This window comes from Streptomyces sp. NPDC001933 (assembly GCF_042890955.1).
GTDB lineage: Bacteria > Actinomycetota > Actinomycetes > Streptomycetales > Streptomycetaceae > Streptomyces.
In genome coordinates this window covers 584,957-642,286 of sequence record NZ_JBIASS010000002.1, presented here as the reverse complement: position 1 = coordinate 642,286, position 57,330 = coordinate 584,957, and the positions used below count along the sequence as shown (strand labels likewise).

Below are 57,330 nucleotides of genomic sequence, written 5' to 3'. Positions count from 1 at the left end.
CAAGGCACTGGTCGCGACTTCGGCCCTGGGCATGGGCTTCGACAAGCCCGACCTGGGCTTCGTGGTGCATCTCGGCTCGCCGTCCTCGCCGATCGCCTACTACCAGCAGGTGGGGCGGGCGGGGCGCGGCGTGGCGCACGCCGATGTGCTGTTGTTGCCGGGCAAGGAGGACGAGGCCATCTGGCGCTACTTCGCCGATACCGCCTTCCCGCCCGAGGAGCAGGTTCGACAGACTCTCTCGGCCCTCGCCGCTGCGGGGCGGCCGCTGTCCGTGCCGGCCCTGGAGGCCGTGGTGGACCTTCGGCGCACCCGCTTGGAGGCGATGCTGAAGGTGCTGGACGTCGACGGCGCGGTCAAGCGCGTGAAGGGCGGCTGGACGGCCACGGGAGCCGAGTGGGTGTACGACGCCGAACGCTACGCGTGGGTGGCTCGGCAGCGGGCAGCCGAGCAGCAGGCCATGCGCGACTACGCGAGCACGTCCCGGTGCCGGATGGAGTTCCTGCGCCGGCAGCTGGACGACGAGGGGGCGGCGCCGTGCGGCCGCTGCGACAACTGCGCCGGTGCCTGGGCCGATTCAGCCGTTTCGGCGGACACTTTGATGGGCGCGACGAAGGAACTGGACCGCCCGGGGGTGGAGGTCGAACCGCGCCGGATGTGGCCGACGGGGATGCCCGCACTGGGCATCGAGCTCAAGGGCCGTATCCCGGCCAAGGAGCAGTGCTCCACCGGGCGTGCCCTGGGGCGGCTCTCGGACATCGGCTGGGGCAACCGGCTGCGCCCGCTGCTGGCCGAGAACACGCCCGACGGGCCGGTCCCCGACGACGTCCTGAAGGCCGCGGTGGCGGTCCTCGCCGACTGGGCGCGTTCCTCGGGCGGCTGGGCGCCGAATGTCCCGGACGCCACTGCCCGGCCGGTGGGAGTCGTCGCCGTACCGTCCCTGACCCGTCCGCAACTCGTCGGCTCCCTGGCCCAGGGAATCGCGACGATCGGCCGCCTCCCCTTCCTCGGCACCCTGACGTACACCGGGGCGAGCGGCGCGCATACGGCACGCCGCAGCAACTCCGCCCAACGACTCAGGGCGCTCTCCGGCGCCTTCGCCGTCCCCGGGGAACTGGCCGACGCCCTCGCCCGTACACCCGGTCCCGTCCTGCTCGTGGACGACTGCACCGAATCCGGCTGGACCCTCGCTGTCGCCGCCCGGCTCCTGCGCCAGGCGGGGAGCGACCAGGTCCTTCCGCTGGTCCTTGCCGCGGCAGGCTGATCCCGGCCACAGCCGTTGCACCGGCGATCGACCAGCCGTTCCCGCCGGCGAGTCGGACACGTACGGAGTCGGCCGCGGCCCTGGGTTCTGCGCGGATCATGTGGCTCATGTCCCCATGCAACCCGATGGGTAGGACAGACGGCCAACGCCCCGCGACCCCTGTGGACAAGTTATCCACAGGGGGTCGCGGAATCCGGCCGCTCGCGGGACGGTCGTGCCATGAACCAGCGCCACGAATCCAACGGTCCGGCCGACGAGCAGCAGATCACCCTCCGAGGACCTGCCGAACTCGCCGATGCTCTCCCGTATCTCATGGGGTTTCACCCGAACGACAGCGTGATCATGGTCGCCCTGCACGGCGGCAGGGGTCGCTTCGGCGGGCGGCTCAGGCTCGGCATCCCGCAGTCGCCGCAGGAATGGGCGCCCGTCGCCGAGCAACTTGCCGAGTGCCTGATCAAGGGGAGCGAGCGGCGTGGTGAACGCCCTGACGCGATCGTCATCTTCCTCTGCAAGGATCCTGCCGAGGGCGAGTCCGGCAACCAGGTCATGGAGCGGCTGCGACCACTCGCCCAGCGTCTGCGTACGGCCTGTGGCGGGCTGGACGTACCGGTGCTCGAAGCGCTCTGCATTTCCGACGGCCGGTACTGGTCCTACTGCTGCCCGGACGGGCGGTGCTGTCCCGCGGAGGGGAACCAGCTGGCCATGCCCGGCACTTCGGTGATGGCGGCCGCTGCCGCTTACGCGGGCATTCAAGTGCGCGGAACGCTACGGGAGATGGAGGCGCGGCTCGCGCCTCTGACCGCCTCGGCGGCAGCGGGCCAGCAACACGCACTCGACTCGGCGGGTGCCGAGCTGATGCCCAAACTCCTCGACGAAGCGGGACGCGAGGATGTGGCCCGAGAGACCCTGGACCTGGCCCGGAGGCTCATGAAACGCCTCAGGGAGGCACCGGTGGCGGCTCCGTCCGCCGCGGACATCAGCGATGACCGGCTGATCAGTCACGACGAGGCAGCCGCGGTGATCCTCGGCCTGCAGGACCGGGAGACCCGCGACAGGGCAGCGGAGTGGATGGAAGGCCCGGAAGCCGATTCGGCGCTGCGGCTCTGGCGCGCACTGTCCCGTCGTTGCGTGGCACCGTACGAGGAGCATGCCGCGGCGCCACTGACCCTGGCCGGATGGGTCTCGTGGTCGACGGGCGACGAACCGGGTGCGCGGGTTGCTCTGGGCCTCGCCCTGCGGATGGACCCCAATTACACCTTCGCCCAACTGCTTCACGAGGCGTGCAACCAGGGCCTCGACCCGGAGACCCTGCGCCGATGCCTGCGCGGGGAGCGCAGTGCGCGGACGGGGCGGCGCGGGCACCGGACGGACCGGGGTACGCGCCCCCGCACGGCGCGGCCGGCCACCGCGCGCCGGAAGAAGCCCTCGTCCGGCGCCACCCGTCCTGAACCGGCGGCCACCCGGCGCGGGTCCAGGCAAGCCACCCCCGGTCGTCGCACATCCCGTGACGATGAATGACCCGCACACTCCGTAGCCGTAGCCGTAGCCGTAGCCGTAGCCGGTGGCGAGTGCCGGTGCGAGTGCAGGCTTCGATTCTCGGCCGGCTCGGCTCCTGCCGCCTCGGACGTGCTCTTCCAGGAGCTCTTGGAAGAGCACCGCGAAGGGAGTGTTTATCGTCAGGCAGACGACTATGATCACGGCATGCCGCCCTACGACCCGTCGACCTTCCCGCCCTTCGCTGTCACCGTCGACCTGGTCGTGCTCACGGTGCGCCGCCACGCGCTCTGCGCGCTGGTGGTACGCCGTGGTGAGCCACCGTTCCAGGGGCGATGGGCGCTGCCCGGCGGATTCGTCAGAGCCGATGAGGATCTCGGTGCCGCAGCAGCGCGCGAGCTCGTCGAGGAGACCGGTCTGTGCGCCCAGGATCCGGCGGCCCCGGCGGTCGGGAACGGCGCCCACCTCGAACAGCTCGCCACCTACGGCGACCCGGGTCGTGACCCGCGGATGCGAGTCGTCAGCGTCGCCCATCTCGCCCTGGCGCCCGATCTGCCGGCCCCACGGGCGGGCGGCGACGCGAACAGTGCGCGATGGGCGTCCGTCGAGGACCTGCTCGGGGCGGACGGGAGCCTCGGCCACGAGGACGAGAACCAGGCCCCGCTGGCCTTCGATCACGCGCAGATCCTTGCCGACGGGGTCGAACGCGCCCGCTCCAAGATCGAATACTCCTCCCTGGCCACCGCTTTCTGTCCGCCGGAGTTCACGGTCGGCGAGCTCCGGAGGGTGTACGAGGCGGTGTGGGGAGTGGTTCTCGACCCACGGAACTTCCATCGCAAGGTCACCGGCACCCCCGGCTTCCTGATGCCCACCGGAGGGACGACCACTCGCCAGGGCGGCCGTCCGGCCCAGCTCTTCCGGGCCGGTGCGGCCACCGTGCTCAACCCTCCGATGCTGAGGCCGGAAGTCTGACCTCGCGGAACGCCCACGGGGCTGGTGCTGCGCGAAAAGTCGGATATGTCGGGTTATCTTTCTGCGGTACCCGCACTGCCGTCGAGCGGTCTCACCTTCCGCGAGGGAAGCGATGCTCCAGGCCATCGGACTCACCAGCACCCCCCGCCGCGGCCTCCGGGCCGCCGTGGACGACCTCACCTTCGAGGCCCGGCCCGGCCACGTCACCGCACTTCTGGGCGTCCCGGGCTCGGGCAAGACCGCGGCCCTCCGCCTCATGCTCGAGCTCGACGCGGGGCGGGGGGTCACCTACTTCCGGGGCAGGCCGATGCACCGGATCCCGCACCCCGCGCGTGAGGTGGGAGCGCTGCTCGGAGACGTGCCGGGGCACCCTGTCCGTACTGTTCGCGGCCAGCTCCGGATGCTCTGCGCGGCCGGAGGCGTACCCGCGGCACGGGCCGATGAACTGCTTGAGCTCGTAGGTCTCGCCGGCCTCCGTGACCAGCGCATCGGCACGCTCTCGCTCGGCATGGACCGACGCCTCGCCCTCGCTTCGGCGCTGCTGGGCGATCCGCACACGCTCGTCCTCGACGATCCGACGGAAGGCCTCGCGCCGCGCGAGGGCTGCTGGGTGCACGGGCTGTTGCAGGCCCATGCGGCCCGGGGAGGGACCGTTCTGTACTCCACGGCGGACCCCAAGGAGGCCGCGCGGGCCGCCGACCGCGTCGTCACCATCGACGGCGGCCGCCTGGTCGCCGACCAGGATGCCGATGACTTCTCCCGGACCCGCCTCCGCCCCCGGGTCGCGGTCCGGACCCCGCACGCGGCTCGGCTCGCGGCAGTGGTCAGCCGCGAGGCCCGGGCGGCCCGGCGCTCGGTGGAGGTGGTCACCGAAGCAGGCGGCCGTCTCGCCGTGTACGGCTCCTCCTGCGCGGAGATCGGTGACACGGCGTTCCGGCACGGACTTCCGGTCCATCAGCTGGCCGATGAGATCGGTGACACCGGCCCCACCGCACCCAGGGCCGACGTGGACCCCATGGATCCCGACGGCTCAACCGATCCAGGAGCCTCCTCGGCCCCCCTGGACCCCGAAGGCCCCGCAGGGCGAGGCAGCGGCAAAGGGGGAGGTGATCCGCGACCGGTCGCGCGGGCGTCGGCACCGCAGTCGGTGCTTCCCATCCGGAGGCGTCCGGCCCGCGGTCCGCTCCACCCGTTGCGATACGAGTTGCGCCGTCTGCTCGGTGTCAGAACAACCACCTTGATCATGGCCGCTGTTCTGGTCGTCTCCGTCGGGCTCTCCGTGCTCCTCGCCCGCAACGGCCATGCGCCGTTGCCGAAGGTGCTGGCGGCCTGGCCGTCGCTGCTGCCCCTGCCGCCTGCGGCGGTCGGGGCAGGACTGCTCGGCGCCCTCTCGTTCGGTGACGAATTCCGCTACCCCGCGCTCGCCGCGGGCCGCGGCACCGTCCCCCGCCGCCTGGGGCTGCTGCTGGCCAAGCTGGTGGTGTCCGCGGGCGTCGCCGTGGTGCTCGCTCTGGCCGTCGTGCTGGTCTCCGCCGAAACCCTTCGCCTCGTGTACGGCCATGACTGGATCCATGTCCCGCCGAATTCGGTTTCCCTGGGCGTGAGTTGGGCGGCGCTGACCGTGGGCTGCGCCTGGGCGGGCCTTCTGGCCGCCGGGGTCTTCAGGGTGACGACGGCCGGTGTCGCCGCGGTGCTTGCTGTACCTGTACTTGTTGTACCGCTTGTCCAGATGGTGCTGACGGGACCGGGGTCCCGTCCGATCGCCGGGTTTCCGGCCAGGCTCCGTGAACTGATGTGGCCGCGCTGGCCGCACGAGACGGACCGATGGATCGCCCTCGCCGTGGGCGTCGTGGCGCATCCGGTGGGGACCGCGCTGGCGCTATCGCTGTCGGTCCTGGTCTGCGCGTATCTGTTCACGGGCCTTCATGGCAGGGTTCGTTGGCGGCCTCAGAGGGCTGCCGGATCGGGGCAGGCTTCGTAATCCTCTTGAAAATGCCCGGTTTATACCAGTAAAGCGTCAATTGGGGGGCTGGCGCCGATCACCCTTTCGTGTGCTTTTCACCAAAGACCTCAAGAGCCGAGTGAGCTACGCCGACAAATGATGCGTGAGTACCCTTGCGCACACCATGATGACCGCCGCCCGCTCCGCCGATTCCGGCCTCGCCGGCCCGGGTGAAATCGATCGCTACTCGTACGCGGAGGCGCCGGCCGGCGAGCGTGCCGCTCTTCGTGCCTGGGACAGCCCCGAGGCCGACCTCGGCCGGGTGAACCGGCGGGGCTCGGCCAGCCGGGGCCGCGGCCTCCACGGCCAGCTCGTCCAGCAGCTCGGCCAGATGATCGTCTCCGGCGACCTGGGCGCCGACCGTCCTCTCGTGCCGGAAGAGATCGGCCAGCGTTTCGAGGTCTCCCGCACCGTCGTACGCGAGTCGCTGCGTGTCCTCGAAGCCAAGGGCCTGGTCAGCGCCCGGCCCAACGTGGGCACCCGGGTCCGCCCCGTCAGCGACTGGAACCTGCTGGACCCCGACATCATCGAATGGCGCGCCTTCGGCCCTCAGCGAGAGGACCAGCGTCGCGAGCTCGGGGAGCTCCGGTGGACGATCGAACCCCTCGCCGCGCGTCTCGCCGCGGGCCACGGCCGTGAGGACATTCAGCAGCGCCTCGGCGACATGGTCGAGATCATGGGGCACGCGGTCGGGCAGGGCGACGCGATCACCTGCTCCCGGGCCGACGCGGAGTTCCACTCCCTGCTCATCCAGGCGGCGGGCAACCGCATGCTGGAGCACCTCTCCGGCATCGTCTCCGCCGCACTGCAGGTGTCCGGCGGTCCGGTCACGGGCTGTGACCGCCCCGGCGAGGCGTCCCTCGGCCACCACGCCCGGATCGTCGATGCCCTCGCGTCCGGTGACGCGGCGGGCGCCGAAGCGGCCATGCGTCAACTGCTCGTGGTCCACCCCGAGGTGGAGCGAGTGGTGCCGGCGCCCCGCGAGCACTGAGCGCAGCGCGGCCAGGGTGTGCGAACCGCGTGTCGCCGGACCGCCACGGTCCGGCGACACAGTTGTGGGGAATTTGCACTCTTGGTCACGTTCATCGTAAATGAGGTGTGACTCGGGCCACGCGGATTGGGCGTAACACTCCTCGAAGCAGTGCGATGACTTAAGAGGTGACCGTCGCGGAAGGAATACAGCAGCCATTCAGTGCGCTGTGCAGTTCTGAGGCCAAACCCGCGCCGCCGGTACATTCCCAGCCCGGCGGTCGTCGGCTCCAGCCCTCTCCAGGGCCGGGCCGGAAGCCGTTTCCATCGTTCCGAGAGGTTGTTCGTGTCGGCCAGCACATCCCGTACGCTCCCGCCGGAGATCGCCGAGTCCGAGTCTGTGATGGCGCTCATCGAGCGGGGAAAGGCTGATGGGCAGATCGCCGGCGATGACGTGCGTCGGGCCTTCGAGGCTGACCAGATTCCGCCAACCCAGTGGAAGAATGTTCTGCGCAGCCTCAACCAGATCCTCGAGGAAGAGGGTGTGACGCTGATGGTCAGTGCCGCGGAGCCGTCCAAACGTGCCCGCAAGAGCGTCGCAGCGAAGAGCCCGGTCAAGCGCACCGCCACCAAGACTGTCGCGGCCAAGACAACCGTGACCAGGACGGTCGCGGCCACTGCCGCTCCGTCGGCAGAGACAGTGGACGTGGTGGCCGACGACGCTGCCACGGCCGGCCCTGCGAAGAAGGCAGCAGCCAAGAAGACGGCTGCCAAGAAGACCGCCGTGAAGAAGACGGCGGCCAAGAAGACGGCATCGAAGAAGTCCGGAAAGCAGGACGACGAGCTCCTCGACGGCGACGAGGCGATCGAGGAAGTAAAGGCCGGCAAGGGCGAGGAAGAGGAGGGCGAGGGCGAGAACAAGGGCTTCGTCCTCTCCGACGACGACGAGGACGACGCACCTGCGCAGCAGGTCGCCGTCGCCGGCGCCACCGCCGACCCGGTCAAGGACTATCTGAAGCAGATCGGCAAGGTTCCCCTCCTCAACGCCGAGCAGGAGGTCGAGCTCGCCAAGCGCATCGAGGCCGGTCTGTTCGCCGAGGACAAGCTGGCGAACTCCGACAAGCTCGCTCCGAAGCTCAAGCGCGAGCTGGAGATCATCGCCGAGGACGGTCGCCGCGCCAAGAACCACCTGCTGGAGGCCAACCTCCGTCTCGTGGTGTCGCTGGCCAAGCGCTACACCGGTCGCGGCATGCTCTTCCTGGACCTCATCCAGGAAGGCAACCTCGGTCTGATCCGCGCGGTCGAGAAGTTCGACTACACCAAGGGCTACAAGTTCTCCACGTACGCCACCTGGTGGATCCGTCAGGCGATCACCCGCGCCATGGCCGACCAGGCCCGCACCATCCGTATCCCGGTGCACATGGTCGAGGTAATCAACAAGCTCGCCCGTGTGCAGCGTCAGATGCTCCAGGACCTGGGCCGTGAGCCCACGCCGGAGGAGCTGGCCAAGGAACTCGACATGACCCCCGAGAAGGTCATCGAGGTCCAGAAGTACGGTCGTGAGCCGATCTCCCTCCACACCCCGCTGGGTGAGGACGGGGACAGCGAGTTCGGTGACCTGATCGAGGACTCCGAGGCGGTCGTCCCGGCCGACGCGGTCAGCTTCACGCTCCTCCAGGAGCAGCTGCACTCGGTGCTCGACACGCTCTCCGAGCGTGAGGCCGGTGTCGTCTCGATGCGCTTCGGTCTCACCGACGGCCAGCCGAAGACCCTGGACGAGATCGGCAAGGTCTACGGCGTGACGCGTGAGCGCATCCGTCAGATCGAGTCGAAGACCATGTCGAAGCTGCGCCACCCGTCGCGTTCGCAGGTGCTGCGCGACTACCTCGACTAGGTCACAGGAGTTACACGGACCGAGGGCCCGGATCCCATTGGGGAGCCGGGCCCTCGGCCTATCAACGCGTGCGGTCGGCGACCAGCGGGATGACTCTGGGTGGGAATGGTTCACCACAGAGTCAGGAGTGCGCATGTCCCGTACCGTCTTCCGTGCCCTGACCGGGGCGTTCGCCCTGGTCGCCGCCACGGCTCTGATACCGCTCGGATCTTCCGCCCGGGCCGCCGAGGACGGCGTCGTCATAGGCGGTCAGCCCGCGCACGTCAAGGACAGCCCCTGGGTCGTGGCACTTTCCAGCCGCGACCGGTTCGGGGAAGAGCGCGCCGGCCAGTTCTGCGGCGGTGTCGTGGTGGCACCGAAGAAGGTGCTGACCGCTGCGCACTGCATGAGCCGGGCAGCGCTCGGCGTAGATGTTGCCGACGTGCGCGATCTGCGCGTCATCACGGGCCGCGATGCCCTGCTCGGGACCGGAGGGAAGGAGATCGCCGTCCGGGAGACGTGGACCAATCCGGCGTTCGACCCCATCACGAACGCGGGGGACCTGGCCGTGCTCACCCTCGCCGAGGCGCTCCCCGAGAAGAGCACGATCCCGATGGCCGAAGCCGGCGACGAGGCGTACGTACCGGGCACCGAGGCGGCCGTCTACGGATGGGGTGACACAACGGGCAACAGCGACTACGCGTCGTCGCTGCGGTCCGCGAAAGTGAGCGTTCTGCCCGACGCCCTGTGCGCGCAGGCCTACCCGGGCGGCAGGAACGGCACGTACGACGCCTCAGCGATGCTCTGCGCGGGCGAACTGCTGGGCGGGCACGACGCATGCCAGGGTGACAGCGGCGGGCCGCTGGTGGCCCGTGGGCGGCTCATCGGCCTGGTGTCCTGGGGGAACGGCTGCGCCCGCGCGGGGAGCCCGGGTGTGTACACGCGGATCTCCGCCGCGATCGGCTGGATGCCGAAGGGCAGCTGAACCGCACCACCGCGCAGGTACGAGAACGGGCGGCTCCCCTCTGGGGAGCCGCCCGTCGGCAGGTCCGCGACCTGGCCCTTGCTCGTCGTGGATGCGAGGTGTCAGTGTTGTTCCTCTTCGGCGGCTTGGGCCTGCACAGCCGTGAGCCGGTCCGTCTCATCCTGTATTTCCGCGGCGATCTTCTTGAGTTCCGGCTCGAACTTGCGACCGTGGTGGGCGCAGAAGAGCAGTTCACCGCCGCTGATCAGGACGACGCGCAGATATGCCTGGGCGCCGCAACGGTCACAGCGGTCTGCTGCGGTCAGCGGGCTCGCGGGGGTCAGAACAGTAGTCACGTCGCCTCTTCTCTAGCTCGACGAGCTGTCGTACCAGGGTCAACATCCAACCAGGCCGAAAACGTTCCCGCTCGTGGCTTTTCTTCGAAACTTCTTCTCGAGATGGCTGTCTGTTGCCGGTTGGCGGCGAATGTGCCGTATTGCGGAGCGCTACGGTTTCGCATTGCTTGTCTTGGTGGGATCCTCCCGGCCGGCTTGCCGGTTTGTTCATGAGGACGTGCCCGGAGCCTAAATGGTTCATGCCTGGAAGGGAACGTGATGTTCACGTCACTCGTACGAGGGATCGAACGTGTATGCGAGGCTGGACTAGTGTGAGGGTTGTCGAAGGGTGGCGTTACAACCGCTCTACCAGGCCTCGGTACCCTCTCAGCGGCGACCGAAGCCGAGCCCGTTACCCACTGGGCCCCAAATGAAATTCAGCGAGGAGCGAACCGCGTGACCGCCGATACGTCCGTGCCGTCCACTGCGCTGCTGACCGGAGCAGACCGAGACGGCTCCAACTACACCGCGCGGCATCTGCTCGTACTCGAAGGGCTCGAAGCGGTTCGCAAGCGCCCGGGGATGTACATCGGGTCCACCGACAGCCGCGGCCTCATGCACTGCCTCTGGGAGATCATCGACAACTCCGTCGACGAGGCCCTGGGCGGGTACTGCGATCACATCGAGGTCATCCTCCACGACGACAACTCCGTGGAGGTCCGGGACAACGGGCGGGGCATCCCCGTCGATGTCGAGCCCAAGACAGGTCTGTCCGGCGTCGAGGTCGTGATGACCAAGCTGCACGCCGGCGGAAAGTTCGGCGGCGGCTCGTACGCCGCGTCCGGCGGTCTGCACGGCGTCGGCGCCTCCGTCGTCAACGCGCTCTCCGCCCGGCTCGACGTCGAGGTCGACCGCAACAGCGCGACGCACTCGATCAGCTTCCGGCGCGGAGTCCCGGGGATCTTCACCGAGCAGGGGCCGGACAGCCCGTTCGACCCGGCCAACGGTCTGCTCAAGGGCAAGCGGGTGCCGAAGGCGCGCACCGGCACCAGGGTGCGTTACTGGGCGGACCGGCAGATCTTCCTCAAGGACGCCAAGCTCAACCTGGAGACGCTCCACCAGCGGGCACGGCAGACGGCCTTCCTCGTTCCGGGCCTCACGATCGTCGTCCGCGACGAGCGCGGGCTCGACGGCGAGGGCAAGACCGAGGAGACCTTCCGTTTCGACGGCGGCATCAGCGAGTTCTGCGAGTACCTCGCCCAGGACAAGGCGGTCTGCGACGTCCTGCGCCTGACCGGGCAGGGCACCTTCAAGGAGACCGTGCCGGTCCTGGACGAGCGCGGTCACATGACGGCGACCGAGGTCACGCGTGAGCTCGCGGTCGACATCGCCCTGCGCTGGGGCACCGGATACGACACCAATCTGAAGTCCTTCGTCAACATCATCGCCACCCCCAAGGGCGGCACGCATGTGACCGGATTCGAGCGCTCCGTGACCAAGACGGTCAACGAGGCGCTGCGCTCCGCCAAGCTGCTCCGCGTCGCCGAGGACGACATCGTCAAGGACGACGCGCTCGAGGGCCTCACCGCTGTGGTCACCGTGCGCCTGGCCGAGCCGCAGTTCGAGGGCCAGACCAAGGAGGTGCTCGGCACCTCGGCGGCCAACCGGATCGTCGCCAACGTCGTGGCCAAGGAACTCAAGGCGTTCCTGACCTCGACGAAGCGCGACGCGAAGGCCCAGGCCAGGGCGGTCCTGGACAAGGCCGTCGCGGCCGCACGGACCCGCATCGCGGCCCGCCAGCACAAGGACGCGCAGCGCCGCAAGACGGCGCTGGAGTCCTCCTCGCTGCCGGCGAAGCTCGCCGACTGCCGCAGCGACGACGTGGACCGCAGCGAACTCTTCATCGTCGAGGGCGACTCCGCGCTCGGTACGGCGAAGCTCGCCCGGAACAGTGAGTTCCAGGCGCTGCTGCCGATCCGGGGCAAGATCCTCAACGTTCAGAAGGCGTCCGTCTCGGACATGCTGAAGAACGCCGAGTGCGGTGCGATCATCCAGGTCATAGGAGCCGGGTCCGGGCGGACCTTCGACATCGACGCGGCTCGCTACGGGAAGATCGTTCTGCTGGTGGACGCCGATGTCGACGGCGCGCACATCCGCGTGCTGCTGCTGACGCTCTTCCAGCGGTACATGCGGCCCATGGTCGAGGCCGGACGGGTCTTCGCCGCGGTGCCACCGCTCCACCGGATCGAGCTGGTCCAGCCGAAGAAGGGCCAGGACAAGTACATCTACACGTACTCGGACAGCGAGCTGCGCCAGCGGCTGCTGGAGCTCCAGCGGAAGAACGTCCGGTACAAGGACTCGATCCAGCGCTACAAGGGTCTGGGCGAGATGGACGCCGACCAGTTGGCGGAGACCACGATGGATCCGCGCCACCGCACCCTGCGCAGGATCAACATCGGCGACCTGGAAGCGTCCGAGCAGGTCTTCGATCTGCTGATGGGCAATGAGGTGGCGCCGCGCAAGGAGTTCATCACCAGCTCCGCCGCCACCCTGGACCGCTCGCGCATCGACGTCTGAGCGACGCCGTCTCCACCCGCGGGTGGAGACGGCACCTCCACCCGTGATCAGCCCCTGAGCCGATGCTCCGACGGCGAGGAGATCGTGGAGTACGTGGCCGAACTGGCCCCCGATGCCGTTCTCTCACCGAGGACGCAGGGGGCGAGGAGGCCGTGCGGGCCGTCCAGGCCGTCCAGGCCGTGCTGTCCGGCGAAGCCGGCCTCTCGCCCAGCGTGCGGTGTCGTCTGCTGGGGCGGGTGACCACGGGCCCGCCGCGTGCGTCCGAGCCGCAGCTGCCCGACGGCCTGACGCCACGCGAGCTGGAAGTGCTGGTGCTGATCGCGGAGGGGCTGCCCGATCCGGAGCTCGCCCGCAGACCGCACATCTCGCAGGCCACCGTGAAAAGCCACATCAACGATCTCTTCGCCAGGGGCGGAGTGTGTGACCGGGCACAGGCCGTTCGCTATGCGTACGTTCGGGGCCTCGCACAGCCGCCCGGACGGGCCGTCACCTGAAGAGGTGAAGACCGCCGAATGAACTGCCCGGGATCTTCCCGATCTGCCCATTCTTGGGTACACGGCCGAAGTGGTCCGTGGACAAGGGGAGTTGTTCCGTGGAGAAGGAAGCAGGGCGTGAGGCCGCAGCGATGCGACTCGACGACCCGTGGTACGACGTGCTGGCCTCCGGATGGGGCGAGCTGGACGGTACGGGGAGCTTCGCTCCCACCGGACCACCCGGGCCCGCGGACCCGCGGCGTGGCCACAGTGCGGCCGACATCTATCTGGAGGTGCAGCGCGGCGAGGCGTTCCAGGAAGTACGCCGCCGGTACCGGCGGTTCGTCGTCCCCGCCACGTGCGCCTTCCTCGCCTGGTACCTCGTCTACGTCGTCGCCGCGATCACCGCGCCCGGACTGATGGCCCGCCCGGTGGCGGGGGCGGTCAATGTGGCGATGGTCGCGGGGCTCGGGCAGTTCCTCACGACCTTCCTGCTCACCGGGGCGTACGCGCGCCACGCGCGGCTGCGCAGGGACCGGGCCGCGCTCGAACTGCGCTGGGAGACACAGGAGATGACGCGGGGAGCCGGACGTTGAACGGGAACCATCAGACGCTGGCGCTCCTGCTGTTCAGCGCCTTCATCGCGGTTACGCTCGCCATCACCACCTGGGTGAGCCGCAACCGCCACGGTTCGGCCGAGGAGTTCTACGCGGGCGGCCGTCTGTTCTCCCCCATGGAGAACGGTTTCGCCATCGCGGGCGACTACATGTCGGCCGCCTCGTTCCTCGGTATCTCCGGTCTGATCGCCCTCTTCGGTTATGACGGCATGCTCTATTCGGTCGGCTTCCTCGTCGCCTGGCTCGTCGTCCTTCTGCTCGTCGCCGAACTGGTGCGCAACTGCGGCCGGTTCACGCTCGCCGACGTGGTGGCGGCGCGGATGGCGGAGCGCCCGGTCCGGATCGCGGCGGGCACTTCGTCCGTCACCGTCTCGGTGCTCTATCTGGTGGCGCAGATGGTGGGCGCGGGCAGCCTGGTCGCCCTGCTCCTCGGCGGTACGAGCGGCGCAGCCCGCTCCTGGACCGTCATCGGTGTCGGGGCACTCATGGTCATCTACGTGTCGCTCGGCGGGATGCGCGCCACCACCTGGATCCAGATCGTCAAGGCGGTTCTGCTGATGGCGGGAGCGGTCGTGCTCACCGTTCTCGTCCTGCTCCGCTTCCACGGCGATTTCAACGCCCTGCTCAACTCCGCCGCCGAACGGAGCGGGCACGGAAGCCGGTTCCTCGCGCCAGGTCTCCGGTACGGCGGATCGTGGACCGCGCGCATCGACTTCATCAGCCTGGGGCTGGCCCTGGTGCTCGGTACCGCCGGGCTGCCGCACATCCTGTCGCGGTTCTACACCGTGCCCACCGCCCGTGCGGCCCGCCGTTCGGTCGTCTGGTCGATCGGGCTCATCGGCAGCTTCTACCTGATGACGATCGCGCTCGGGTTCGGGGCGGCCGCTCTGGTCGGTTCGGCCGATGTGCGGGCGTCCAACGCCGCGGGCAACACGGCGATCCCGCTGCTGGCCATGGAGCTGGGCGGTGGCGAGGGGTCCACCGGGGGCGCGATCCTGTTCGCCGTGGTCGCCGCGGTCGCCTTCGCGACCATCCTCGCGGTCGTCGCTGGGATCACCCTCGCCTCGTCCGCCTCAGTGGCCCATGACCTCTACGCCTCGATCAGGCGTCCGGGCTCCAAGCAGTACAGCGAGGTCGCCGTGGCCAGGGTGGCCGCGGCCGCGATCGGGGTGGCAGCCATCGGGCTCGGGCTGATCGCCCAGGACCTGAACGTGGCGTTCCTGGTCGGGCTGGCCTTCGCCGTCGCCGCCTCGGCCAACCTTCCGGTGCTTCTGTACTCCCTGTTCTGGCGGAACTTCACCACCCGGGGCGCGGTCTGGTCCGTCTACGGCGGGCTGATTCCCGCCGTGCTGCTGGTGCTGCTCTCGCCGGTCGTCTCCGGCAGCCCTGCCTCGCTCTTCCCGGGCGTCGACTTCCAGCTCTTCCCCCTGGAGAACCCCGGGCTGGTCTCCATCCCCCTGGGCTTCCTGGCCGGCTGGGTCGGAACGATCACCTCCACCGATCCGCCCGACGCGGCCAAGCACGCGGAGACCGAGGTCCGCGCACTGACCGGGGCGGGTGCGGTGTAGCCCCGTATCACCGCACGGTCGGGGTCAGGTCTGTGTGCCGGTGGACCAGGTGTAGCGGTGTTCCGGGCGGCCCGTCTCGCCGTACCGCAGCGTCAGCCGCACCCTGCCGGTCCGTTCCAGCAGCTTCAGATAGCGCTGGGCGGTCTGCCTGCTCATGCCGGCGCTCTCCGCGATCTCCTGCGCGGAGAGCGGCCCGTCGGCGCTCCGGAGTGCCTGCCTGACCAGTTCCGCCGTGGTCGGCGAGTGCCCCTTGGGCAGATCGGGTTCGCCCGCCGCCCACAGGGCGCCGAAGAGCCGGTCCACCTCGCCCTGTTCGGCCTCGCCACCGCGTTCCAGCGTGTGGCGCAGCGCCGCGTACGCCTCCAGCTTGGTGCGCAGCCCCGAGTACGCGAACGGCTTCACCAGGTACTGCAGCGCGCCGTGCCGCATGGCCTCCTGGACGGTGGCGACGTCGCGCGCCGCCGTCACCATGATCACGTCGGTGTGGTGGCCGAGCCTGCGCAGCTCCCGCACCATGGCCAGGCCGTTGCGGTCGGGCATGTAGTGGTCCAGCAGCACCAGATCGACGGGCCGGCTCTCGATCGTGGCGAGGGCCTCGGCGGCGGAGTGCGCCTGGGCGGTCACCCGGAATCCCGGCACCCTGGCGACATAGGCCGCGTTGACCTTCGCGACCCGGATGTCGTCGTCCACGACCAGGACCTCGATCACTGAGCTTCTCCCGCCGTGCCGGTATTCGTTTCGGTCATTTCCACTGTGTCGGCAAGGGCCTCCGGCAGTACGACGGTGAACTCGGCGCCGCCGTCCGCGCCCTCGTCGACGGTGACGCCGCCACCCTGCCGTTCCGCCAGCCGCCGCACCAGGGCGAGGCCCAGACCGCGTTTGCCGTGTGCCGGGACCTCCTTCGTCGACCAGCCCTCCGTGAAGATCGATTCACGCTGACCGGGCGGCACCCCGGGACCGCTGTCGCCGACCCGCAGCACCACCGTACGGCCCTCGGCGCGCAGACCCACCTCGACCAGAGCGCCGTCCGCACCGGCCGCCGCGTCCAGCGCGTTGTCCACCAGGTTGCCGACGACGGTGACCAGCCCGCGAGGGTCCACCAGCCGGTCCGGGAGCAGCGTCCCCGGGGCCATGCGGAGCGCGACACCGCGCTCCGCCGCCACGGTCGCCTTGCCGACCAGGAGCGCGGCCAGCAGCGGATCGTGCACCTTCTCGGTGACCTGCTCGGCGGTCGCCCGCTGGACGCCCACGATCTCGGTGACGTACTCCATGGCGTCCTCGTGCAGGTCCAGTTCCAGCAACCCCAGGAGCGTGTGCATCCGGTTGGCGTGCTCGTGGTCCTGGGCCCGCAGCGCGTCGATCAGGCCGCGCGTCGAGTCGAGCTCGCGGCCGAGGTGTTCGAGTTCGGTGCGGTCGCGGAGGGTGGCGACGGCGCCCCCGTCGTCGGTCGGCATCCGGTTGGCGAGCAGGACCCGGGTGCCCTGGACCGTCAGCAGATCGTCGCCGAGCACCCGGCCCGCCAGCACATCGGCCGTCCGGCCCGCGCCGAGCACGGCGTCCAGCGGGCGGCCCGCCGCGTCGGGGCCGAGCCCGAGCAGCCGCTGCGCCTCGTCGTTCAGCAGCCGTATCCTGCCCGTCCGGTCGAGCGCGACGACTCCTTCCCTGATGCCGTGCAGCATCGCCTCGCGCTCCGTCAGCAGCGCGGAGATGTCGGAGAACGCGAGGTCATGGGTCTGCCTCTGGAGACGCCGGGAGATCAGATAGGCGGCCAGCGCCCCCACGGCCAGCGCACCGCCCGCGTAGGCGAACAGCCCGGGGATCGTGGCGAGGAGCCGGGCGCGGACACCCTCGTACGCGATCCCGACGGAGACCGCGCCCACGATGTGCTGCGCCTCGTCGCGCAGCGGCACCTTGCCACGGGCGGAGCGGCCGAGTGTCCCGTTGTCGATCTCCATGACGTTGCGGCCGGCGAGCGCGTCGCTCGGGTCGGTGGAGACGACCTTGCCGATCTCGTCGGCGTCGGTGTGCGACCAGCGCACCCCGCGCCGGTCCATGACGACGACGTACTCGGCGCCGGTGGCGCGCCTGATCCGCTCGGCCGCGGACTGCACGGGTCCGGTGGGGGACGGGTCGGTGGCGAGCAGCGCCTCGGTGATCTGGGGCTGGGCCGCCGTGCTCTGCGCGATGGCCAGGGCACGGCGCATCGCCTGGTCGTCCAGCTGCTCGCTGAGGGGCGCCAGGAAGAGGCCGGTGGCGAGCACGGTGACGCCGGTGGCGACGGCCAGCTGCATCAGCAGGACCTGGGAGAAGACCCGCTGCGGCCAGACGGGCCGGCGCGCTCTCCTGGCGGTGGGCGGTGCGGCGCTCATCGTATGAACGGTAAAGGGCATTCCGGCGCTTTCCGAAATTCCCCTCCCGGAACCCCCGGAGCCCGCCTCTCGGAGTGCCTCGTCCCGGAGTCCCCTTCCGCGCTTCCCCGCGGACCGCCTATCCCGGCGGTTCACCCATGGCGGTGGCACCGGCCTCGGGCAGCGGCTGAGGCGGCCGGGGCCCGCCGTACTGGCCGCTGGGGCGCATCCGCAGGGGCCGTTCGCCGTACTCCTCCAGGGCATGGGCGATCCAGCCGGCCGTGCGGGACACCGCGAACACCGTCTCGCCGGCCTCGGCGGACATGCCGCAGGAGACCGAGAGCACGGCGAGCGCCAGGTCGACATTGGCGTGCAGGGGAGCGTGCCGGGCCGTCGTGGCGACCACGTCACGTGCGGCCGCCAGCGCCGCGGCCGCCTGCGGCACCTGGGCGAGCAGGGCGAACAGCGCCCGCGCCCGCGGGTCCTCGGCGGTGTAGAGCCGGTGGCCGAGTCCGGGCACCCTGCGCCCGGTACGGAGATGGTCCGCGACCACCGGCACGGCGCTGCCCCGCTCCAGGACCTCGGCCAGCATCCGGTGCGCCAGCCCGCTTGCCGCCCCGTGCAGCTGGCCCTCCAGGACTCCGAGGCCCGCGGAGACCACCGCGTAAGGATGGGCGCGGGCGGATGCGGCGACCCTGGCGGCCAGCGTCGAGGCCGCGAGGTCGTGGTCGATCAGCAGGGCGAGGGCGGTGTCGAGCGCGGCGAGCGACGGTTCGTCGGCCGGCCGTGCGGTGAGTTTCGGCCACAGCTGCCGGGCCAGTCCGGCGCTGCTCCCCTCCGTCCGCTCCTCGGTCGCCCTGGCCGCCGGCGGTGCGCCGACGGCCGGGGGCAGTGCGCCGACCAGGGTCGGAACGAGGCTCCGCGCGGCGGCGAGCACCGCTTCGTGCGAGAGGTCGAACCGGAGCGGATCGGCGGTCGACGAGGCGACCACCGCCACCCGCAACCGGTCCGTCGAGCCGCTGTGCACGGGCAGCGCGTCGACCGCCCGGCGCGCCGCGGCCAGCGCCTCGACCGGTGCCGTGAAGCGGACGCCGGGCCGCAGCTCGCCCGTCCAGAGCCACTCGGCGACCTCCTCGTAGGCGTACCGCCGGGCCAGCTCGACCGCGTCGACCCCGCGGAAGTAGTAGCGGTCGTCCTCGATCAGCGTGATGCCGGTGCGGAAGACCAGGTCGCCGGTGGCGGGGGAGGGGGGCCTGCGGGACGTGCGGCGGGCCAGCGCGTCGACCTCGGCGGCGTCGAACGTGCTGCCGCGTCCGCCCGGGGCGCGCCTGCTGCTGAGCTGGCCCCGGCTGACGTACGCGTACACCGTCTCGGGCTTCACCCCGAGGCGTTCCGCCGCCTCCCGGGTGCTCAGCCGCTGCGGAGCCATCGCCTCCGGACCGTCGCCGGGAGCTGCTTGATCCTTCATGCCGACACCGTATCTATGTTGATTCAATCAATGTTGACAGGATTCAAGTCAATCATGGAAGGTCGAAATCAATACCACTGAGACCCGCCGGGACGCTCACGGAGGAAGAGATGCCGACCATGACCAGCGGAACCCCGCTCGACGTACCCCGAGGCCTCGCGGGCGTCGTCGTCACCGACACGGCCCTCGGCGATGTCCGGGGGCGCGAGGGCTTCTACCACTACCGGCAGTACTCGGCGATCGAACTGGCACAGGTCCGCAGCTTCGAGGACGTCTGGTACCTGATGTCCGAGGGCACGCTGCCCGACGCCGCGGCCCGTACCGAATTCGCCGCCCGCACCGCCGCGCTGCGCCGGCTGCCCGCCGAGGTGCGCGAGGCGCTGCCCGCCATCGCACGCGCCGGCGCCGCCTCCGGGCCCCTGGCCGGTCTGCGTACCGCCCTCTCGCTCCTCGGTGCCTCGGCCGGCTTCCGGCCGGTGTACGACATCGACGCCGACCGGCGCCGCGCCGACGCCCTGGCCGCCTGCGCCGCCGTTCCCACCGTGCTCACCGCCCTGCACCGCCTCGGCCGGGGCCTCGAACCGGTCGAGCCGCGAGACGACCTGCCCCACGCGGCCAACTACCTCTACATGCTCACCGGCTCGGAACCGGACCCCGCGCGCGCCAGGGCCGTGGAGCAGTACCTGATCTCCACCATCGACCACGGCTTCAACGCCTCGACGTTCACCGGCCGCGTCGTCGCCTCCACCGGTGCCGACATGGCGGCCTGCCTGGTGGCGGCCGTCGGCGCGCTCTCCGGACCGCTGCACGGCGGAGCGCCCAGCCGGGCGCTCGACACCCTGGACGCCATCGGCACCCCCGACCGCATCGACGGCTGGATCCGCGAACGCGTGCTCGCGGGCGAGCGGATCATGGGCTTCGGGCACCCCGTCTACCGCACCGAGGACCCCCGCTCACGGATGCTGCGGGGCATCGCCCAGGGCTTCGGCGGCCCGCTGGTCGACTTCGCCGTCGAGGTCGAGCGCCAGGTCGAGGCGATACTCGCCGAGCTCAAGCCGGGCCGGGAGCTGCACACCAACGTGGAGTTCTACGCCGGGGTCGTCATGGAGCTGTGCGGGCTGCCGCGCGAGATGTTCACGCCGACGTTCTGCGCGGCGAGGGTGGTCGGCTGGAGCGCCAATATCCTGGAGCAGGCGGAGGACTCGAAGATCATCCGCCCGGCGGCCCGCTATGTCGGTACGCCCCCGCCGCAGCCGGTCCCCGTGCCCTGAGGTCCCCGAGAGAGGTCCGAGTTGAACCCGACGTCCCCGCCCCGCAAGCAGCAGATCCCGGTCATCGTCCTTGCGGGGTTCCTGGGGTCGGGCAAGACGACCTTGCTCAACCACCTCCTGCGCAACCGCGCCGGAAACCGGATCGGTGTGATCGTCAACGACTTCGGCTCCATCGAGATCGACGCCATGACGGTCTCCGGACAGGTCGGCTCCACGGTCTCGCTGGGCAACGGCTGCCTGTGCTGCGCGGTCGACGCCAGCGAGCTCGACACCTTCCTGGAGACACTGACCGGGCCCGCCGCCCGTCTCGACGTGATCGTGATCGAGGCCAGCGGACTGGCCGAACCGCAGGAACTCCTGCGCATGATCCTGGCCAGCGAGAATCCGCACATCGTGTACGGGGGACTGGTCGAGGTCGTCGACGCCGCCGAGTTCGACGCCACCCGGGACCGTCATCCGGAGATCGACCGCCATCTCGCCGTCGCCGACCTCGTCGTGCTGAACAAGACCGACCGGATCGGCAGCGAGGAACAGACCCGCATCCGGGACGCCATCGCCGCGGCGGGTGCCCCCGGCGGCGCGGCGGCCGTCATCGGTGCCGCGTACGGACGCATCGACCCCCAGCTGCTCTTCGACCCGGCGCTGCGGCCGGACGGCGAGGAGAAGGTACGCCAACTCACCTTCGAGGACCTGCTCCGGGACCGCAGCGAGGAAGAGGGCGGGGACGGGCACGAGCACCACCTGCACGCCGCGTACGACAGCGTGTCCTTCACCGCGGACGTGCCGATGAACCCCCGCCGCCTGATGGAGTTTCTCGACTCCCGGCCGCAGGGCCTCTACCGGATCAAGGGATTCGTCGACTTCGGCGTGGGCGACCGGGCCAACAAGTACGTCCTGCACGCGGTCGGCAGGTTCCTGCGGTTCGAGCCGCAGCCCTGGAAGCGCGACGAGCCACGCCGGACCCAGCTGGTGCTGATCGGCTCGGGCATCGCCCCGGACGCCCTGCACAAGGAGATCGCGGACTGTCGCGAGAGCGCCGCACCGGGTCCGGACGCGACGCAGGACGCCGCACATGAGCGAAGCATGTGGGGCGTCCTGCGGTACGTACAACAGCCCGACCGACCGGGCGACGCGTAGCACTCCGCCACGCGCCGCCCGGCCGCCCGGCTACACCGGTCCGGCGACCACCGCGACCGGCTTGCCCAGCGGCGTCCCCGAACCGTCGCGCCGCGGGTCCGGCTCCGGCAGCTCGCTCGGCGTGCCGTTCCCCTGCGCGGCGCGGGCGGGCGTCGCACCCGCCCAGCCGAACACCAGGACGTCCTCGCCCTTGAGGAACCGCTGGCAGCGCACCCCACCGGTGGCCCGGCCCTTGCGCGGGTACTGGTCGAACGGGGTGAGCTTGCACGTCAGCACCGAGTCGTCCAGCGTGCCGTGCGAGCCGGCGACGGTGAACACCACCGCGTCCGCGGCCGGATCCACCGCCGTGAACGAGATCACCTCGGCGTCCGCCGTGAGCTTGACCCCCGCCATGCCACCGGCGGGACGGCCCTGCGGCCGCACCTGCGCCGCCGGGTAGCGCAGCAGCTGCGCATCGGACGTGATGAAGACCAGATCCTCCTCGCCGGTCCGCAGCTCGGCGGCGCCGACGATCCGGTCCCCGTCCTTGAGGGCGATGACCTCCAGCTCGTCCTTGTTGGCCGGGTAATCCGGCACCACCCGCTTGACGATCCCCTGAAGGGTGCCGATCGCCAGCCCGGGAGAGGCCTCGTCGAGCGTGGTGAGGCAGACGACGGACTCGTCGCTCTCCAGCGTGAGGAACTCGGCGATCATCGCCCCGCCCGACAGATTGGGCGCCGCATGGGTGTCCGGCAGCTGGGGCAGATCGATCACCGCGAGCCGCAGCAGCCGGCCCGTCGACGTCACCACGCCCACATCGCCGCGGGCCGTCGCCGGCACCGCCGACACGATCACATCGTGCTTGGAACGCTTGGCGTCCTCGGCGAGCACGATCGGCTCGTCATTGGCGGTACGGGCCAGCAGACCGGTCGAGGACAGCAGCACCCGGCACGGGTCGTCCGCGACCTCCAGCGGCACCGAGGCGACCTGCGCACCGGCCGACTCCAGCAGCACCGTACGACGGTCGGTGCCGAACTTCTTGGCGACCGCGGCCAGTTCCGAGGAGACCAGCTTGCGCAGCTCGGTGTCCGATTCGAGGATGGCGGTCAGCGCCTCGATCTCGCCGTTGAGCCGGTCCCGCTCGCTCTCCAGCTCGATCCGGTCGAACCGGGTCAGCCTGCGCAGCGGGGTGTCCAGGATGTACTGCGTCTGGATCTCGCTCAGCGAGAAGCGCTCGACGAGCCGCTCCTTCGCCTGCGCCGAGTTGTCACTGGACCGGATGATCCGGATGACCTCGTCGATGTCGATCAGCGCGACGAGCAGGCCCTCGACCAGATGCAGCCGGTCGCGGCGCTTGCCCCGGCGGAACTCGCTGCGCCGGCGCACCACGTCGAAGCGGTGGTCGAGATAGACCTCCAGGAGCTCCTTGAGCCCCAGCGTGAGCGGCTGTCCGTCGACCAGCGCCACATTGTTGATGCCGAAGGACTCCTCCATCGGCGTCAGCTTGTAGAGCTGCTCCAGCACCGCTTCCGGCACGAAGCCGTTCTTCACCTCGATGACCAGTCGCAGGCCGTGCTCGCGGTCGGTCAGGTCCTTCACGTCCGCGATGCCCTGGAGCTTCTTCGCCGAGACCAGGTCCTTGATCTTGGCGATCACCTTCTCCGGGCCGACGGAGAAGGGCAGTTCGGTGACGACCAGGCCCTTGCGGCGGGCCGTCACGTTCTCCACCGAGACGGTCGAACGGATCTTGAACGTGCCGCGGCCGCGGGCGTACGCGTCCTTGATGCCGCCCAGGCCCACGATCCGGCCGCCGGTGGGCAGGTCGGGACCCGGCACGAACCGCATCAGGGTCTCCAGGTCCGCGCCCGGATGCTTGATCAGGTGCCGGGCGGCGGCGATGACCTCGCCCAGGTTGTGCGGCGGCATGTTGGTCGCCATGCCGACCGCGATCCCGGACGACCCGTTGACCAGGAGGTTCGGATACGCGGCGGGGAGAACGGTCGGTTCCGTCTCCTGGCCGTCGTAATTCGACTGGAAAGCGACGGTGTCCTCGTCGATCGACTCCGTCATCAGTGACGTCGCGTCGGCCATCCGGCACTCGGTGTACCGCATGGCGGCCGGCGGGTCGTCGTTTCCGAGCGAGCCGAAGTTGCCGTGGCCGTCGACGAGGGGGAGCCGCATGGAGAACGGCTGCGCCAGACGGACCAGCGCGTCGTAGATCGACGTGTCCCCGTGCGGGTGCAACTTGCCCATGACCTCGCCGACGACGCGGGCGCACTTCACGAAGCCGCGATCGGGGCGCAGGCCCATCTCGTTCATCTGGTACACGATGCGGCGGTGCACCGGCTTCATGCCGTCGCGGGCGTCGGGCAGGGCCCGTGAGTAGATCACCGAGTACGCGTACTCGAGGAAGGAGCCCTGCATTTCGTCGACGACGTCGATGTCGAGGATCTTCTCCTCGAAGTCGTCCGGCGGCGGGGTCTTCGTGCTGCGGCGGGCCATCGCTGCTGCGACTCCTTCACGGATTCTGTTCGGGCAACCTCAGGTTCTGACGCGGACCATTGTGGACCGCCGCACTGACATCGCCGACCTCGACCCGTCCCAAGAGGCGTTCCGGGCCCCGGCCGAGGCGCTTTCGCGCCCCGCCGAGCGGGGGATGCGCCCCTCTTTCATGCGAACTTCCGCGTTACGGGAACTTCGCCAGGGGTCCGTGCGCTTGCCTAAGGTGGCAGGTCTCGCAGGAAATCCAGTATCGCGATCGAAGGGACGTACATGCCCATGGGTCACACGGCCACCGCTCAGGCCGGCTCCGGCGGCTTGACAGCGACCGAGCACCGCCTGGCCAACGGCCTGCGCGTGGTGCTCTCCGAGGACCATCTGACCCCGGTCGCCGCGGTCTGCCTCTGGTACGACGTCGGCTCGCGCCACGAGGTCAAGGGGCGCACGGGGCTGGCTCACCTCTTCGAGCACCTGATGTTCCAGGGCTCCGGCCAGGTCAAGGGGAACGGCCACTTCGAGCTGGTGCAGGGGGCCGGCGGCTCGCTCAACGGGACCACCAGCTTCGAGCGCACCAACTATTTCGAGACCATGCCCACGCACCAGCTGGAGCTGGCCCTGTGGCTCGAGGCCGACCGGATGGGCTCGCTGCTCGCCGCGCTCGACGAGGAGTCCATGGAGAACCAGCGCGACGTCGTCAAGAACGAGCGCCGCCAGCGTTACGACAACGTCCCCTACGGCACGGCGTTCGAGAAGCTGACGGCACTGGCCTACCCCGAGGGCCACCCGTACCACCACACCCCGATCGGCTCGATGGCCGACCTGGACGCCGCGACCCTGGAGGACGCGCGCACCTTCTTCCGTACGTACTACGCGCCGAACAACGCGGTGCTCTCGGTCGTAGGCGACATCGACCCCGAGCAGACCCTCTCCTGGATCGAGAAGTACTTCGGTTCCATCCCGTCCCACGACGGCAAGCAGCCGCCGCGCGACGGCACGCTCCCCGAGATCATCGGCGAGCAGCTGCGCGAGGAGGTGCGCGAGGAGGTCCCGGCGCGCGCGCTGATGGCCGCCTACCGGCTGCCGCACGACGGCACCCGCGAGTGCGACGCGGCCGACCTCGCGCTGACCGTGCTCGGCGGCGGCGAGTCGTCGCGGCTGTACAACCGCCTGGTGCGCCGTGACCGTACGGCCGTGGCGGCCGGGTTCGGACTGCTGCGGCTGGCCGGTGCGCCCTCGCTGGGCTGGCTGGACGTCAAGATGTCCGGCGGCGTCGAGGTGCCGCAGGTCGAGGCCGCGGTCGACGAGGAGCTCGCCCGGTTCGCCGCCGAGGGCCCCACGCCCGAGGAAATGGAGCGCGCGCAGGCCCAGTTGGAGCGCGAGTGGCTGGACCGCCTCGGTACGGTCGCCGGCCGTGCCGACGAACTGTGCCGGTTCGCGGTGCTGTTCGGCGACCCGCAGCTCGCCCTGACCGCCGTTCAGCGGGTGCTCGACGTCTCCGTGGAGGAGGTCCAGGCGGCCGCCAAGGCCCAGCTGCGCCCCGACAACCGTGCGGTGCTGGTCTACGAGCCGGTCGAACCGGCCGAGCCCACGGACGCAGCGGACACCGACGACACTGACGCGACCGACGCCGACGACACCGACGCGCACGAGGGGGCGGACCAGTGACCGACGCTGCCGCGACTGGAGTTTCGATGCAGTACCACCCGCAGCCGGCCCCCGGCACCGCCCGTCCCTGGGCCTTCCCCGCTCCCGAGCGCGGCGCTCTGCCCAACGGCCTCACGGTGCTGCGCTGCCACCGCCCCGGCCAGCAGGTCGTGGCGGTCGAGATCTTCCTCGACGCCCCGCTGGACGCCGAGCCCGAGGGCCTCGACGGCGTGGCCACGATCATGTCGCGGGCACTGAACGAGGGCACCGACAAGCACAGCGCCGAGGAGTTCGCCGCCGAGCTGGAGCGCTGCGGCGCCACCCTCGACGCGCACGCCGACCACCCCGGTGTCCGGGTCTCCCTGGAGGTCCCGGCCTCCCGGCTGGCCAAGGCCCTCGCGCTGGTCGCCGAGGCGCTGCGGGCGCCCGCCTTCGCCGAGAGCGAGATCGAGCGGCTGGTGCGCAACCGGCTCGACGAGATCCCGCACGAGCAGGCCAACCCGGCCCGGCGCGCCGCCAAGCAGCTGTCCAAGGAGCTCTTCCCGGCCGAGGCGCGCATGTCGCGCCCGCGCCAGGGCACCGAGGAGACGGTGGAGCGGATCGACTCGGCCGCCGTGCGCGCCTTTTTCGACGCCCACATCCGGCCGTCCACGGCGACCGCCGTGGTCGTCGGTGACCTCACCGGCATCGACCTGGACGCCCTGCTCGCCGACACCCTCGGCGACTGGTCGGGAGACACCGCGGCCCCGCGCCCCGCGCCGCCGATCACCGCCGACGACACCGGGCGGGTGGTGATCGTCGACCGTCCGGGCGCGGTGCAGACGCAGCTGCTGATCGGCCGGATCGGCGCCGACCGGCACGACAGCGTGTGGCCGGCCCAGGTGCTCGGCACGTACTGCCTTGGCGGCACCCTCACCTCCCGTCTCGACCGGGTGCTGCGCGAGGAGAAGGGCTACACGTACGGCGTAAGGGCCTTCGCTCAGGTGCTGAGGTCGTCGGCCCCGGACACCGCCTCGGGGGCGACCGGCGCCGCGATGCTCGCCATCAGCGGTTCGGTGGACACGGAGTCCACCGAACCGGCGCTCAAGGACCTGTGGACCGTGCTGCGGACCCTGGCGGCCGAGGGGCTGACCGACGAGGAACGCGAGACGGCCGTGCAGAACCTCGTGGGTGTGGCGCCCCTGAAGTTCGAGACGGCGGCCTCAGTCGCGGGCACCCTCGCCGACCAGGTCGAGCAGCACCTCCCCGACGACTACCAGGCGCAGCTGTACGCCCGGCTCGCGGAGACCGGCACGGTCGAGGCGACCGCGGCGGTCGTCAACGCCTTCCCGGGTGACCGGCTGGTCACGATCCTCGTCGGCGACGCGGCACGGATCGAGGAGCCCGTCCGTGCGCTGGGTATCGGAGAGGTGTCGGTGGTCACCGGCTGACGAGTGGCCCGGCGGACGCCGGGCGGGGCCGGTCATCATCCCTGCCCCGCCCGTCTCCACTCTCGGCATATCGCCAGATATCGGGACAGAAGGAAGGCTCTTGCGAGCGCGATCTCGCCGGGGTCTTCCTTTTTGTCTGTTCTGAGGGGGAGGTTGCCTGTCTGCCCTGTGGGATGCGCTACAAAACGGCCTGTCCGTTTGGTGAATGAAAGTGACCCCGCTTAGCGTCGGCTGGACTGTCCGTCACTCGTATGCCGCATCCGCGACGTACCGGACAGTCATCGCCGAGTCCCCGTCAGGCGCGAGCCTGGGGAGCCGGGGACCCACGAAGTCCCTGGGGTGAATCGGATGCCTGAGCCCGGACGGGCCGGGGCATCCGTAGGAGACCTTCCTGCTCCGAACCCGTCAGCTAACCCGGTAGGCGAGAAGGAAGGAAAGGACCAGCCACTCCATGGCGTTCACCCGTGCCACCGGGAAGCACCGTGCCCCGAGCCGACTGACGCGCCGCAGCGCGAAGGTCGTCGGCGTCGCGGCTCTGGCCACCACCGGCGTCATCGGCGGCCTGGCCGCTCCCGCCTTCGCAGCGGACTCCGACGCCCCCTCCACGAGCGAGACCGGCCTCGGCCAGGTCATCGCCATCGACAAGACCCTCGCCGACCGGATCGACGCCCAGGCCGACGCCCAGCAGCACCAGGCCGACGCCGCGGCGAAGGCGAAGGCCGAGGCCCACCGCAAGGCCGAGGCCAAGAAGAAGGCCGAGGCAAAGGCCGAGGCCGAGGCGAAGGCCAGGGCCGAAGCGAAGCGCGCCGCCGAGGCCCGCGCCGAGAAGGCCCGCGCCGCCCGGTCCGCCGAGCGCACCCGCCTGGGCGCCTTCCGGCTTCCGGTCGCCGGCTCGTACGTCAGCACCGGCTACAAGTCCAGCGGCTCGCTCTGGTCCTCCGGCAGCCACTCCGGCATCGACTTCCACGCCGCCTCCGGCAGCTCCGTCGTCGCCGTCGGCGCCGGCACCGTCGTCGAGGCCGGCTGGGGCGGTGCGTACGGCAACAACATCGTGCTCCGGATGACGGACGGCACGTACACGCAGTACGGCCACCTCTCCTCGATCGGCGTCTCCGTCGGCCAGAGCGTCGGCGCGGGCCAGCAGATCGGCCTCTCCGGCTCGACCGGCAACTCCACCGGGCCGCACCTCCACTTCGAGGCCCGGACGACCCCGTCGTACGGCTCCGACATGGACCCGGTCGCGTACCTGCGCGCCCACGGCGTCGACGTCTGACCGACGCCCACCGCACCACCTCGCCCGAAGGCCCCTGCAGCATGCCGGGGCCTTCGGCATTCCCGCCGCCCGCCAGCGTGGGACGACTGCCCGCCCGGCCACCCCGTGGCCAAAAGATATTCATGAATTTTCGCCCGGCATCGGAAATGCGGCCGCATTGCAATAGAGTCGCGTAACAGGCGTCGGCCGGCCGCGTTTCGCGGGGGATTGAGGCGGAGGTTCGGACATGCGCATTCCGGCGCATTCGGTATGCACGGCAATCCGTGACGACATCGTCTCCGGTGTCTTCGAACGCGGAAGCCGTCTCACGGAGGAGTTGCTGGCCCGCCGTTACGGGGTCTCCCGCGTCCCGGTACGGGAAGCGCTGCGCACCCTGGAGTCCGAGGGTTTCGTGGTCACCCGTCGGCACGCGGGTGCCTGCGTCGCCGAGCCCACCGAGCTGGAGGCGGCCGACCTCCTGGAGGTCCGCACGCTGCTGGAGCCGCTGGGCGCCGCCCGCGCCGCGCAACGCCGCACCGAGGTACACCTCAAGGTGCTCCGCGGCCTCGTGCGGCTCGGCCAGGACCGGGCCCGGCGCGGCGATGGCGAGGACCTGCGTGCACTGGGCGGCTGGTTCCACGAGACGTTGGCGCAGGCCTCCGGCAGCCCCGGCCTGATCGCGCTGCTCACCCAGCTGCGACACAAGATCGCCTGGATGTACGCGGTCGAGCAGCCCGCCCGCCCGGTGGACTCCTGGGCCGAGCACGGGGCCATCGTGGACGCGGTGGCGCGCGGCGACGCGGAACGGGCCAGGGCGCTGGCCGCGCACCACGCGGAGCGGGCCGCGGCCGCGCACCGGCTGCGACGGCGGCCCCCCGCCCCCGGCGCCGGCCGGGTGAGGACCACGCAACATTCCGTAAACACCGCAGGCGTCCGGCATTAACAATTACGCCGTATACAAAGAGAAGCCATCGCGCGGGATGTCACCGGGCCGGGGCGAATTTCGCGCCACCTGAATTTCGCATGCCCGTGCTCCGCCTGCCCGCATTGCGTTCATTCGAATTCTCGCCGGAGGGTCCGCTCCGGAAAACAAAAGAGCCGCGGCCCCGGTTCAGGGTGCCACGGCTCTCTCGCGGAACATGTTTCAGACGGTCTCCGGGAGCTCTTCGAGCCCCTCCGCGACGAGCTTCGCCAGGCGGTCCAGAGCCGCTTCGGAGTTGTCGGCCTCGGATGCGAGCACGATCTCCTCGCCACCCTGCGCGCCGAGACCGAGGACCGCGAGCATGGAGGCGGCGTTCACCGGGTTGCCGTCGGCCTTGGCGATCGTCATGGGGACGCCGGAAGCCGTGGCGGCACGGACGAAGATGGAAGCGGGGCGGGCGTGCAGGCCCTCGGCCCAACCGACGTTGACGCGGCGCTCAGCCATGGTTCTGCCCTTCACGAATCAAAAGTTGTCTAGACCAGTCTCTCACGCGGTGCGCGGTGCTCCGGCCGGCCCCGGGAACAGCCCGCAATGCCTGCGACCCCGCCGATCGGCCCTCTCAGACTGCCCCGGCCCCGGGACCTACGCGACCGCTGACAGAGCCGTACGCTTTGCCCATGCAGCCCGCGCCCGAGCAGAGTCCGCATCACGCTTATCCCGACCACTGGGAAGCGGACGTGGTGCTCCGCGACGGAGGCACCGCACGCATCAGGCCCATCACCACGGACGACGCCGAACGGCTGGTCAGCTTCTACGAGCAGGTCTCCGAGGAGTCGAAGTACTACCGGTTCTTCGCCCCGTACCCGCGGCTGTCCGACCGGGACGTGCACCGCTTCACCCATCACGACTACGTCGACCGGGTGGGGCTCGCCGTCACGGTCGGCGGCGAGTTCATCGCGACGGTCCGCTACGACCGGATCGACGAGCGGGGCAGGCCCGCCTCCGCCCCCGCCGACCAGGCCGAGGTCGCCTTCCTCGTCCAGGACGCGCACCAGGGCCGGGGCGTGGCCTCGGCGCTGCTCGAACACATCGCGGCCGTCGCCCGCGAGCGCGGCATCCGCCGCTTCGCCGCCGAGGTGCTGCCCGCCAACAACAAGATGATCAAGGTGTTCCGGGACGCCGGATACACCCAGCGGCGCAGCTTCGAGGACGGATCCGTCCACCTCACTCTGGAGCTCGAACCGACCGCCGAGTCCCTCGCCGTCCAGCGCGGCCGTGAGCAGCGGGCGGAGGCGCGGTCCGTGCAGCGCCTGCTGGCCCCCGGATCCGTCGCGGTCATCGGCGTCGGCCGGACTCCGGGCGGCGTCGGCCGCACGGTCCTGCGCAACCTCCTCGGGGCCGGCTTCACCGGCCGCACATACGCCGTGAACCGCGCCTTCGCCGCCGACCAGGCGACCGTCGACGGCGTCCCCGCCCACCGCTCGATCGGCGAGATCGACGAGCCGGTCGACCTCGCGGTCGTCGCCGTCCCCGCCGACCGGGTCCCGGAAGCCGTCGCGGACTGCGGCGAGCACGGCGTCCAGGGCCTGGTCGTGCTCTCCGCCGGATACGCCGAATGGGGCGCCGAGGGCAGGGAACGGCAGCGCGAACTGGTCCGCCAGGCCCGCTCGTACGGGATGCGGATCATCGGCCCGAACGCCTTCGGCCTGATCAACAACGCCGAAACGGTTCGGCTGAACGCCTCGCTCGCCCCCGAGCCGCCCGCCCCCGGGCGCATCGGCCTCTTCACCCAGTCCGGAGCGATCGGCATCGCGCTGCTCTCCGGGCTCTACCGGCGCGGTGCGGGCCTGTCCACCTTCATCTCGGCGGGCAACCGCGCCGACATCTCCGGCAACGACTTCCTCCAGTACTGGTACGAGGACCCCGACACCGACGTCGCGCTGCTGTACCTCGAATCGCTCGGCAACCCCCGCAAGTTCACCCGGCTCGCGCGGCGCACCGCGGCGGTGAAGCCGGTGGTCGTGGTGAAGGGCGCCCGGCACAGCGGTTCCACCCCGCCCGGCCACGCGGTCCCGGTCAGCCGGATCCCGGACGCGACGGTCTCGGCGCTGATGCGGCAGGCGGGCGTGATCCGGGTCGACACGGTGACCGAGATGGTCGACGCGGGTCTCCTCCTCGCCGACCAGCCGCTCCCGGCCGGTCCCCGGGTCGCGATCCTCGGCAACTCCGAATCGCTCGGCCTCCTCACGTACGACGCCTGCCTCGCCGAGGGGCTGCGCCCGCGCCCGCCCCTCGACCTCACCACCGCCGCCACCCCGCAGGACTTCAGGAACGCCCTGGCCGAGGCTCTCGCCGACGACGGCTGCGACTCGGTGGTGGTGACGGCGATCCCGTGGGTCGGCGAGGACGGCGAGGCGGAATCGGGCGACGGGGAGGTGCTCGCGGCCGCCCTGCAGACTGCCGCCGCCGCAGGCCCCGCCAAGCCGGTGGCCGTCGTGCACGTCGAGATCGGCGGGCTGGCCGAGGCCCTCGCAGCGGCCACCAGCACGGTCGCCCAGCCCCGCCCGACCCCGCCCCCGGCCCAGAACCCGCCGGCCCCGGCAGCGCGGACCGGATCGACCACCCCGCCCGGCCCTGGTCCGGCACCAGCGGTCCCCCTCGCCGGTGCACCCGGTGCCCCCGGTGCCCGGAACGGCCGGATCCCCGCCTACCCCGCCGCCGAACGGGCGGTGCGCGCCCTGGCCGAAGCGGCGCGGTACGCGCAGTGGCGACGGCAGGCCGCCGTGCCCGGCAAGGTGCCCGAGTTCCTCGACGACACCATCGACGAGCCCGGCACCACCGGCCTCATCGACACCCTCCTCGGCCCCGACCCCGACCCGAGGGGCCTCCAGCTCACCCCCGACCAGGCCCGCGAACTCCTGGGCCGCTACGGCATCACCGTACGGCCGACGCTCCCGGCGCCCGACCCGGACGCCGCGGTCGCGGCGGCGGCCCGGCTCGGCTACCCCGTGGCGCTCAAGACCACCGCGCCGCACCTGCGCCACCGGGCCGATCTCGGCGGTGTCCGGCTCGACCTCGCCAACGAGACCGCGCTGCGCCGGGCGTATGGCGAACTGACCGACCTCCTCGGCAAGCCCGCCGAACTCCAGCCCGTGGTCCAGGCCATGGCGCCGCGCGGCGTCGACACCGTCGTACGGGCCACGATCGACCCGGCGGCCGGCGCCGTCCTCTCCTTCGGGCTCGCGGGCGCGCCCTCCGAACTCCTCGGCGACACCGCCCACCGCCTCGTCCCGGCCACCGACCGCGACGCCGCCGAACTGATCCGGTCCATCCGGGCGGCCCCGGTGCTGTTCGGCTGGCGCGGCGCGGCGCCGGTCGACACCGCCTCGCTCGAAGAGCTGCTGCTGCGGGTCTCCAGGCTGGTCGACGACCACCCCGAGGTGGTCTCCATCGCCCTGGAACCGGTCGTGGTCGCCACCCAGGGGCTGACCGTCCTCGGTGCCAGCGTCCGCCTCTCGCCGCCCCCGGCCCGCACCGATCTCGGCCCCCGCCGCCTCCCCAACTACTGACCCGGGCGCCGTCGGGCCCGTGTGGCCCGGAGCGCCCTGCCGCGCAACGTCCCCGGCAGTCATCAGCCCCCCGTAGGATGGTCCTCATGGCAAAGACCGGTACGACGACCCAGGGGCTGCGCGCGGCGATCGAGCGCAGTGGCTACTACCCGGCCCTCGTGGCCGAGGCGGTGGAGGCCGCCGTGGGCGGTGAGCCGGTCGCTTCGTACCTGGTGCACCAGGAGACCACCTTCGACTCCAACGAGGTGCGCCGCCACGTCACGGTCCTGGTCCTGACGGACAACCGTTTCATCGTCAGCCACACCGACGAGCAGAACGCCGACACCAGCTCCCCGACCCCGTACGCCACCACCTCCACGGAGTCGGTCAAGCTCGACCGGATCTCGTCGGTCGTGGTCAGCCGGGTCGTCGCCAACCCCGAGAAGTACGTGCCCGGCACGCTGCCCCGCGAGGTCGTCCTCACCATCGGCTGGGGCGCGGTCTCCCGGATCGACCTGGAGCCGGCCGCCTGTGGCGACCCCAACTGCGAGGCCGACCACGGCTACACCGGCAACTCCACCGCCGACGACCTGAGCCTGCGGGTCAGCGAGGCCGGGGACGGCCCGGACACCGTCCGCCAGACCCTCGCCTTCGCCCAGTCCCTCTCCGAGGCCACGGCCGCGACCGCGGCGACCGGCCGCTGATGGCACAGCCGGCCTGGCAGGACCCCGTTCTGCTCCCCGTCGAGAGCGCCCCGGTGCCGGAGTACGGCAGCGGATCGCTCGCCGATCTGCTGCCCACGCTCGTCGCCGGACAGGGTGTTCCGGGCTTCACCGCGGCGATCCCCGAACTCACCCCCGCCGACCGGAACTGCGTGTTCCTGATCGACGGCCTCGGCTGGGAGCAGATCAAGGCCCACCCCGACGAGGCACCGTTTCTGCACTCCCTGCTCCCCACCTCGCGCGGCGGCACCGGCCGTCCGATAACGGCGGGCTTCCCGGCCACCACGGCGACCTCGCTGGCCTCCGTGGGCACCGGCCTCCCGCCCGGGGAGCACGGCCTGCCCGGCTACAGCGCGCGCAACCCGGAGACCGGCGAGCTGATGAACCAGCTCCGCTGGCGGCCCTGGACCTCCCCGAAGGCCTGGCAGCCGTACCCCACCGTCTTCCAGCTCGCGGACGCCGCGGGTGTGCGTACCGCCCAGGTCTCCGCCCCCGCCTTCGAGCAGACCCCGCTCACCAAGGTCGCGCTCAGCGGCGGCTCGTTCCTCGGCCGGCTCTCCGGCGAGGAGCGGATGGACACCGCCGCCGAGCGGCTCGCCTCGGGTGACCGGTCGCTCGTCTACACGTACTACAGCGAGGTCGACGGCAAGGGCCACCGCTTCGGTGTCGACTCCGACGCCTGGCGCGGCCAGCTGATGTACGTGGACGGCCTGGCGCGGCGCCTGGCCGAACAGCTCCCGCCCCGCTCGGTGCTCTACATCACCGCCGACCACGGCATGATCGACATCCCGTTCGACGAGCAGTCCCGGATCGACTTCGACGAGGACTGGGAACTGCGCGCGGGTGTCGCCCTGCTCGGTGGCGAGGGCCGGTGCCGGCATGTGTACGCCGTCCCGGGCGCCGAGTCGGACGTACTGACCGTCTGGCAGGAAGTGCTCGGCGAGCAGTTCTGGGTGGCGAGCCGGGACGAGGCGATCGCGGCCGGCTGGTTCGGCCCGAAGATCGACGAACGGGTCCACGGCAGGATCGGCGACGTCGTCGCGGCGGCCCACGACGACGTGGTGATCACCGCCTCCGTCAACGAGCCGAACGAGTCCGCGATGGTCGGCATGCACGGCTCGATGACCCCCGTCGAGCAGCTCGTCCCGCTCCTCGAAGTACGCTCCTGACCGCGTTTCTCCCCCACATCGCTTCCCATGCCCGAAAGGTGCTCGACCCCTCATGCCCGAGCTTGTGTTCTTCTCCGGAACGATGGACTGCGGAAAGAGCACGCTGGCGCTCCAGATCGGCCACAACCGGTCGGCCCGCGGCCTGCAGGGCGTGATCTTCACGCGTGACGACCGGGCGGGGGAGGGCAAGCTCTCCTCGCGCCTGGGGCTGGTCACCGAGGCCGTCGAGGCCGACGAGGGTATGGACCTGTACGCCCATCTCGTCGACCGGATAAGCCGGGGCGGCCGGGCGGACTATGTGATCGTCGACGAGGCGCAGTTCCTGGCTCCCGTCCAGATCGATCAGCTCGCACGCATCGTCGACGACCTGGACCTGGACGTCTTCGCGTTCGGCATCACCACCGACTTCCGGACCAAGCTGTTCCCCGGCTCCCAGCGGCTGATCGAACTGGCCGACCGGGTGGAGACGCTCCAGGTCGAGGCGCTCTGCTGGTGCGGCGCGCGGGCCACGCACAACGCCCGGACGGTCGGCGGCGAGATGGTTGTCGAAGGCGCCCAGGTGGTCGTGGGGGACGTCAACCAGCAGGCGGGCGAGGTCGGTTACGAGGTGCTGTGCCGACGGCACCACCAGCGCAGGACCACCAGCGCCACCGCCCGCGCGGGCGTGCTGTCGCCGGACGTACTGCCCGTCACCTCCGCCTGAACCGCCCGTCGGCCACCCGCCCGCGGCTGCTTAGGATGAGGCCGTGAACACGGTGAGCGCGGAAGCGGAAGAGGACGACTCCGGACCGGGCCCGCTGGGCAAGGTGCAGCCCAGACAACTGATCGTGACCGTCTACGGGCTGTACGCGCGCGACACCGACGGCTGGATGTCGGTGGCCTCGCTGATCCAGCTGCTCGCCGACCTCGGCGTCGAGGCGCCGACCGTACGCTCCTGCGTCTCCCGGCTGAAGCGGGCCGGACTGCTCGAAGCACGGCCGGTGTCCGGAGCGGCCGGCTACCGGATCTCGCCCGAGACCGAGCGGATCCTGCGCGACGGCGATCCGCGTATCTTCGCGGCCCGGCGGGCCACCGTCGACGAGGGCTGGGTACTGGTCGTCTTCTCGGTGCCCGAGTCCGAACGTGCCAGGCGGCACACCCTGCGCACCCAGCTCACCCGGCTCGGCTTCGGTTCCGTGTCCGCCGGGGTGTGGATCGCGCCGGGGCATGTGCACGACGAAGCGGAGTCCATGCTGGCCAGGCACGGCCTGCGCTCGTACGCCGACCTCTTCCGGGCCGACTACCTTTCGGCCGGCGGGGGAGACGCAGAGGAACTCGCCGCGAAGGTCCGTTCCTGGTGGGACACCGCCCGGCTGCAGCGGCTGTACGTCGAGTTCCTCGCCGCGCACCGCCCGGTGGCCGAGCGGATCGCGAACGGCAGCGCGGTGACGGACCGGGAGGCGTTCGCGACGTACATCAGGGTCCTCACCGACTGGCGCCGGCTCGTCTACCTCGATCCCGGGGTCGCGCGTGAACTGCTGCCCGCCGAGTGGAGCGGAACCCACGCCTCCGAGCTCTTCGACGAGATGCACGCCCGGCTGGCCGGCCCCGCCCGTCGGCACGTCGAACGGGTCCGGGCCGGCTGAGACGCCGCCGTCGGACCGGCTCAGCGAGGGGCCGACCGGACGATCGTGAACGCCGCGCCCTCCGGGTCCGCCACGGTCGCCACCCGGCCGCTCGCGCCCTCCCGGGGCGGCTGCAGGACGTACCCGCCGAGCTCCACCACCCGCCGGGCGGCCTCGTCGGTGTCGGAGACCTCGAAGTACGTCATCCAGTGCGGGCCCCGGTCGCGCGGCAGGGCGTGGCCGACACCGTGCAGCGAGGCCACCGGGCGGCCCTCCAGATGCAGGGTCTGGTAGTCGAAGTCGGCCGAGACGACCGCCTCCGCCTCGTAGCCGAAGACGGTCTGGTAGAACTTGCAGACCGTCGCGGTCTCGCGGGTCACCAGTTCGTTCCAGACCGGCGTGCCGGGGGCACCGGCGAGCGCGGTACCGACGTGCGCGGCGGCCTGCCAGATGCCGAAGACCGCGCCCCCGGGGTCGGAGGCGATGGCGAGCCGGCCCGCCTCACCCGCGTCGAGCGGGCCCACGGCGACCGTGCCGCCGCAGGCCCGGATGGACTCCGCCGTGAGATCCGCGTCGTCGGTGGCCAGATAGGTCGTCCAGGCGACCGGCAGATGCCGGTCGGGCGGCAGCTGTCCGAGGCCCGCCACCACTTTTCCGTCGATCAGCGCCCGGACGTACGGACCCAGCTGGTCCGGACCCGGCACGAATTCCCAGCCGAACAGGTCGGCGTAGAAGTCCTGGGTCGTACTCAGACCGTGCACGATCAGACTCACCCAGCAAGGTGTTCCGGGCGTACGCGGGGCGGCAACCTCGGTCATCGTCACTCTTTCCTCGGACCATCGGGGTGGCCTTACGGGGGGAACGGGGCCGGTGCGCCGTTGTGCGGTACGGGATGTGTACGCCCCGTGCAGATGTTGGCACCACCCGGCACACGATGTGCTCCGGCCGCGCCGCACTTTCCGGATCTCGACGCAGGGAGACCGATTTGCTGCGGTGCACCCGTTTCGAGGGTGTTACGGGCAGGGCGCCTCCTGCGCGAGGATGGCACCCATGAAGCCCATCATCACCGCATCCGAATACGCGAGCGAGTCGGCGGGGCCACGTCCGCCGGTGCTCCTGGACGTACGTTGGCAGCTGGGCGGCCCGAACGGGCGGCCCGACTACGAGGCCGGGCACATTCCCGGTGCGGTCTTCGTCGACCTGGATGCGGAACTCGCCGGCCCCGCGGGCAGCGGCGGCCGCCATCCACTGCCCGATCCGGACGAATTCGGGGCCGTGATGCGCCGGGCAGGTGTCTCCCGGGACACCCCGGTGGTCGTGTACGACGGCGGTCAGGGCTGGGCGGCGGCGCGTGCCTGGTGGCTGCTGCACTGGACGGGCCACCTGGACGTCAGGGTCCTGGACGGTGGTCTCGCCGCCTGGACGGGTGGGCTCCAGACCGGGGCCCCGGCCCCGGCCGAGGGCGACTTCCGGCCCGCTCCCGGCGCGCTGCCGCTGCTCGACGCGGACGGAGCGGCGGCGCTGGCCCGCTCGGGGCTGCTGCTCGACGCACGGGCCGCCGAGCGCTACCGGGGCGATGTGGAGCCGATCGACCGGGTGGGGGGCCACATCCCGGGCGCCGTCTCGGCCCCGACCTCCGAGAACACCGGGGACGACGGCCGGTTCCTGGCCCCGGAGGCGCTGGCGGTCCGCTTCAAGGAGCTCGGCGCCGACCGGGCGGACGGGATCGGCGTCTACTGCGGCTCCGGCGTCTCCGGCGCCCACGAAGTCCTGGCCCTGGCTGTCGCCGGGATCCCCGCGGCGCTGTACGCGGGCTCCTGGTCCGAGTGGTCCGGCGACGAGTCCCGCCCGGTCGCCACGGGGCCCGAGCCCCAGTAACGGCGGGCGATCCGGCCGGGACCGCCGCCCCCGGCCCCATAAGCGCCGGGGGCGGCGGACGCGGACGGCACGAGGGCCCGTACGCAGTGGCGTACGGGCCCTCGTCATGCCGTGGTTCCCCCGCTCAGTCCTGCTTCTTGCGGCGGGTACCGAAGACGATCTCGTCCCAGGTCGGTACGGCGGCCCGGCGGCCCGGCCGGACGCCGTCCGCCTCGGCCTGGCGGTCCGTCGTACCGGTCAGCCGGTCGCGGTGGCCGGCCACCGCTCGCGGCATCAGCACATCCGCGTAGGCGGAACCGGCGCCCGCGGAGGCTGCCGCGGCAGGTGGCTCGTCGGCCTCCGGCTCCTGTGCGGCGGGCTCGATCGCGGGAGGCTCGGGCTGCGTCGGCCGTTCCGGCACCACCATGTCGCCGCGGAAGCTCGGCACCGCCTCCAGCAGGCTGGTCAGCGAATCGCGCTCACCGGCCGAGACGGACGCGATGTGCTCCTCGGGCTCGGGCGGGGGCGGCGGGGCGGTGGGCCGCTCCATCTGGCGGTCCAGGGCGCGGTCCAGCGGCCGGTCGCGCGGCAGCCGGGCGATCCGGGGCACGAAGGGGAAGCTCGGCTCGGGCGCGGCGACGTCGTCGGTCTCGCCGATCAGCGAACGCGCCTCGTCGTCCACGGCCTGGACCAGCCGGCGCGGCGGGTCGTAGGTCCAGCTGGCCGAGTGCGGCTCGCCCGCGACCCGGTACACCAGGAGGACCTCCCAGGTGCCGTCGTCGCGGCGCCAGGAATCCCACTGGACGGTCTCCTTGTCGGCGCCGCGCAGCAGCAGCCGCTCCTGCACCGCCTCGCCGAGCTGGGGTCCGGTGTTCTCGCCGGGACGGCGCACGGGAGTCTTCCGGGCCCGCTCGGCCATGAAGGCGCGCTCCGCGAGCACGGGGCCTTCGAAGCGGCGGACACGGTCGACGGGGATCCCCGCGAACTGGGCGACCTCCTCCGCGGAGGCACCGGCTCGTATCCGTGCCTGGATGTCGCGGGGGCGGAGGTGGCTCTCCACCTCGATCTCGATCTGGCCGAGTCGCGCGCGGTCGTTGCGCACGGCGGCTCGCAGCCGCTCGTCGATGGGAAGCGTGTACTCCGTGCTGTCCGCAGCCTTGAGCACCAGTCGTGTGCCGTCGTTGGAGACGGCCACGACACGCAGTTCGGGCATGGGGACCTCCCGGGTGGTGCCTGCCGACGTCACGTGCGTCGCTGCTTCCGCTAGTCGAGTGTGGCCTGCCCGGGTGCAGCCTGCCACAACATTGCCGTGTTGCCCGGCGTGTCGGGCGTGAGCCCTTGATCGCCGGTATGACACGGTGACCTATTCTGCAACAGAAAGTGACCGCTGGTCACCTCATGTAGCCAGTCGCCGTGCGATGCCGTGGCGCCGCCGGATCGAGTGCCTCCTTCGGCCCCCTCCCGAAGATCCCGGACACCCGCTCGGGAGTCCGGCCCCAGGGCTCGCCACAGTACTCCATTCGGGCCACCAGGGTGGACCGCCGCGCCGTCGAAGTTCTCGTGAGGTGCGGGAGTTGGGCTACCCGGCCCGGGGCGGCGCACCCTTCGCGCGTGTCCTGCTTCACAGAATCCCCCGAAGCGGAACTAATCACTTCGCTCAAATGTCCCTTCTTGTTGCATGGTGGGAGAGGTGTCAATCAAGGGCTGGAAATGGTGCAGAAGCCGGAAAGTGACATAGAACCCAAGGAAAGGCGAATAGATCTGAGCCTGCCGCAGGTGGCGGGCAGTGCCGTGGCAGCGGTCGCGGCAGCGGTGGCCGCCTCCCAGCTGGGTGTGTACGGAACGATCCTCGGCGCCGGAGTGATGAGCGTCGTCGCCACCTGCGGGGGTTCCGTCTTCCAGCACTTCTTCCGTCGCACGGGGGAGCAGATCCGCGAGGTCACCGTCCAGGTGAAGCACCCGGGCCGCGAGGTGACGGTGCACACGCGCGAGACGAGCGGTGCGCGTACGGCGAAGGGGACGCGGCGGCCGCCGGCCGGTGCTCCCCGAGGAGCCGCGGATGCCGAGGACGCCACCACGGTGCTGCCCGCCATGGACGCCACGACCGTGCTGCGCAGGGCGGACGGCGCGGCTCCGCCACCCGCCCCGGCCGACGATCCGGACCGCACCCGAATGCTGCGGCCCCTCGACGCGACCCAGCTGCTCACCACGGCACGCCCCGACCCGGACGAGGAGTTCTCCGAAGCCAGCACGCACGGCACCCGGATCCGGGGCTGGAAGCGGTCGGCGCTCGGCGCGGCGGTGGTCTTCGTCCTCACGATGGCCGGAATCACCACGTACGAGCTGGTCTCCGGCAACGACCTGAGCGGTGGTCAGGGCACGACCGTCGGCTCCGTCGTGCGCGGCGGCGAGCGGGGTTCCGGGCCGGACGGTCCGGCGCCGACGACGAGCACCGGTCCCGGCCAGGAGCGGACGCCCGGTCAGGAGAGCGGCGCGACGTCCGGTACGGACCCGCAGGGCGGCGCGAGCCGGAGCCCGGATCCGGGACAGGGCGACCGCTCCCCGGCCGATCCGACGCCCGGCCCCACGCAGTCCGGCAGCACCGGTGACGGTACGAACCCGCCCCCGGCGGCCACTCCCTCCCCGTCGGCCCCCGCCGACGGCGCCACCGCCGGCACGGACCCCGCGGGCGAGGCCCCGGCACAGGGCAACGGCGCCACCGCAGGCACGGACACCGGGCAGTGACGAACGGCCCCGCGCACCCCGGGCAGGTACGCCCTGGGTGCGCGGGGCCGTCGCGGGCCGGAAGGGCCTACTCGCCCAGGACCCGGCGCAGGTAGTCGTTGCCGAACAGCCGGTCCGGGTCGAGCCGGTCGCGTACGGCGGTGAACTCGCCGAACCGCGGGTACACCCCGGCGAGGTACTCGGCGTCACGGGTGTTGACCTTGCCCCAGTGCGGGCGGCCTGCGTGGGCGGTCATGATGCGCTCGACCGCCGTGAAGTACGCCTGGTAGGGCGTGCCCTTGTAGAGGTGGACCGCGATGTACGCGCTCTCGCGGCCCGAGGCCGTGGAGAGCGCGATGTCGTCCGCGGGGGCGGTACGGACCTCCACCGGGAAGCTGACCCGCAGCGGCGAACGCTCGACCATCGCCTTCACCTCGCGCAGCGCCTCCACGGCGGCCTCGCGCGGCAGCGCGTACTCCATCTCCACGAAGCGGACCCGGCGCGGGCTGGTGAAGACCTTGTAGGGGATGTCGGTGTACGTGCGGGCCGACAGGGCGCGGCTGGAGAGCTTGGCGATCGAGGGAATGGTGGCGGGCACCGCCCGGCCCAGCGAACAGGCCACCTGGAAGAGCCCGTTGGAGAGGAGCTCGTCCTCGATCCAGCCGCTGACCTTTCCGGGCGGGGCGGCGGGGCCGGCGCTGCGGTTGTTGCGCTTGGTGTTGCAGTTCCCGGTGTGCGGGAACCAGTAGAACTCGAAGTGCTCGTTCTCGGCGACCAGCTCGTCGAAATCGCCCATGACCCGGTCGAAGGTCATCGGCTCCTCACGGGCCGTCAGCAGGAAGACCGGCTCCACGGCGAAGGTGATCGCCGTGATGACACCCAGCGCGCCGAGCCCGATCCGGGCGACGGCGAAGATGTCGGCGTTCTCCTTCTCCGAGCAGGTCAGCACCGTGCCGTCGGCGGTGACCAGTTCGAGGGCGCGGATCTGTGCGGATATGGACGCCGACTCACGGCCGGTGCCGTGGGTGCCGGTCGAGGTGGCGCCCGCGACCGTCTGCTCCATGATGTCGCCCATGTTGGTGAGCGAGAGGCCCTCGCGGGCCAGCGCCGTGTTCAGCCGCTTCAGCGGGGTGCCGGCCTCGACGGTCACCGTCATCGCCTCGCGGTCGATGTTCCGGATGCCGGTGAGCAGGTCCGGGCGGATCAGCACACCGTCGGTGGCTGCCGTCGCGGTGAAGGAGTGGCCGGTGCCGACCGGCTTCACCCGCAGACCGTCCTCGGACGCGCGGCGCAGCACCTCGGCCAGCTCCGGGACGGAGGCCGGGGACACGGCCCGAACCGGTCGGGCGCTGACATTCCCCGCCCAGTTACGCCACGCGTTCGTCATCGTCCGTGCGTCGGTCATCTTCCGCGCGCCCTTCCATGAGAACCGGCCCGCTGAGCCGGCGATACCCCAGGAACGCCACCGCGGCCGCGAGCGTTCCCGCCGCGACGGGCACCGCGTACCCCGCCTCGGCCCCCGACGCGTCGACCACCCAGCCGGCGGCCGAGGAGCCGAGCGCCACTCCGACGGCGAGCCCGGTGCTGGTCCAGGTCATGCCCTCGGTCAGTTCGGCGCGCGGTACGTGCTGCTCGACGAGGGCCATGGTGGTGACCATCGTCGGTGCGATGGCGAGACCCGCGACAAAGAGCGCCACGGCCAGGAACGGCAGGCTCCCGGCCAGTTGGAGGGGGATCATACTCACGGCCATCGCACACACACCCACCAGCCACCTGGTGGACGCCTTCCGCTTGAGATGGAGCAGCCCGAAGACCGCTCCGGCCAGACAGGACCCCAGCGCGTACACGGCCAGTACGAGGCTGGCCGCGGCCTTGTGGCCCCGCTCCTCGGCGAAGGCAACCGTCACCACGTCGACGGACCCGAAGATCGCGCCGGTGGCCACGAACGTCACCACGAGCACATGGAGGCCCCGGGAGCGCAGCGCGGAGCCGCCGGTGTGCTCCCGGCGCGGATGCGGAACGGGCTCGGTGGCCCGCTGCGCGGTCAGCCAGAGGACACCGACGAGCAGGAACCCGGCCGCCAGGAGCGGCCCCGCCTCCGGGAACCAGGCGGTGGACAGACCGATCGAGATGATCGGCCCGAAGATGAAGCACACCTCGTCGACGATCGACTCCCACGAGTACGCGGTGTGCAGCTGCCGCGGCGAACCTCGGTAGATCTCCGCCCAGCGGGCCCGGATCATCGAACCCACGCTGGGCACGCAGCCGGCGCCCGCCGCGAAGACGAAGAGCGTCCAGTCGGCCAGTTGCTGCTGCGCGCAGAACAGCAGCCCGGCCACCGCCGCCAGCGCGACCAGCGTGGCGGGACGCAGGACCCGGCGCTGTCCGTGCCGGTCGACGAGCCGGGAGATCAGCGGCCCGATCACCGCCGCCGACATCGCCAGCGTCGCGGAGAGCGCGCCGGCCAGCCCGTAACGGCCGGTGAGCTGGGAAATCATGGTCACCACACCGATGCCCATCATGGACAGCGGCATCCGGCCGAGGAAGCCGGCCGCCGAGAATTCCTTGGTGCCGGGGGCGACGAATATCGCGCGGTAGGGACTGGGCAAGGAGGGCTCCGGAACAGCGTGATCGCGCGCGCCTGTAATACGCGGACGTAACCGATACAGCCTACGGTCGGCGCGATCGGTCCGGCAGCGGGGCCTGCCCCGGAGCCGACGTCGGTGGGAAGGCTGTCCGAGGCGGGTGGCAGGATCGGTGCCATGTCCGATCTGCGCGATCCCGCCCCCTACGACGCCCTGCTGCTGCTCTCCTTCGGCGGCCCCGAAGGCCCGGACGACGTGGTCCCGTTCCTGGCGAACGTGACCCGTGGCCGAGGCATCCCCGAGGAGCGGCTGAAGGAGGTCGGCAAGCACTACTTCCTGTTCGGCGGCGTCAGCCCGATCAACGCCCAGAACAGGGCCCTGCTGGACGCCCTGCGCAAGGACTTCGCCGAGCACGGGCTGGATCTCCCGGTGTACTGGGGCAACCGCAACTGGGCGCCGTACCTCACCGACACCCTGCGCGAGATGACCGCCGCTGGGCACCGCCGCATCGCCGTCCTCGCCACCAGCGCCTACGCCTCCTACTCCGGCTGCCGGCAGTACCGCGAGAATCTCGCCGAGTCACTGGCCGTCCTGGAGGCGGAGGGGCTGCCGGTGCCCCGGGTGGACAAGCTCCGGCACTACTTCAACCACCCCGGGTTCGTGGCACCCATGGTGGACGGCGTCCTCGCCTCCCTGGCCGGCCTCCCCGAGGACGTACGGGCCGGGGCGCACCTCGCCTTCACCACGCACTCCATCCCCACCTCCGCCGCCGACACCTCCGGCCCCGTGGAGGCGCACGGCGACGGCGGCGCCTATGTCGCCGAGCACCTCGACGTCGCCCGGCTGATCGTCGACGCGGTGCGCGAGGAGACCGGCGTCGAGTACCCCTGGCGGCTCGTCTACCAGTCGCGCAGCGGCGCCCCGCACATCCCCTGGCTGGAGCCCGACATCTGCGACCACCTGGAGGCACTGCACGCGGACGGGGTGCCTGCCGCGGTGATGGCCCCCATCGGATTCGTCTCGGACCACATGGAGGTCTTGTACGACCTCGACACGGAGGCCACCGCGAAGGCCGCCGAGCTGGGGCTGCCGGTGCGCCGGTCGGCGACCGTTGGCGCCGACCCGCGGTTCGCCGCGGCCGTGCGCGAGCTGGTGCTGGAGCGCGCCGCCACCGAGCGGGGACAGGACGTGCAGCGGTGCGCGCTGGGCGCGCTCGGGCCGGGCCATGACCTCTGCCCGGCCGGCTGCTGCCCGGCCAGGGCCCCGAAGCCCGCCGCGGCGGGCGCCGACAGCCCGTACGCGTAACCGCCCCGCCGCACGCCCACGAACCCCTGGAGAGCCGTGACCGACCCGAACCTGTCCGAACTGCTCGCCCTCGCCCTGGAGGCCGCCTCACGCGCGGGCGCGCTGCTCCGTGACGGCCGTCCGGCCGATCTGGGAGTGGCCGCGACCAAGTCCAGCCCGATCGACGTCGTCACCGAGATGGACCTCGCCGCCGAGAAGCTGATCACCGGCTTCCTGACCGAACGCCGCCCGCAGGACGGCTTCCTCGGCGAGGAAGGGACCAGCGCCGAGGGCAGCAGCGGCATCCGCTGGGTCATCGACCCGCTCGACGGCACCGTGAACTACCTCTACGGCCTGCCCACCTGGGCGGTTTCCATCGCCGCCGAACGGGACGGCGTGCGGGTCGTGGGCGTGGTGGAGGCCCCGATGCGCCGCGAGACGTACCGGGCGGTGCTGGGCGGCGGGGCGTACGCCGAGGGCGGCGCGTACGGCGACGGCGCCGCGCTGCGCTGCCGGCCCGCGCCGCCGCTCGACCAGGCGCTCGTCTCGACCGGTTTCAACTACGTCAGCGAGGTCCGTACGCACCAGGCGGACGTGGCCCACAAGCTGATCCCGCGGTTCCGGGACATCCGGCGCGGCGGCTCCGCCGCCGTGGACCTCTGCGACGTGGCCGCGGGCCGTCTCGACGGCTACTACGAGCGCGGGCTCCACCCCTGGGACCTGGCGGCGGGCGATCTCATCGCCCGCGAGGCCGGCGCCCGCACCGGCGGGCGTCCCGGGCTGCCCGCCGACGGTGATCTGACGGTCGCCGCCACGCCGGGCGTCTTCGAGCCGCTGCAGGCCCTTCTGGAGGAGTTCGGCGCCTGGCACGACTAGGGTCTTTCGTTTGGATCAGGCCAGACCCCGCGAGCCCGGCATGATCCTGACGAGAGGCCCTGGGGCCTCTCGTCAGGCTGCCGTCTGCCGCGCGGCGCGCGAGAAGGGCCCCCGATGCCGGTCCCGGCATCGGGGGCCCTTCCCGCGTGACGTGCTCAGACGCTGGTGGCGCCGATTTCGACGCCGTGCTCGGCGGCGAGGCGGTGAAGGTCGTCCAGCTCGCTCTGCTCGACGTCCGCGAGGAAGTCGTCGCCCGTCTCCCGAGCTCTCGTGAGGTCGTACTCGGTTGTCTTGATCCGCTGCAGCAGACCTGCGGTGAAAGCGTCCATAATGCGCCCCCTCATCGTGGGTCGGTGGCACGGGGGTGTGCCCGGGGTTTCCCTCCGCACGGAGGCGGTAGGGCGGGTGATCACGCGCTCTCCGGGGACGGAGTGGCCTGTGGCACGCCACATTCAAGGCGTGATCTCGGGTGTGAATGCGTCCTCCCCGGGCCGGAACCCGGGGAAACCTCAACTGGCCCGAAAATCCGGTGAATTCCGCCGAGCCCCAGGTCGCGGGGGGTCGTCTTACCGCCGGTTTATGCGCGTTGAGTGCAGGATGGTGCCGCACAGACCTGTGCCGACGGGTGTCCGGACCACGGACCGTGGGCACTCCGGGACGTTCTGAAGTTTCTACATAGGTTTCTAAGGAAGGACAGCGCCGTGCGCGTACTCGTCGTGGAGGACGAGCAGCTGCTCGCCGATGCGGTGGCCACCGGATTGCGCCGGGAGGCCATGGCCGTCGATGTCGTGTACGACGGTGCGGCGGCCCTGGAGCGCATCGAGGTCAACGACTACGACGTCGTGGTGCTGGACCGGGACCTCCCCCTGGTCCACGGCGACGACGTCTGCCGTCGGATCGTCGAGCTGGGCATGCCGACCCGGGTGCTGATGCTCACCGCGTCGGGCGATGTCAGCGACCGTGTCGAGGGCCTGGAGCTCGGGGCCGACGACTACCTGCCCAAGCCGTTCGCCTTCAGCGAGCTCACCGCGCGGGTGCGGGCGCTCGGCCGGCGTACGACGGTGGCCCTGCCGCCCGTCCTGGAGCGGGCCGGCATCAAGCTCGACCCCAACCGGCGCGAGGTCTTCCGGGGCGAGACGGAGGTCCAGCTCGCACCCAAGGAGTTCGCCGTGCTGGAGGTCCTGATGCGCAGCGAGGGCGCGGTCGTCTCGGCCGAGCAGCTGCTGGAGAAGGCCTGGGACGAGAACACCGACCCGTTCACCAATGTCGTCCGGGTGACGGTCATGACGCTGCGCCGGAAACTCGGCGAGCCGCCGGTGATCGTCACCGTGCCCGGTTCCGGCTACCGGATCTGACGGCCGATGCCCACCGCCCCCGCGCCGCCGACGGCGCCCCCGAAGCCCACCTGGGAGCCCAAACAGCAGGAGCCCCCCTACTGGCTGCGCCCGACCATCCGGATACGGCTCACGCTGCTCTACGGCGGCATGTTCCTGATCGCCGGAATCCTGCTGCTGTCGATCATCTACATGCTGGCCGCGCAGGCCCTGCACGTGGGCAGCGAGCTGCCGTTCGAGATCGTCAACGGGCAGGTCAGGAGCGATGTCTGCAACCTGCCCGAGAAGGCATCTCCGGAAGCCTTCAACGCGGCGATGAACTCCTGCGTCAACCACCAGCGGCAGCAGGCGCTCGACACGCTCCTGAACCGCTCGCTGCTGGCCCTGGTGGGGCTGAGCGTCATCGCCTTCGCCTTCGGTTACGCGATGGCCGGGCGCGTGCTCTCGCCGCTGGGCCGGATCACCCGCACCGCCCGCAGGGTGGCCGGGACCGATCTGTCCCGCCGGATCGAGCTGGACGGCCCGGACGACGAGCTGAAGGAGCTCGCCGACACCTTCGACGAGATGCTCGACCGCCTGGAGCGGGCCTTCACCGCCCAGCAGCGGTTCGTCGGCAACGCGTCGCACGAGCTGCGCACGCCGCTCGCGATCAACCGCACACTGCTGGAGGTCCACCTGTCCGACCCTCAGGCCCCGCCGGAGCTGAAACAGCTCGGCAAGACCCTGCTGGCCACCAACGAGCGCAGTGAGCAGCTGGTCGAGGGCCTGCTGCTGCTGGCCCGCAGCGACAACCAGATCGTCGAGCGCAAACCGGTCGACCTCGCCGAGGTCGCCTCGCGCGCGATCGACCAGACCCGCGGCGAGGCCGAGGAACGAGGCGTGGAGATCCGCGGCGAGCGGGCCCCGGCCGTCGTCCAGGGCAATGGCGTCCTGCTGGAGCGGATCGCGCTGAACCTCGTACAGAACGCCGTGCGCTACAACGAGCCGGAGGAGGGCTGGGTGGAGGTCACCACCGAGCTCCAGGGCGGTCAGGCCCTGCTGGTGGTCTCGAACACCGGCCCGGTGGTGCCGGCGTACGAGATCGACAACCTCTTCGAGCCCTTCAGACGGCTCCGTACGGAGCGAACGGGCAGCGACAAGGGGGTCGGGCTCGGCCTGTCGATCGCGCGCTCCGTGGCGCGCGCACACGGCGGCCGTATCATCGCGGAGCCCCGTGAAGGTGGTGGTCTTGTGATGCGCGTCTCACTGCCCGTCTGAGACGGCCGGGCGGACCGATCCGGGCACGAATTAATTTGTTCGCTTTGAGCGGAATTTTCGGGACCTGCGCCCGGATCGTCCGTGTGTGATCGATCACAGGAGCGAATTTCGGACCGTCAACGCTCCGTGATCAGGGATCCCACCGGAAAACCCGCAAAATTCGGGGTTTTCGGGGCCCGATATCACGGGAAGTACACGGGGTGGCGCCCGTGAAGCGTGACACCGGGACCGTGTACGGTCCCCATCGCCACCCAAGCCGGCCACTCCCGAGCGGCCCTTTTGGGTGTCGATTGAGTAACAGACCTTGATGTGAGGCAAAATCTCCGCCTCGGGTCGGGCACAAGTCCGGCCTCTCACGCGTTACGTGCGCTGAGACACCGCAGACACCCAGAGGGGGAGAGCGACATGGCAACGGATTACGACACCCCACGCAAGACCGATGACGACGTCGACCAGGACAGCCTCGAAGAACTCAAGGCTCGCCGGAGCGACAAGACGGCGTCCGCCGTCGACGTCGACGAATTCGACGCGGCCGAAGGACTGGAGCTGCCCGGCGCAGACCTGTCCAACGAAGAACTGGCCGTCAGGGTCCTGCCCAAGCAGGCCGACGAGTTCACGTGCATGAGCTGCTTCCTCGTGCACCACAGGAGCCAGCTGGCACGCGAGAAGAACGGCCAGCCGATCTGCCGCGACTGCGACTAGGTCGTAACGGCCGTGGCAGGCGACACACCGTTCCGGAAGCGGCGCTTGCGGCGCAAGAAGAGGTCGTCGGAGGCGTATCAGGGCGGTACAGGCCCGGCAGAAGGCGTGACAACGCCTGCCGAGCGGTCCGCCCTGCCACCCTCCCAGGGCGAGCGGGACGGCGAGCGAGGCCGGCCGGCCTCGCTCGAAGCAGTCGTCGCGGCAATCGAAGAAGTACACGCGGCGATCGAAGAAGTCGACGCGGCCGATGGGGCCGGACAGGTCGACAGGACGGAGCCCGTGACCGGGGCAGGCCGTCTGAGTTCAGTGAAACGGGGCGTACGCAAGGGCGGGGAGAGCGCCAAGGCGGCGATCGGTCATATCGCCGACCTGATCATCGAGAACGCTCCCCGCGTCCCTGTGCGCGATCTCGCCACCCTGCGCAAGCAGTTCCCCGGGCTCGGCCCGGAGGAGCTCGCCGACAAGCTCATCGCAGGCGCGAGCAAGGGCACCGCCACCGTCGGCGCCGGAATCGGCGCGGCGGCGATGATGCCCGTACCACCCGCCATGCTCGCCGAGCTGGCGGCGGAGATCACCGGTGTGGCAGCGATCGAGATGAAGCTCGTCGCCGAGCTGCACGAGGTCTACGGACAGCGCCCGCCGGGCGGGCTCGGTCAGCGTTCCAGCGCCTACCTCACGTCCTGGACGGAGGAGCGCGGAATCGATGTCGCCCACCCCACGACGGTCAATGCCGCGCTGGGCGGCCAGATGAAGCGCGAGCTGCGCCAGCAGATCATGAAACGCATGGCGCGCGATCTGCCGAACCTGGTTCCGTTCATGATCGGCGCCGCCGTCGGCGCGATGATGAACCGGCGCGACACCAGAAAGCTCGCCGAACGCGTCAGGAAGGACCTGCGCAAGCGCCAGGTCCCCTGGGACCGGCTTCCCGAGCTGCCTCCGCTGGAGCGGCAGGTGGGCCCGCGCGGACCCCTGCCGGGCGAGCCGGAGGCCTAGGGTCTCTCGTTCGGACCATGCCGGGCTCGCGTGCCCTGGGGTCTTTCGCCTGGAACCAGGCCCGGGGTCGCGGGGCCTGTGAACGGCCCTGACGGCCTCGCCGGGGGCCCGGGGCGTCCCCCGCCCGGATCAGGCGCGTACGGCCGTGAGCGCCGCCACCAGGGCCTGCGGCTCGCGGGTCGAGAGATAGACGTACGGGGTCGGGTCCTGCGGGTCGGTGATCTCCACCCGGACCGCCGTCGGGATGTAGCTGCGCAGCAGCATGAACGCCCGGGTGTCCGCCTTGTACGTGCGCCACGCGCGCGCCTCCTCCCCCTCCAGCACCTCGGCCTCGCCGAGCGCCGTCACGGGGATCCGCGCGTCGCCGGCGACCAGGGCGCCCGCCACGACCCGGATCCTGGCCGAGCCGTACGAGCTCACCGCGACCGCCGACAGGGCCGTGCCGCCCACCAGACCGGCCAGCAGCGGCAGGGTGCCGAGCGGCAGCAGCATCAGCGCACAGGCGATGCCGACCAGAAGGGCGATGAGCCACCACGAACGGGGTGCGGTCAGTCGTTCGTCGAAAGGCGGGGTGGAAGGCTGCATGAACCCAAGCTTGGCACGGCGCGACCCGCGGGTAGCCGCGCGGGTAAGGTCTGCGCCTGTGAGTGGAACATCTGCGGCTCTGAAGCCCCCGGCCGACGCGGTGATACCGGTTCGGCACCCCGAAGCCCCGGCCCCCGGCGAACTCCTCGGTGCGCACTACGAACACTGTTTCGGCTGCGGCGAAGGACAGCAGCACGGGCTGCACCTCCAGGCGCGGGCCGGCGACGGCGTCAGCGTCACCGCCGAGTTCACCGTGAAGGCCGCCCATCAGGGCGCCCCGGGGCTGGCGCACGGCGGCATCCTGACCACCGCGCTGGACGAGACGCTCGGCTCGCTGAACTGGCTCCTGCGGGTGATCGCCGTGACCGGACGGCTGGAGACCGACTTCGTGCGCCCGGTGCCGGTGGACACCGTGCTGTACCTCGACGCCGAGATCACCGCGGTGCACGGCCGGAAGATCTACTCCCGGGCGACCGGCCGGATCGGCGGCCCGGACGGACCCGTGGCGGTCCGCGCCGAGGCCCTCTTCATCGAGGTCAAGGTCGACCACTTCATCGAGAACGGCCGCCCGGCCGAGATCCAGGCGGCGATGGCCGACCCGGACCAGATCAGGCGTGCCCGTGCCTTCGAGGTGAACCCCTGATGCGCGGACCCGTGGACGTGCTGATCCGGCGGATCGACCCGGACGTGCCGATTCCGGCCTATGGGCACCCGGGCGACGCCGGGGCGGATCTCGTGACCACCGAGACCGTCGAACTAGCCCCCGGCGAGCGGGCTGTGCTGCCCACCGGGGTGTCGATCGCACTGCCCGACGGATACGCCGCGTTCGTCCACCCGCGCTCCGGCCTCGCCGCACGCTGTGGAGTCGCCCTGGTGAATGCCCCGGGGACGGTTGATGCCGGGTACCGTGGAGAGATCAAGGTGATCGTCATCAACCTCGACCCGCGAGAGCCCGTGAGGTTCGAGCGGTTCGACCGGATTGCCCAACTGGTCGTCCAGCAGGTCGAGAAGGTGCGCTTCCACGAGGTGGCGGAGCTGCCGGGTTCGGCCCGCGGCGAGGGAGGCTTCGGATCCACCGGAGGGCATGCCTCCGGTGATGTCGATGGCGTCAGGGGCGGGAATACCCAGGGCGGGAACAGCTACGCTTCGGTCGTACCCGACCGGGAAGGACAGTGACGTGTTCGGACGTCGCAAGAAGAGTGGTTCCGCCGAGGACACGGCGGACGAAGCGCGCGAGGCCGAGCAGGTCGTCGACGAGCTCGATGACACCGACGGCGCCGACAGCGGCTCGCGTCGGGTGAACCTCCCGCCGGCGCCCCGGCCGGACGGGCCGTGGGACGTCTCCGAGGTCTCCCAGCCCGCCGAGGGCCGGGTCGACCTGGGCGGCATCTTCGTGCCCGGCGTCGAGGGCATGGAGCTGCGCGTGGAGGTGGCCGGTGACGCGATCGTCGCCGCGACCGTGGTGCTGCGCGACAGCGCCGTCCAGCTCCAGGCCTTTGCCGCGCCCAAGAAGGAGGGCATCTGGGGCGAGGTCCGCGAGGAGATCGCCTCCGGCATCACCCAGCAGGGCGGGATCATCGACGAGGTCGAGGGCCCGCTGGGCTGGGAGCTGCGTGCCCAGGTCCCCGTACAGCTCCCGGACGGAACGAACGGCGTGCAGCTGGTGCGCTTCGTCGGCGTCGACGGTCCGCGCTGGTTCCTGCGCGGAGTGATCTCCGGCCAGGGCGCCGTGCAGCCGGAGGCCGCCGGGCTGCTGGAGACGATCTTCCGGGACACCGTGGTCGTCCGGGGCGAGGGCCCCATGGCGCCGCGCGACCCGATCGTCCTCAAGCTGCCCAACGATGCCCAGATGGTCCCCGAGGGGGTCCAGCAGGAGAGCCAGGAGGGCTCGAAGTTCTCCGGTGGCATGGGCCAGCTCCAGCGCGGACCCGAGATCACCGAGGTGCGCTGAGCGGCTGCGGGCAGCCGCCCGGCACAGCTTCGGCCGGTGGGCCGTATCCCCTTGCGAGGGGGTGCGGCCCACCGGCCGTTCTGCGTCCGGGGCGGTTTCCGGACAGCGCACGGAAGGTGCGCGTATGGGGCGCGTATGGGGCACGTATGTGCGCCGTCAAGGGCCCGACGTTCCCCGTAAGGAAGCCATCAACGCAGGCCAGAAGGGTCGTGGCGAGGGGTTTGCTCAAGAGGTCCGAGAATCCGTACCTCATCTAGGAGCACACGATGGCCGATGTGGCCTTCGTCGTCACCACGATCGCGGTCTTCGCGCTGGTGGCTCTCGTTGCCAAGGGGGTGGCGAAGCTGTGACTGCCGAGAACATCGTCGGTCTGGTAGTGGCCGTCGCCCTGCTGGGCTATCTCGTCCTCGCCCTTCTGTACCCGGAGAGGTTCTGAGCGCGATATGAGCCCCGTCCTCGCTGGTGTGCTCCAGGTCCTCGCGCTCGTGGTGGCGCTGGGGCTGGCGTACCGTCCGCTCGGCGACTACATGGCCGGTGTCTACTCCTCGACGAAGCACCTCCGGGTCGAGAAGTGGATCTACAAGGCCGTCGGCGCCGACCCGAACGCGCAGATGCGCTGGCCCGCGTATCTGCGCGGGGTGCTCGCCTTCTCCGCGGTGAGCGTCCTCTTCCTCTATCTGCTGCAGCGGCTCCAGGGCTCGCTGCCCGGTTCGCTCGGCTTCGCCTCGATCGACCCGGACCAGGCGTTCAACACGGCCGCGTCGTTCGTTGCCAACACCAACTGGCAGTCGTACTACGGCGAACAGGCCATGGGCCACGTCGTGCAGACCGGCGGCCTCGCGGTGCAGAACTTCGTCTCGGCCGCCGTCGGCATGGCCGTGGCGGTGGCCCTCGTACGCGGCTTCGCCCGCTCCCGCACCGGTGAACTCGGCAACTTCTGGTCCGACCTGGTGCGCGGCACCGTACGGATCCTGCTGCCGATCGCCGTGGTCGGCGCGCTGCTGCTCGTGGCCTGCGGCGCGATCCAGAACTTCGCCGGCATCCACGAGGTCGGGCAGTTCATGGGCGGCTCGCAGCAGTGGAACGGCGGCGCCGTGGCCTCCCAGGAGGCCATCAAGGAGCTGGGGACGAACGGCGGCGGCTACTTCAACGCCAACTCGGCCCACCCGTTCGAGAACCCCAACGGGCTGTCCAACCTCCTTGAGATCTTCCTGATCCTGGTCATCCCCTTCGCGCTGACGCGGACCTTCGGCCGGATGGTCGGTTCGCTCAAGCAGGGTTACGCGATCCTCGCGACGATGGGCGTCATCTGGCTGGGCTTCACCACCCTGATGATGTGGACCGAATTCTCCCACCACGGGCCCGCGTTCGACATCGCGGGCGGGGCCATGGAGGGCAAGGAGACCCGGTTCGGGATCGCCGGCTCGTCGATGTTCGCGGTGGCCACGACCCTCACCTCCACCGGCGCGGTGAACTCCTTCCACTCCTCGTACACCGGCTTCGGCGGCGGGATCACGATGCTGGGCATGCAGCTCGGCGAGATCGCGCCCGGAGGCGTGGGTTCCGGCCTCTACGGCATGCTCGTCATGGCGATCATCGCGGTGTTCATCGCCGGGCTGATGGTCGGCCGTACGCCGGAGTACCTCGGCAAGAAGATCGGCACCCGTGAGATCAAGCTCGCGGCCTGCTACATCCTGATCACCCCGTCGCTGGTGCTCTGCTTCACCGCCGCGGCGATGGCGCTGCCCACCCCGCCCCACTCGATGACCAACACCGGCGCCCACGGATTCTCCGAGATCCTCTACGCCTACACCTCGGGCGCGAACAACAACGGTTCGGCGTTCGCCGGGCTCAACGCGGACACGCAGTGGTTCAACACCACGATCGGTCTCGCGATGCTGCTCGGCCGGTTCCTGCCGATGGTGTTCATCCTGGCGCTGGCCGGCTCGCTCGCCGAGCAGAAGCCCGTACCGGCGACCGTGGGAACCCTGGGCACGCACAAACCGCTGTTCAGCGGACTGCTGGTCGGCACGATCCTGATCATCACCGGGCTGACCTACTTCCCGGCCCTGGCGCTGGGGCCGCTGGCCGAGGGGCTGGCGTCATGACCACTCGTACGGAGCAAGAGGACTCGATGTCCACTGTCACCCCCACCAGGGCACCGCACCAGGACGCGCCCACGGGTCACCAGAGCGAAGGGCGCGTCGGCGCGGGCCTGTTCGACCCCGCACAGCTGATCCGGTCCTTCCCCGACGCCCTGCGCAAGCTCGACCCCCGGGTGATGGTCAAGTCCCCGGTCATGTTCGTCGTGCTGATCGGTTCGGTGTTCACCACCGTGCTGGCGTGCCTGGACCCGGGGGAGTGGTTCGGCTGGGCGATCGCGGCCTGGCTCTGGCTGACCACGATCTTCGCCAACCTGGCGGAGGCGGTCGCCGAGGGCCGGGGCAAGGCGCAGGCCGACACGCTGCGCAAGGCCAAGACCGACACCGTCGCCCGGCGGCTGATCGGCACGAACGAGGAGCGGGTGCCCGGCACCGAGCTGCGCGTCGGTGACCTGGTGGTCTGCGAGGCCGGTGACATCATCCCCGGCGACGGAGATGTCGTCGAGGGCGTCGCGAGCGTCGACGAGTCCGCGATCACCGGCGAGTCCGCCCCGGTCATCCGGGAGTCCGGCGGTGACCGGAGCGCCGTCACCGGGGGTACGAAGGTGCTCTCCGACCGCATCGTCGTCAAGATCACCACCAAGCCCGGCGAGACGTTCATCGACCGGATGATCGCCCTGGTCGAGGGCGCCGCCCGGCAGAAGACGCCCAACGAGATAGCGCTGAACATTCTTCTCGCGTCCCTCACCATCGTCTTCCTGCTCGCCGTCGTCACCCTCCAGCCCTTCGCGATCTACGCCGGGCAGCGGCAGTCGATGATCGTGCTGACCGCCCTGCTGGTCTGTCTGATCCCGACGACGATCGGGGCGCTGCTCTCCGCGATCGGCATCGCCGGCATGGACCGCCTGGTGCAGCGCAATGTGCTCGCCATGTCGGGGCGGGCCGTCGAGGCCGCCGGAGACGTCTCGACGCTGCTGCTCGACAAGACCGGCACCATCACGCTCGGCAACCGGCAGGCCGCCGAGTTCGTACCCGTCAAGGGCACGACCGAGGCCGAACTGGCCGACGCGGCCCAGCTCTCCTCGCTGGCCGACGAGACCCCCGAGGGCCGCTCGATCGTCGTGCTCGCCAAGGAGAAGTACGGGCTGCGCGAGCGCCACCAGGGCGAGCTGCGGCACGCCGAGTGGGTCGCGTTCACCGCCCAGACGCGCATGTCCGGCGTCGATGTGGACGGGCGCAAGGTCCGCAAGGGCGCCACCGGTTCGGTCGTCGCCTGGGTCAAGGAGCGCGGCGGCAGCGTCTCCAAGGACGCGCAGGCACTCACCGACAGGATCTCCGAAGCGGGCGGCACGCCGCTGCTGGTGGCCCTGGAGGACGAGCAGGGGGCCCGGGTCCTGGGGGTCATCCACCTCAAGGACGTGGTCAAGGAGGGCATGCGGGAGCGGTTCGACGAGCTGCGCCGGATGGGTATCCGTACGGTCATGATCACCGGCGACAACCCGCTGACCGCGAAGGCCATCGCCGATGAGGCCGGCGTCGACGACTTCCTCGCCGAGGCCACGCCCGAGGACAAGATGGCCCTCATCAAGCGGGAGCAGGCGGGCGGCAAGCTCGTCGCGATGACCGGCGACGGCACGAACGACGCCCCGGCGCTCGCCCAGGCGGATGTCGGCGTGGCCATGAACACCGGCACCTCGGCCGCCAAGGAGGCCGGGAACATGGTGGACCTGGACTCCAACCCCACGAAGCTGATCGAGATCGTCGAGATCGGCAAGCAGCTGCTCATCACCCGTGGTGCGCTGACGACGTTCTCGATCGCCAACGACGTCGCGAAGTACTTCGCGATCATCCCCGCGATGTTCGCCGTGGTCTATCCCGGCCTGGACAAGCTGAACATCATGCAGCTGTCCTCGCCCCAGTCCGCGATCCTGTCGGCCGTCGTCTTCAACGCGCTGATCATCGTCGCGCTGGTGCCGCTCGCCCTGAAGGGCGTGCGCTACCGGCCCAGCAGCGCCGACTCGATGCTCCGGCGCAACCTCGGGATCTACGGACTCGGCGGTCTGGTCGCCCCGTTCATCGGCATCAAGATCATCGACATGATCATCTCCCTCGTACCCGGGCTGAACTGAATCTAGGAATCGGCTGACCTGCCATGAACAACTCCGTAGCAAACACCGCCCGGTTGCTCTGGGCCGGGCTGCGCGCCCTGCTCGTCCTCACCGTCGTCTGCGGCGTGCTCTACCCGCTCGCCGTCACCGGCGTCGCCCAGGGCATCTTCCCCGACAAGGCCAACGGCTCCGAGATCACCGAGAACGGCAAGGTCGTCGGCTCCGAACTCATCGGCCAGCGCTACGACCTGCCGCTGGAGAAGGGGCAGGAGACCGCGGCCCCGGACCTCAAGTGGTTCCAGCCGCGCCCCTCCAACGGCCTCGGCACCAACAGCGTCAACGCCCAGTACAAGCTGATCCTCTCCGGCGCGACCAACCGCTCCGGCGACAACAAGGAACTCATCGACTGGGTGAAGGCCGCCAAGGCCGCCGTGGTCAAGGACAACTCCGTCCCCGGCCACCCGGTCAGCCCCTCGGACGTGCCGGCCGACGCCGTCACCTCCTCCGGCTCCGGCCTCGACCCGGCCATCTCCCCGGCGTACGCACAGCTCCAGGTGCGCCGGGTGGCCGAGCGGAACCACCTCCCCGTCGACCGGGTGGAGAAGCTCGTCGAACAGCACACCGACGGCCGGATCCTGGGTTTCGTGGGGGAGCCGAGGGTCAATGTCCTCCAGCTCAACATCGCCCTCAAGCAGCTGGTGAAGTGAACGATCGAAGTGCACGGTGAAGTGAACGGGGCCTGAGAAGGCCCGCGTGGCGGGGGGGCCGGGGGGGCCCCCCCGCCCCCCCCCCCCCTGTTTTCCCGGGTCGGCGGGCCCGGGCGCCCGGTTTGGCCGGGCCGGGCCGGGGCCCGGGGGGGGGCCCCCCGGGGGCC

At 70.9% G+C, this 57,330-nt stretch carries 48 protein-coding genes, 1 pseudogene and 1 riboswitch (1 of these 50 running past the window's edge); of the genes and pseudogenes, 37 read left to right on the top strand and 12 right to left on the bottom strand.

What is annotated here, in order from left to right; all coding sequences use genetic code 11:
- From ACFYY7_RS07490 to ACFYY7_RS07460, 7 genes are all read left to right on the top strand, one after another.
- A protein-coding gene (locus ACFYY7_RS07490) for a RecQ family ATP-dependent DNA helicase (protein ID WP_388658240.1) crosses the window boundary here: on the top strand, positions 1-1,261 show its 3' portion. 899 nt of this gene lie to the left of the window's left edge; only the last 1,261 of its 2,160 coding nucleotides appear in the window; the start codon falls outside the window, past its left edge; its stop codon occupies positions 1,259-1,261.
- A 219-nt stretch (positions 1,262-1,480) separates the two neighbouring features.
- A complete protein-coding gene (locus ACFYY7_RS07485; protein ID WP_388658237.1) occupies positions 1,481-2,779 on the top strand; it encodes a DUF4192 domain-containing protein in 1,299 nt (432 codons plus the stop codon).
- Between the two features lie 183 nt (positions 2,780-2,962).
- The gene (locus ACFYY7_RS07480) at positions 2,963-3,727 is read left to right on the top strand and encodes an NUDIX domain-containing protein (RefSeq protein ID WP_376425870.1); all 765 of its coding nucleotides are present in this window, start codon (positions 2,963-2,965) and stop codon (positions 3,725-3,727) included.
- A gap of 112 nt (positions 3,728-3,839) precedes the next feature.
- Entirely contained in the window at positions 3,840-5,708 is a 1,869-nt protein-coding gene (locus ACFYY7_RS07475; protein WP_388658234.1) for an ATP-binding cassette domain-containing protein, read from the top strand.
- Between the two features lie 145 nt (positions 5,709-5,853).
- Positions 5,854-6,720 (top strand): FadR/GntR family transcriptional regulator, encoded by an 867-nt coding sequence (locus ACFYY7_RS07470; protein WP_388658421.1) that lies wholly within the window; start codon positions 5,854-5,856, stop codon positions 6,718-6,720.
- 324 nt (positions 6,721-7,044) lie between these two features.
- Positions 7,045-8,592 carry an RNA polymerase sigma factor gene (locus ACFYY7_RS07465; protein ID WP_351262491.1) on the top strand — a complete coding sequence of 516 codons (1,548 nt, stop codon included), beginning with the start codon at positions 7,045-7,047 and terminating at the stop codon, positions 8,590-8,592.
- Positions 8,593-8,725: 133 nt separating this feature from the next.
- Entirely contained in the window at positions 8,726-9,556 is an 831-nt protein-coding gene (locus ACFYY7_RS07460; protein ID WP_388658231.1) for a S1 family peptidase, read from the top strand.
- Positions 9,557-9,657: 101 nt separating this feature from the next.
- Here ACFYY7_RS07460 and ACFYY7_RS07455 read toward each other — a convergent pair whose 3' ends face one another.
- Positions 9,658-9,891 (bottom strand): hypothetical protein, encoded by a 234-nt coding sequence (locus ACFYY7_RS07455; RefSeq protein ID WP_024489001.1) that lies wholly within the window; start codon positions 9,889-9,891, stop codon positions 9,658-9,660.
- 435 nt (positions 9,892-10,326) lie between these two features.
- Here ACFYY7_RS07455 and ACFYY7_RS07450 point away from each other — a divergent pair, with 435 nt between their 5' ends.
- From ACFYY7_RS07450 to ACFYY7_RS07435, 4 genes and pseudogenes are all read left to right on the top strand, one after another.
- Positions 10,327-12,447, top strand: a complete 2,121-nt coding sequence (locus tag ACFYY7_RS07450; protein WP_388658229.1) for a type IIA DNA topoisomerase subunit B — start codon at positions 10,327-10,329, stop codon at positions 12,445-12,447.
- Between the two features lie 122 nt (positions 12,448-12,569).
- Positions 12,570-12,941, top strand: a pseudogene (locus ACFYY7_RS07445) (LuxR C-terminal-related transcriptional regulator); the annotation flags it as partial.
- 131 nt (positions 12,942-13,072) lie between these two features.
- Positions 13,073-13,516 (top strand): DUF485 domain-containing protein, encoded by a 444-nt coding sequence (locus ACFYY7_RS07440; protein ID WP_388658419.1) that lies wholly within the window; start codon positions 13,073-13,075, stop codon positions 13,514-13,516.
- Complete coding sequence (locus tag ACFYY7_RS07435; protein ID WP_388658226.1) at positions 13,513-15,105, top strand: cation acetate symporter; 1,593 nt, start codon at positions 13,513-13,515, stop codon at positions 15,103-15,105. The genes ACFYY7_RS07440 and ACFYY7_RS07435 overlap by 4 nt, the downstream gene beginning before the upstream one ends.
- 24 nt (positions 15,106-15,129) lie before the next feature.
- Here the strand turns inward: ACFYY7_RS07435 and ACFYY7_RS07430 are convergent, their stop codons facing one another.
- The 3 genes from ACFYY7_RS07430 to ACFYY7_RS07420 form a co-directional block, all read right to left on the bottom strand.
- Positions 15,130-15,813 carry a response regulator gene (locus ACFYY7_RS07430; protein WP_266729281.1) on the bottom strand — a complete coding sequence of 228 codons (684 nt, stop codon included), beginning with the start codon at positions 15,811-15,813 and terminating at the stop codon, positions 15,130-15,132.
- Positions 15,810-17,474, bottom strand: coding sequence for an ATP-binding protein (locus ACFYY7_RS07425; protein ID WP_388658223.1), 1,665 nt, complete (start codon positions 17,472-17,474; stop codon positions 15,810-15,812). The genes ACFYY7_RS07430 and ACFYY7_RS07425 overlap by 4 nt, the downstream gene beginning before the upstream one ends.
- A 118-nt stretch (positions 17,475-17,592) precedes the next feature.
- A complete protein-coding gene (locus ACFYY7_RS07420; protein WP_388658220.1) occupies positions 17,593-18,921 on the bottom strand; it encodes a citrate/2-methylcitrate synthase in 1,329 nt (442 codons plus the stop codon).
- A 110-nt stretch (positions 18,922-19,031) separates the two neighbouring features.
- On the opposite strand from ACFYY7_RS07420, the gene ACFYY7_RS07415 reads away from it, so the two are divergent.
- Positions 19,032-20,192, top strand: a complete 1,161-nt coding sequence (locus ACFYY7_RS07415; RefSeq protein WP_388658218.1) for a citrate synthase/methylcitrate synthase — start codon at positions 19,032-19,034, stop codon at positions 20,190-20,192.
- 21 nt (positions 20,193-20,213) lie between these two features.
- Complete coding sequence (locus tag ACFYY7_RS07410) at positions 20,214-21,329, top strand: CobW family GTP-binding protein (protein ID WP_388658215.1); 1,116 nt, start codon at positions 20,214-20,216, stop codon at positions 21,327-21,329.
- A gap of 30 nt (positions 21,330-21,359) precedes the next feature.
- On the opposite strand, the gene ACFYY7_RS07405 is transcribed toward ACFYY7_RS07410, so the two are convergent.
- Positions 21,360-23,810, bottom strand: coding sequence for a DNA topoisomerase (ATP-hydrolyzing) subunit A (locus ACFYY7_RS07405; RefSeq protein WP_388658213.1), 2,451 nt, complete (start codon positions 23,808-23,810; stop codon positions 21,360-21,362).
- 270 nt (positions 23,811-24,080) lie between these two features.
- Between ACFYY7_RS07405 and ACFYY7_RS07400 the strand changes: the two genes are divergently transcribed.
- The 4 genes from ACFYY7_RS07400 to ACFYY7_RS07385 all read left to right on the top strand — a co-directional run bounded on the left by ACFYY7_RS07400 (position 24,081) and on the right by ACFYY7_RS07385 (position 29,076).
- Positions 24,081-25,472, top strand: a complete 1,392-nt coding sequence (locus tag ACFYY7_RS07400) for a M16 family metallopeptidase (RefSeq protein ID WP_388658211.1) — start codon at positions 24,081-24,083, stop codon at positions 25,470-25,472.
- Positions 25,473-25,498: 26 nt separating this feature from the next.
- The gene (locus tag ACFYY7_RS07395) at positions 25,499-26,881 is read left to right on the top strand and encodes a M16 family metallopeptidase (protein ID WP_388658209.1); all 1,383 of its coding nucleotides are present in this window, start codon (positions 25,499-25,501) and stop codon (positions 26,879-26,881) included.
- A gap of 272 nt (positions 26,882-27,153) precedes the next feature.
- Positions 27,154-27,319, top strand: a riboswitch (cyclic di-AMP (ydaO/yuaA leader).
- Between the two features lie 13 nt (positions 27,320-27,332).
- Positions 27,333-28,154, top strand: a complete 822-nt coding sequence (locus ACFYY7_RS07390) for a M23 family metallopeptidase (protein WP_388658206.1) — start codon at positions 27,333-27,335, stop codon at positions 28,152-28,154.
- 226 nt (positions 28,155-28,380) lie between these two features.
- Positions 28,381-29,076: a GntR family transcriptional regulator gene (locus ACFYY7_RS07385; RefSeq protein WP_388658203.1), complete on the top strand. Its 696-nt coding sequence runs from the start codon at positions 28,381-28,383 to the stop codon at positions 29,074-29,076.
- A 201-nt stretch (positions 29,077-29,277) separates the two neighbouring features.
- Here the strand turns inward: ACFYY7_RS07385 and ACFYY7_RS07380 are convergent, their stop codons facing one another.
- Complete coding sequence (locus ACFYY7_RS07380; protein ID WP_356088077.1) at positions 29,278-29,559, bottom strand: HPr family phosphocarrier protein; 282 nt, start codon at positions 29,557-29,559, stop codon at positions 29,278-29,280.
- Positions 29,560-29,732: 173 nt separating this feature from the next.
- On the opposite strand from ACFYY7_RS07380, the gene ACFYY7_RS07375 reads away from it, so the two are divergent.
- From ACFYY7_RS07375 to ACFYY7_RS07355, 5 genes are all read left to right on the top strand, one after another.
- Positions 29,733-32,624 carry a GNAT family N-acetyltransferase gene (locus ACFYY7_RS07375; RefSeq protein ID WP_388658200.1) on the top strand — a complete coding sequence of 964 codons (2,892 nt, stop codon included), beginning with the start codon at positions 29,733-29,735 and terminating at the stop codon, positions 32,622-32,624.
- An 86-nt stretch (positions 32,625-32,710) separates the two neighbouring features.
- Positions 32,711-33,307 (top strand): DUF5998 family protein, encoded by a 597-nt coding sequence (locus ACFYY7_RS07370; protein WP_093539487.1) that lies wholly within the window; start codon positions 32,711-32,713, stop codon positions 33,305-33,307.
- Complete coding sequence (locus tag ACFYY7_RS07365; protein ID WP_388658196.1) at positions 33,307-34,494, top strand: alkaline phosphatase family protein; 1,188 nt, start codon at positions 33,307-33,309, stop codon at positions 34,492-34,494. The genes ACFYY7_RS07370 and ACFYY7_RS07365 overlap by 1 nt, the downstream gene beginning before the upstream one ends.
- A gap of 52 nt (positions 34,495-34,546) precedes the next feature.
- On the top strand, positions 34,547-35,197 hold the full coding sequence (locus ACFYY7_RS07360) for a thymidine kinase (RefSeq protein ID WP_266729269.1): 651 nt from the start codon (positions 34,547-34,549) through the stop codon (positions 35,195-35,197).
- Positions 35,198-35,240: 43 nt separating this feature from the next.
- Positions 35,241-36,119, top strand: coding sequence for a PaaX family transcriptional regulator C-terminal domain-containing protein (locus ACFYY7_RS07355; RefSeq protein WP_388658193.1), 879 nt, complete (start codon positions 35,241-35,243; stop codon positions 36,117-36,119).
- A 20-nt stretch (positions 36,120-36,139) separates the two neighbouring features.
- Here the strand turns inward: ACFYY7_RS07355 and ACFYY7_RS07350 are convergent, their stop codons facing one another.
- Positions 36,140-36,916, bottom strand: a complete 777-nt coding sequence (locus tag ACFYY7_RS07350) for a VOC family protein (RefSeq protein ID WP_388658190.1) — start codon at positions 36,914-36,916, stop codon at positions 36,140-36,142.
- A gap of 232 nt (positions 36,917-37,148) precedes the next feature.
- Here ACFYY7_RS07350 and ACFYY7_RS07345 point away from each other — a divergent pair, with 232 nt between their 5' ends.
- The gene (locus ACFYY7_RS07345; RefSeq protein WP_388658187.1) at positions 37,149-37,976 is read left to right on the top strand and encodes a sulfurtransferase; all 828 of its coding nucleotides are present in this window, start codon (positions 37,149-37,151) and stop codon (positions 37,974-37,976) included.
- A 124-nt stretch (positions 37,977-38,100) separates the two neighbouring features.
- Here the strand turns inward: ACFYY7_RS07345 and sepH are convergent, their stop codons facing one another.
- The gene (gene sepH, locus ACFYY7_RS07340) at positions 38,101-39,168 is read right to left on the bottom strand and encodes a septation protein SepH (protein ID WP_351262554.1); all 1,068 of its coding nucleotides are present in this window, start codon (positions 39,166-39,168) and stop codon (positions 38,101-38,103) included.
- A 497-nt stretch (positions 39,169-39,665) separates the two neighbouring features.
- Here sepH and ACFYY7_RS07335 point away from each other — a divergent pair, with 497 nt between their 5' ends.
- Complete coding sequence (locus tag ACFYY7_RS07335; RefSeq protein WP_388658184.1) at positions 39,666-40,700, top strand: hypothetical protein; 1,035 nt, start codon at positions 39,666-39,668, stop codon at positions 40,698-40,700.
- 67 nt (positions 40,701-40,767) lie between these two features.
- Here the strand turns inward: ACFYY7_RS07335 and ACFYY7_RS07330 are convergent, their stop codons facing one another.
- Positions 40,768-42,084 (bottom strand): D-arabinono-1,4-lactone oxidase, encoded by a 1,317-nt coding sequence (locus tag ACFYY7_RS07330; RefSeq protein ID WP_388658182.1) that lies wholly within the window; start codon positions 42,082-42,084, stop codon positions 40,768-40,770.
- Positions 42,047-43,288: an MFS transporter gene (locus tag ACFYY7_RS07325; protein WP_388658179.1), complete on the bottom strand. Its 1,242-nt coding sequence runs from the start codon at positions 43,286-43,288 to the stop codon at positions 42,047-42,049. Before ACFYY7_RS07325 ends, ACFYY7_RS07330 begins: the two co-directional genes overlap by 38 nt.
- 153 nt (positions 43,289-43,441) lie before the next feature.
- On the opposite strand from ACFYY7_RS07325, the gene ACFYY7_RS07320 reads away from it, so the two are divergent.
- On the top strand, positions 43,442-44,569 hold the full coding sequence (locus ACFYY7_RS07320) for a ferrochelatase (protein ID WP_388658177.1): 1,128 nt from the start codon (positions 43,442-43,444) through the stop codon (positions 44,567-44,569).
- A 36-nt stretch (positions 44,570-44,605) separates the two neighbouring features.
- The gene (locus tag ACFYY7_RS07315; protein WP_388658174.1) at positions 44,606-45,424 is read left to right on the top strand and encodes an inositol monophosphatase family protein; all 819 of its coding nucleotides are present in this window, start codon (positions 44,606-44,608) and stop codon (positions 45,422-45,424) included.
- Positions 45,425-45,579: 155 nt separating this feature from the next.
- On the opposite strand, the gene ACFYY7_RS07310 is transcribed toward ACFYY7_RS07315, so the two are convergent.
- Positions 45,580-45,753, bottom strand: coding sequence for a hypothetical protein (locus ACFYY7_RS07310; RefSeq protein ID WP_164495334.1), 174 nt, complete (start codon positions 45,751-45,753; stop codon positions 45,580-45,582).
- Between the two features lie 372 nt (positions 45,754-46,125).
- Here ACFYY7_RS07310 and ACFYY7_RS07305 point away from each other — a divergent pair, with 372 nt between their 5' ends.
- The 4 genes from ACFYY7_RS07305 to ACFYY7_RS07290 all read left to right on the top strand — a co-directional run bounded on the left by ACFYY7_RS07305 (position 46,126) and on the right by ACFYY7_RS07290 (position 49,710).
- Entirely contained in the window at positions 46,126-46,779 is a 654-nt protein-coding gene (locus tag ACFYY7_RS07305; RefSeq protein WP_072485872.1) for a response regulator transcription factor, read from the top strand.
- A gap of 6 nt (positions 46,780-46,785) precedes the next feature.
- On the top strand, positions 46,786-48,015 hold the full coding sequence (locus ACFYY7_RS07300) for a sensor histidine kinase (RefSeq protein WP_388658171.1): 1,230 nt from the start codon (positions 46,786-46,788) through the stop codon (positions 48,013-48,015).
- Positions 48,016-48,420: 405 nt separating this feature from the next.
- Positions 48,421-48,717 carry a DUF4193 domain-containing protein gene (locus ACFYY7_RS07295; protein ID WP_003965732.1) on the top strand — a complete coding sequence of 99 codons (297 nt, stop codon included), beginning with the start codon at positions 48,421-48,423 and terminating at the stop codon, positions 48,715-48,717.
- Between the two features lie 12 nt (positions 48,718-48,729).
- On the top strand, positions 48,730-49,710 hold the full coding sequence (locus ACFYY7_RS07290; protein ID WP_388658169.1) for a hypothetical protein: 981 nt from the start codon (positions 48,730-48,732) through the stop codon (positions 49,708-49,710).
- Positions 49,711-49,839: 129 nt separating this feature from the next.
- Here the strand turns inward: ACFYY7_RS07290 and ACFYY7_RS07285 are convergent, their stop codons facing one another.
- Positions 49,840-50,295: a DUF3093 domain-containing protein gene (locus ACFYY7_RS07285; RefSeq protein WP_266729257.1), complete on the bottom strand. Its 456-nt coding sequence runs from the start codon at positions 50,293-50,295 to the stop codon at positions 49,840-49,842.
- A 58-nt stretch (positions 50,296-50,353) separates the two neighbouring features.
- Between ACFYY7_RS07285 and ACFYY7_RS07280 the strand changes: the two genes are divergently transcribed.
- From ACFYY7_RS07280 to ACFYY7_RS07250, 7 genes are all read left to right on the top strand, one after another.
- A complete protein-coding gene (locus tag ACFYY7_RS07280; protein ID WP_388658166.1) occupies positions 50,354-50,938 on the top strand; it encodes a PaaI family thioesterase in 585 nt (194 codons plus the stop codon).
- Complete coding sequence (gene dut / locus ACFYY7_RS07275) at positions 50,938-51,471, top strand: dUTP diphosphatase (RefSeq protein ID WP_388658164.1); 534 nt, start codon at positions 50,938-50,940, stop codon at positions 51,469-51,471. The genes ACFYY7_RS07280 and dut overlap by 1 nt, the downstream gene beginning before the upstream one ends.
- A gap of 1 nt (position 51,472) precedes the next feature.
- A complete protein-coding gene (locus ACFYY7_RS07270) occupies positions 51,473-52,246 on the top strand; it encodes a DUF3710 domain-containing protein (protein WP_388658161.1) in 774 nt (257 codons plus the stop codon).
- A 346-nt stretch (positions 52,247-52,592) separates the two neighbouring features.
- Positions 52,593-52,682, top strand: a complete 90-nt coding sequence (kdpF, locus tag ACFYY7_RS07265; protein WP_078075662.1) for a K(+)-transporting ATPase subunit F — start codon at positions 52,593-52,595, stop codon at positions 52,680-52,682.
- A 7-nt stretch (positions 52,683-52,689) separates the two neighbouring features.
- Positions 52,690-54,354, top strand: a complete 1,665-nt coding sequence (gene kdpA / locus ACFYY7_RS07260) for a potassium-transporting ATPase subunit KdpA (RefSeq protein WP_388658158.1) — start codon at positions 52,690-52,692, stop codon at positions 54,352-54,354.
- A gap of 26 nt (positions 54,355-54,380) precedes the next feature.
- Positions 54,381-56,477 carry a potassium-transporting ATPase subunit KdpB gene (kdpB, locus tag ACFYY7_RS07255; protein ID WP_388658417.1) on the top strand — a complete coding sequence of 699 codons (2,097 nt, stop codon included), beginning with the start codon at positions 54,381-54,383 and terminating at the stop codon, positions 56,475-56,477.
- Positions 56,478-56,500: 23 nt separating this feature from the next.
- Positions 56,501-57,163: a potassium-transporting ATPase subunit C gene (locus ACFYY7_RS07250; RefSeq protein WP_388658156.1), complete on the top strand. Its 663-nt coding sequence runs from the start codon at positions 56,501-56,503 to the stop codon at positions 57,161-57,163.
- Positions 57,164-57,330 lie beyond the last annotated feature (167 nt).

What these genes read in the sequence shown, in the direction of transcription:
- ACFYY7_RS07485 (WP_388658237.1), top strand. Translation starts at nt 1,481, where the DNA reads ATGAACCAGCGCCACGAATCCAACGGTCCGGCCGACGAGCAGCAGATC.
- ACFYY7_RS07480 (WP_376425870.1), top strand. Translation starts at nt 2,963, where the DNA reads ATGCCGCCCTACGACCCGTCGACCTTCCCGCCCTTCGCTGTCACCGTC.
- ACFYY7_RS07475 (WP_388658234.1), top strand. Translation starts at nt 3,840, where the DNA reads ATGCTCCAGGCCATCGGACTCACCAGCACCCCCCGCCGCGGCCTCCGG.
- ACFYY7_RS07470 (WP_388658421.1), top strand. Translation starts at nt 5,854, where the DNA reads ATGATGACCGCCGCCCGCTCCGCCGATTCCGGCCTCGCCGGCCCGGGT.
- ACFYY7_RS07460 (WP_388658231.1), top strand. Translation starts at nt 8,726, where the DNA reads ATGTCCCGTACCGTCTTCCGTGCCCTGACCGGGGCGTTCGCCCTGGTC.
- ACFYY7_RS07440 (WP_388658419.1), top strand. Translation starts at nt 13,073, where the DNA reads ATGCGACTCGACGACCCGTGGTACGACGTGCTGGCCTCCGGATGGGGC.
- ACFYY7_RS07425 (WP_388658223.1), bottom strand. Translation starts at nt 17,474, where the DNA reads ATGAGCGCCGCACCGCCCACCGCCAGGAGAGCGCGCCGGCCCGTCTGG.
- ACFYY7_RS07420 (WP_388658220.1), bottom strand. Translation starts at nt 18,921, where the DNA reads ATGAAGGATCAAGCAGCTCCCGGCGACGGTCCGGAGGCGATGGCTCCG.
- ACFYY7_RS07415 (WP_388658218.1), top strand. Translation starts at nt 19,032, where the DNA reads ATGCCGACCATGACCAGCGGAACCCCGCTCGACGTACCCCGAGGCCTC.
- ACFYY7_RS07405 (WP_388658213.1), bottom strand. Translation starts at nt 23,810, where the DNA reads ATGGCCCGCCGCAGCACGAAGACCCCGCCGCCGGACGACTTCGAGGAG.
- ACFYY7_RS07400 (WP_388658211.1), top strand. Translation starts at nt 24,081, where the DNA reads ATGCCCATGGGTCACACGGCCACCGCTCAGGCCGGCTCCGGCGGCTTG.
- ACFYY7_RS07395 (WP_388658209.1), top strand. Translation starts at nt 25,499, where the DNA reads ATGCAGTACCACCCGCAGCCGGCCCCCGGCACCGCCCGTCCCTGGGCC.
- ACFYY7_RS07390 (WP_388658206.1), top strand. Translation starts at nt 27,333, where the DNA reads ATGGCGTTCACCCGTGCCACCGGGAAGCACCGTGCCCCGAGCCGACTG.
- ACFYY7_RS07385 (WP_388658203.1), top strand. Translation starts at nt 28,381, where the DNA reads ATGCGCATTCCGGCGCATTCGGTATGCACGGCAATCCGTGACGACATC.
- ACFYY7_RS07380 (WP_356088077.1), bottom strand. Translation starts at nt 29,559, where the DNA reads ATGGCTGAGCGCCGCGTCAACGTCGGTTGGGCCGAGGGCCTGCACGCC.
- ACFYY7_RS07375 (WP_388658200.1), top strand. Translation starts at nt 29,733, where the DNA reads ATGCAGCCCGCGCCCGAGCAGAGTCCGCATCACGCTTATCCCGACCAC.
- ACFYY7_RS07370 (WP_093539487.1), top strand. Translation starts at nt 32,711, where the DNA reads ATGGCAAAGACCGGTACGACGACCCAGGGGCTGCGCGCGGCGATCGAG.
- ACFYY7_RS07365 (WP_388658196.1), top strand. Translation starts at nt 33,307, where the DNA reads ATGGCACAGCCGGCCTGGCAGGACCCCGTTCTGCTCCCCGTCGAGAGC.
- ACFYY7_RS07360 (WP_266729269.1), top strand. Translation starts at nt 34,547, where the DNA reads ATGCCCGAGCTTGTGTTCTTCTCCGGAACGATGGACTGCGGAAAGAGC.
- ACFYY7_RS07350 (WP_388658190.1), bottom strand. Translation starts at nt 36,916, where the DNA reads ATGACCGAGGTTGCCGCCCCGCGTACGCCCGGAACACCTTGCTGGGTG.
- ACFYY7_RS07345 (WP_388658187.1), top strand. Translation starts at nt 37,149, where the DNA reads ATGAAGCCCATCATCACCGCATCCGAATACGCGAGCGAGTCGGCGGGG.
- sepH (WP_351262554.1), bottom strand. Translation starts at nt 39,168, where the DNA reads ATGCCCGAACTGCGTGTCGTGGCCGTCTCCAACGACGGCACACGACTG.
- ACFYY7_RS07335 (WP_388658184.1), top strand. Translation starts at nt 39,666, where the DNA reads ATGGTGCAGAAGCCGGAAAGTGACATAGAACCCAAGGAAAGGCGAATA.
- ACFYY7_RS07330 (WP_388658182.1), bottom strand. Translation starts at nt 42,084, where the DNA reads ATGACCGACGCACGGACGATGACGAACGCGTGGCGTAACTGGGCGGGG.
- ACFYY7_RS07320 (WP_388658177.1), top strand. Translation starts at nt 43,442, where the DNA reads ATGTCCGATCTGCGCGATCCCGCCCCCTACGACGCCCTGCTGCTGCTC.
- ACFYY7_RS07310 (WP_164495334.1), bottom strand. Translation starts at nt 45,753, where the DNA reads ATGGACGCTTTCACCGCAGGTCTGCTGCAGCGGATCAAGACAACCGAG.
- ACFYY7_RS07300 (WP_388658171.1), top strand. Translation starts at nt 46,786, where the DNA reads ATGCCCACCGCCCCCGCGCCGCCGACGGCGCCCCCGAAGCCCACCTGG.
- ACFYY7_RS07295 (WP_003965732.1), top strand. Translation starts at nt 48,421, where the DNA reads ATGGCAACGGATTACGACACCCCACGCAAGACCGATGACGACGTCGAC.
- ACFYY7_RS07285 (WP_266729257.1), bottom strand. Translation starts at nt 50,295, where the DNA reads ATGCAGCCTTCCACCCCGCCTTTCGACGAACGACTGACCGCACCCCGT.
- dut (WP_388658164.1), top strand. Translation starts at nt 50,938, where the DNA reads ATGCGCGGACCCGTGGACGTGCTGATCCGGCGGATCGACCCGGACGTG.
- kdpA (WP_388658158.1), top strand. Translation starts at nt 52,690, where the DNA reads ATGAGCCCCGTCCTCGCTGGTGTGCTCCAGGTCCTCGCGCTCGTGGTG.
- kdpB (WP_388658417.1), top strand. Translation starts at nt 54,381, where the DNA reads ATGTCCACTGTCACCCCCACCAGGGCACCGCACCAGGACGCGCCCACG.
- ACFYY7_RS07250 (WP_388658156.1), top strand. Translation starts at nt 56,501, where the DNA reads ATGAACAACTCCGTAGCAAACACCGCCCGGTTGCTCTGGGCCGGGCTG.